This window comes from Streptomonospora alba (assembly GCF_000826685.1).
Taxonomy (GTDB): domain Bacteria; phylum Actinomycetota; class Actinomycetes; order Streptosporangiales; family Streptosporangiaceae; genus Streptomonospora; species Streptomonospora alba.
On sequence record NZ_JROO01000040.1, the window covers coordinates 1 to 56585 of the forward strand.

57 protein-coding genes (1 of these 57 running past the window's edge) are annotated in these 56585 nt (G+C 71.4%); 11 read left to right on the top strand and 46 right to left on the bottom strand.

Annotation, left to right across the window (positions count from 1 at the left end; translation table 11 throughout):
- Positions 1–522: 522 nt before the first annotated feature.
- Together rdgB and rph are read right to left on the bottom strand one after the other, a co-directional pair.
- Entirely contained in the window at positions 523–1170 is a 648-nt protein-coding gene (gene rdgB / locus LP52_RS19830; protein WP_040275797.1) for an RdgB/HAM1 family non-canonical purine NTP pyrophosphatase, read from the bottom strand.
- A complete protein-coding gene (gene rph, locus LP52_RS19835; protein ID WP_052810053.1) occupies positions 1167–1886 on the bottom strand; it encodes a ribonuclease PH in 720 nt (239 codons plus the stop codon). Before rph ends, rdgB begins: the two co-directional genes overlap by 4 nt.
- Positions 1887–2087: 201 nt before the next feature.
- Here rph and LP52_RS19840 point away from each other — a divergent pair, with 201 nt between their 5' ends.
- Positions 2088–2840, top strand: a complete 753-nt coding sequence (locus LP52_RS19840) for a hypothetical protein (RefSeq protein ID WP_157036406.1) — start codon at positions 2088–2090, stop codon at positions 2838–2840.
- A 110-nt stretch (positions 2841–2950) separates the two neighbouring features.
- Here the strand turns inward: LP52_RS19840 and LP52_RS19845 are convergent, their stop codons facing one another.
- From LP52_RS19845 to clpS, 7 genes are all read right to left on the bottom strand, one after another.
- The gene (locus LP52_RS19845; RefSeq protein WP_040275798.1) at positions 2951–3721 is read right to left on the bottom strand and encodes an MBL fold metallo-hydrolase; all 771 of its coding nucleotides are present in this window, start codon (positions 3719–3721) and stop codon (positions 2951–2953) included.
- Positions 3722–3947: 226 nt separating this feature from the next.
- Complete coding sequence (locus tag LP52_RS19850) at positions 3948–4760, bottom strand: thioesterase family protein (RefSeq protein WP_238581009.1); 813 nt, start codon at positions 4758–4760, stop codon at positions 3948–3950.
- Between the two features lie 140 nt (positions 4761–4900).
- Entirely contained in the window at positions 4901–5848 is a 948-nt protein-coding gene (locus LP52_RS19855) for a PLP-dependent cysteine synthase family protein (protein ID WP_040275800.1), read from the bottom strand.
- Positions 5849–5856: 8 nt separating this feature from the next.
- Positions 5857–6135, bottom strand: coding sequence for a MoaD/ThiS family protein (locus LP52_RS19860; protein WP_040275801.1), 279 nt, complete (start codon positions 6133–6135; stop codon positions 5857–5859).
- A gap of 214 nt (positions 6136–6349) precedes the next feature.
- The gene (locus LP52_RS19865) at positions 6350–6772 is read right to left on the bottom strand and encodes a Mov34/MPN/PAD-1 family protein (protein WP_040275802.1); all 423 of its coding nucleotides are present in this window, start codon (positions 6770–6772) and stop codon (positions 6350–6352) included.
- 64 nt (positions 6773–6836) lie between these two features.
- The gene (locus LP52_RS19870; protein ID WP_040275803.1) at positions 6837–7397 is read right to left on the bottom strand and encodes a DUF2017 domain-containing protein; all 561 of its coding nucleotides are present in this window, start codon (positions 7395–7397) and stop codon (positions 6837–6839) included.
- A gap of 25 nt (positions 7398–7422) precedes the next feature.
- Complete coding sequence (gene clpS / locus LP52_RS19875) at positions 7423–7713, bottom strand: ATP-dependent Clp protease adapter ClpS (RefSeq protein ID WP_040275804.1); 291 nt, start codon at positions 7711–7713, stop codon at positions 7423–7425.
- A gap of 209 nt (positions 7714–7922) precedes the next feature.
- On the opposite strand from clpS, the gene LP52_RS19880 reads away from it, so the two are divergent.
- Positions 7923–9236, top strand: coding sequence for a nicotinate phosphoribosyltransferase (locus tag LP52_RS19880; protein WP_040275805.1), 1314 nt, complete (start codon positions 7923–7925; stop codon positions 9234–9236).
- Positions 9237–9361: 125 nt separating this feature from the next.
- Positions 9362–9937, top strand: a complete 576-nt coding sequence (locus LP52_RS19885; RefSeq protein WP_040275806.1) for an isochorismatase family protein — start codon at positions 9362–9364, stop codon at positions 9935–9937.
- A 119-nt stretch (positions 9938–10056) separates the two neighbouring features.
- On the opposite strand, the gene LP52_RS19890 is transcribed toward LP52_RS19885, so the two are convergent.
- The 12 genes from LP52_RS19890 to LP52_RS19945 form a co-directional block, all read right to left on the bottom strand.
- On the bottom strand, positions 10057–10842 hold the full coding sequence (locus LP52_RS19890; RefSeq protein ID WP_084723351.1) for an FkbM family methyltransferase: 786 nt from the start codon (positions 10840–10842) through the stop codon (positions 10057–10059).
- Positions 10843–11036: 194 nt separating this feature from the next.
- The gene (locus LP52_RS19895; RefSeq protein ID WP_040275807.1) at positions 11037–12047 is read right to left on the bottom strand and encodes a tryptophan--tRNA ligase; all 1011 of its coding nucleotides are present in this window, start codon (positions 12045–12047) and stop codon (positions 11037–11039) included.
- 217 nt (positions 12048–12264) lie between these two features.
- On the bottom strand, positions 12265–13260 hold the full coding sequence (locus LP52_RS19900) for a zinc metalloprotease (RefSeq protein ID WP_238581010.1): 996 nt from the start codon (positions 13258–13260) through the stop codon (positions 12265–12267).
- Positions 13261–13433: 173 nt separating this feature from the next.
- The gene (locus LP52_RS19905; RefSeq protein WP_040275808.1) at positions 13434–15149 is read right to left on the bottom strand and encodes a DEAD/DEAH box helicase; all 1716 of its coding nucleotides are present in this window, start codon (positions 15147–15149) and stop codon (positions 13434–13436) included.
- Between the two features lie 149 nt (positions 15150–15298).
- Positions 15299–15472, bottom strand: coding sequence for a hypothetical protein (locus LP52_RS27830; RefSeq protein WP_040275809.1), 174 nt, complete (start codon positions 15470–15472; stop codon positions 15299–15301).
- A 7-nt stretch (positions 15473–15479) separates the two neighbouring features.
- Positions 15480–16280, bottom strand: coding sequence for a class E sortase (locus LP52_RS19915; protein WP_084723352.1), 801 nt, complete (start codon positions 16278–16280; stop codon positions 15480–15482).
- A gap of 463 nt (positions 16281–16743) precedes the next feature.
- Positions 16744–16989 (bottom strand): DUF3039 domain-containing protein, encoded by a 246-nt coding sequence (locus LP52_RS19920; RefSeq protein ID WP_040275810.1) that lies wholly within the window; start codon positions 16987–16989, stop codon positions 16744–16746.
- A gap of 54 nt (positions 16990–17043) precedes the next feature.
- The gene (locus LP52_RS19925; RefSeq protein WP_040275814.1) at positions 17044–17631 is read right to left on the bottom strand and encodes a YqgE/AlgH family protein; all 588 of its coding nucleotides are present in this window, start codon (positions 17629–17631) and stop codon (positions 17044–17046) included.
- Positions 17632–17753: 122 nt separating this feature from the next.
- Positions 17754–19196: an NAD-dependent malic enzyme gene (locus tag LP52_RS19930; protein ID WP_052810056.1), complete on the bottom strand. Its 1443-nt coding sequence runs from the start codon at positions 19194–19196 to the stop codon at positions 17754–17756.
- Positions 19197–19530: 334 nt separating this feature from the next.
- Positions 19531–20253, bottom strand: coding sequence for a cytidylate kinase-like family protein (locus tag LP52_RS19935; RefSeq protein WP_040275816.1), 723 nt, complete (start codon positions 20251–20253; stop codon positions 19531–19533).
- A 238-nt stretch (positions 20254–20491) separates the two neighbouring features.
- Entirely contained in the window at positions 20492–21439 is a 948-nt protein-coding gene (locus LP52_RS19940) for a tetratricopeptide repeat protein (RefSeq protein WP_040275818.1), read from the bottom strand.
- Positions 21440–21608: 169 nt separating this feature from the next.
- Positions 21609–23339 carry an acyl-CoA mutase large subunit family protein gene (locus tag LP52_RS19945; RefSeq protein WP_040275819.1) on the bottom strand — a complete coding sequence of 577 codons (1731 nt, stop codon included), beginning with the start codon at positions 23337–23339 and terminating at the stop codon, positions 21609–21611.
- 204 nt (positions 23340–23543) lie between these two features.
- On the opposite strand from LP52_RS19945, the gene LP52_RS19950 reads away from it, so the two are divergent.
- Together LP52_RS19950 and LP52_RS19955 are read left to right on the top strand one after the other, a co-directional pair.
- Positions 23544–24791: a hypothetical protein gene (locus LP52_RS19950; protein WP_040275821.1), complete on the top strand. Its 1248-nt coding sequence runs from the start codon at positions 23544–23546 to the stop codon at positions 24789–24791.
- 28 nt (positions 24792–24819) lie between these two features.
- Positions 24820–26067, top strand: a complete 1248-nt coding sequence (locus LP52_RS19955; RefSeq protein WP_040275822.1) for a tetratricopeptide repeat protein — start codon at positions 24820–24822, stop codon at positions 26065–26067.
- An 86-nt stretch (positions 26068–26153) separates the two neighbouring features.
- Here LP52_RS19955 and LP52_RS19960 read toward each other — a convergent pair whose 3' ends face one another.
- Entirely contained in the window at positions 26154–26729 is a 576-nt protein-coding gene (locus LP52_RS19960) for a MarR family winged helix-turn-helix transcriptional regulator (RefSeq protein ID WP_193790018.1), read from the bottom strand.
- Between the two features lie 221 nt (positions 26730–26950).
- Between LP52_RS19960 and LP52_RS19965 the strand changes: the two genes are divergently transcribed.
- Positions 26951–28621: a glycosyl hydrolase family 18 protein gene (locus tag LP52_RS19965; protein WP_040275823.1), complete on the top strand. Its 1671-nt coding sequence runs from the start codon at positions 26951–26953 to the stop codon at positions 28619–28621.
- Between the two features lie 93 nt (positions 28622–28714).
- Here LP52_RS19965 and meaB read toward each other — a convergent pair whose 3' ends face one another.
- The 4 genes from meaB to LP52_RS19985 all read right to left on the bottom strand — a co-directional run bounded on the left by meaB (position 28715) and on the right by LP52_RS19985 (position 32986).
- Positions 28715–29659: a methylmalonyl Co-A mutase-associated GTPase MeaB gene (gene meaB, locus LP52_RS19970; RefSeq protein ID WP_040275824.1), complete on the bottom strand. Its 945-nt coding sequence runs from the start codon at positions 29657–29659 to the stop codon at positions 28715–28717.
- A 411-nt stretch (positions 29660–30070) separates the two neighbouring features.
- Positions 30071–30562 (bottom strand): DinB family protein, encoded by a 492-nt coding sequence (locus LP52_RS19975; protein WP_040275825.1) that lies wholly within the window; start codon positions 30560–30562, stop codon positions 30071–30073.
- Between the two features lie 321 nt (positions 30563–30883).
- A complete protein-coding gene (locus LP52_RS19980) occupies positions 30884–31588 on the bottom strand; it encodes a carbon-nitrogen hydrolase family protein (RefSeq protein ID WP_040275826.1) in 705 nt (234 codons plus the stop codon).
- 204 nt (positions 31589–31792) lie between these two features.
- Positions 31793–32986: an acetyl-CoA C-acetyltransferase gene (locus tag LP52_RS19985; protein WP_040275828.1), complete on the bottom strand. Its 1194-nt coding sequence runs from the start codon at positions 32984–32986 to the stop codon at positions 31793–31795.
- A gap of 84 nt (positions 32987–33070) precedes the next feature.
- Here LP52_RS19985 and mce point away from each other — a divergent pair, with 84 nt between their 5' ends.
- Positions 33071–33535 carry a methylmalonyl-CoA epimerase gene (mce, locus tag LP52_RS19990; RefSeq protein WP_052810067.1) on the top strand — a complete coding sequence of 155 codons (465 nt, stop codon included), beginning with the start codon at positions 33071–33073 and terminating at the stop codon, positions 33533–33535.
- A 577-nt stretch (positions 33536–34112) separates the two neighbouring features.
- Complete coding sequence (locus LP52_RS19995) at positions 34113–35456, top strand: DivIVA domain-containing protein (RefSeq protein WP_040275830.1); 1344 nt, start codon at positions 34113–34115, stop codon at positions 35454–35456.
- A 139-nt stretch (positions 35457–35595) separates the two neighbouring features.
- Here LP52_RS19995 and LP52_RS20000 read toward each other — a convergent pair whose 3' ends face one another.
- From LP52_RS20000 to LP52_RS20015, 4 genes are all read right to left on the bottom strand, one after another.
- Positions 35596–36333, bottom strand: coding sequence for an alpha/beta hydrolase (locus tag LP52_RS20000; RefSeq protein WP_040275831.1), 738 nt, complete (start codon positions 36331–36333; stop codon positions 35596–35598).
- A gap of 78 nt (positions 36334–36411) precedes the next feature.
- Entirely contained in the window at positions 36412–36726 is a 315-nt protein-coding gene (locus LP52_RS20005) for an ATP/GTP-binding protein (RefSeq protein ID WP_193790019.1), read from the bottom strand.
- An 85-nt stretch (positions 36727–36811) separates the two neighbouring features.
- Complete coding sequence (locus LP52_RS20010) at positions 36812–38002, bottom strand: 3-hydroxyacyl-CoA dehydrogenase (RefSeq protein WP_040275835.1); 1191 nt, start codon at positions 38000–38002, stop codon at positions 36812–36814.
- Between the two features lie 131 nt (positions 38003–38133).
- Complete coding sequence (locus LP52_RS20015) at positions 38134–38520, bottom strand: SCO5389 family protein (protein ID WP_040275836.1); 387 nt, start codon at positions 38518–38520, stop codon at positions 38134–38136.
- Positions 38521–38843: 323 nt separating this feature from the next.
- Here LP52_RS20015 and nucS point away from each other — a divergent pair, with 323 nt between their 5' ends.
- The 3 genes from nucS (at position 38844) to LP52_RS20035 (ending at position 42315) form a co-directional block, all read left to right on the top strand.
- On the top strand, positions 38844–39521 hold the full coding sequence (gene nucS / locus LP52_RS20020) for an endonuclease NucS (RefSeq protein ID WP_040275837.1): 678 nt from the start codon (positions 38844–38846) through the stop codon (positions 39519–39521).
- Positions 39522–39841: 320 nt separating this feature from the next.
- On the top strand, positions 39842–41365 hold the full coding sequence (locus LP52_RS20025; RefSeq protein ID WP_040275838.1) for a M20/M25/M40 family metallo-hydrolase: 1524 nt from the start codon (positions 39842–39844) through the stop codon (positions 41363–41365).
- A gap of 332 nt (positions 41366–41697) precedes the next feature.
- A complete protein-coding gene (locus tag LP52_RS20035) occupies positions 41698–42315 on the top strand; it encodes a cob(I)yrinic acid a,c-diamide adenosyltransferase (RefSeq protein WP_040275841.1) in 618 nt (205 codons plus the stop codon).
- A gap of 87 nt (positions 42316–42402) precedes the next feature.
- On the opposite strand, the gene LP52_RS20040 is transcribed toward LP52_RS20035, so the two are convergent.
- The 16 genes from LP52_RS20040 to rpmE form a co-directional block, all read right to left on the bottom strand.
- Complete coding sequence (locus LP52_RS20040; RefSeq protein WP_084723353.1) at positions 42403–42702, bottom strand: MTH1187 family thiamine-binding protein; 300 nt, start codon at positions 42700–42702, stop codon at positions 42403–42405.
- A 158-nt stretch (positions 42703–42860) separates the two neighbouring features.
- Entirely contained in the window at positions 42861–43346 is a 486-nt protein-coding gene (locus tag LP52_RS20045) for a DUF2550 domain-containing protein (RefSeq protein ID WP_040275845.1), read from the bottom strand.
- A gap of 37 nt (positions 43347–43383) precedes the next feature.
- On the bottom strand, positions 43384–43800 hold the full coding sequence (locus tag LP52_RS20050) for a F0F1 ATP synthase subunit epsilon (RefSeq protein WP_040275848.1): 417 nt from the start codon (positions 43798–43800) through the stop codon (positions 43384–43386).
- Between the two features lie 78 nt (positions 43801–43878).
- Positions 43879–45321 carry a F0F1 ATP synthase subunit beta gene (gene atpD, locus LP52_RS20055; RefSeq protein ID WP_040275849.1) on the bottom strand — a complete coding sequence of 481 codons (1443 nt, stop codon included), beginning with the start codon at positions 45319–45321 and terminating at the stop codon, positions 43879–43881.
- A 3-nt stretch (positions 45322–45324) separates the two neighbouring features.
- Entirely contained in the window at positions 45325–46242 is a 918-nt protein-coding gene (locus tag LP52_RS20060) for a F0F1 ATP synthase subunit gamma (RefSeq protein ID WP_040275851.1), read from the bottom strand.
- Between the two features lie 4 nt (positions 46243–46246).
- Positions 46247–47890, bottom strand: coding sequence for a F0F1 ATP synthase subunit alpha (gene atpA, locus LP52_RS20065; protein ID WP_040275853.1), 1644 nt, complete (start codon positions 47888–47890; stop codon positions 46247–46249).
- Between the two features lie 77 nt (positions 47891–47967).
- Positions 47968–48777 carry a F0F1 ATP synthase subunit delta gene (locus LP52_RS20070; RefSeq protein ID WP_040275854.1) on the bottom strand — a complete coding sequence of 270 codons (810 nt, stop codon included), beginning with the start codon at positions 48775–48777 and terminating at the stop codon, positions 47968–47970.
- The gene (atpF, locus tag LP52_RS20075) at positions 48777–49316 is read right to left on the bottom strand and encodes a F0F1 ATP synthase subunit B (protein ID WP_040275855.1); all 540 of its coding nucleotides are present in this window, start codon (positions 49314–49316) and stop codon (positions 48777–48779) included. Before atpF ends, LP52_RS20070 begins: the two co-directional genes overlap by 1 nt.
- Before the next feature lie 31 nt (positions 49317–49347).
- Entirely contained in the window at positions 49348–49560 is a 213-nt protein-coding gene (atpE, locus tag LP52_RS20080) for an ATP synthase F0 subunit C (RefSeq protein WP_040275856.1), read from the bottom strand.
- Positions 49561–49665: 105 nt separating this feature from the next.
- On the bottom strand, positions 49666–50514 hold the full coding sequence (gene atpB / locus LP52_RS20085; RefSeq protein ID WP_040275914.1) for a F0F1 ATP synthase subunit A: 849 nt from the start codon (positions 50512–50514) through the stop codon (positions 49666–49668).
- Between the two features lie 469 nt (positions 50515–50983).
- On the bottom strand, positions 50984–51445 hold the full coding sequence (locus LP52_RS20090) for a hypothetical protein (protein WP_040275858.1): 462 nt from the start codon (positions 51443–51445) through the stop codon (positions 50984–50986).
- A gap of 306 nt (positions 51446–51751) precedes the next feature.
- Entirely contained in the window at positions 51752–52921 is a 1170-nt protein-coding gene (locus LP52_RS20095; protein ID WP_040275859.1) for an MraY family glycosyltransferase, read from the bottom strand.
- Between the two features lie 498 nt (positions 52922–53419).
- The gene (locus tag LP52_RS20100; protein ID WP_040275915.1) at positions 53420–54259 is read right to left on the bottom strand and encodes an L-threonylcarbamoyladenylate synthase; all 840 of its coding nucleotides are present in this window, start codon (positions 54257–54259) and stop codon (positions 53420–53422) included.
- Between the two features lie 100 nt (positions 54260–54359).
- A complete protein-coding gene (gene prmC / locus LP52_RS20105; RefSeq protein WP_040275861.1) occupies positions 54360–55217 on the bottom strand; it encodes a peptide chain release factor N(5)-glutamine methyltransferase in 858 nt (285 codons plus the stop codon).
- Entirely contained in the window at positions 55214–56281 is a 1068-nt protein-coding gene (gene prfA, locus LP52_RS20110; protein WP_040275863.1) for a peptide chain release factor 1, read from the bottom strand. The genes prmC and prfA overlap by 4 nt, the downstream gene beginning before the upstream one ends.
- A gap of 183 nt (positions 56282–56464) precedes the next feature.
- On the bottom strand, positions 56465–56585 hold the 3' portion of the coding sequence (gene rpmE / locus LP52_RS20115) for a 50S ribosomal protein L31 (RefSeq protein WP_040275917.1). Its footprint extends 95 nt past the window's final position; 121 of the gene's 216 nt are visible here — the last part of the coding sequence; its start codon lies off the right edge, out of view — the gene reads right to left on this strand; its stop codon occupies positions 56465–56467.

Here is a 56585-nt window from a genome sequence, read left to right on the forward strand (position 1 = left end):
ACACCGAACCGCGCCGAAGCGCGGTTTGCGATCCGCTCTTTGTTATGTCTTCACGTTAGCAGGGATTTCGCAAGCCCACCAAATCGGTGAATTCTGCGTGTACCCGCCGAACGCCGCGTGGTCGTTCACACGGTCGCAATCACCGAACCAGGACACACCGCACGCGGAAGTACCGAATGCGTTTCATCGAGGCTCGGGCAAGTGCTGGGAGCACGTCCGCTATGCGTCCGTGTTGTCCGTGTGTCGGACCGGCCGACCGCCCATCCCGGAGGATGTTCGGTTCTCGGCTGCCTTGCTCTGTCCAGGCTACCCGCTCACTGCGACTGCCGCGAACGGTTCACCCGAAAGATCGTGGACTGTCGGCGGGCTCACGGCACCGGCCTGCGCCGGGTCCGTATGCTCCACCGGAGTTCCCCTTCAGCCCTTCATCTTAACCATGGATCGGGCCCCGGTGCAAAACCGCGAGGGCCGAACGCGACCTCGGGCTGTGCCGACGATCGCCGGCGGCCGCAGGGCCCGGGCTCACAGCCGCTCGCCCAGTCTCCGGGCCAGCTTGCGGAAGGCGATCCCGCGGTGGCTGATGGCGTTCTTCTCCTCGGCGCTCATCTCCGCCGTGGTCCGCGTCCAGCCGTCCGGGACGAAGATCGGATCGTAGCCGAAACCGGCGCCTCCGCGGCGCTCGCGCAGGAGACGCCCGCGGAGCACACCTTCGACGGCCTCCTCGACCTCCTTCTCGGGGCCGGGCGCGGCGCCGTGCGGCACCACGAGCACCGCCGCGGCCACGAACTCGGCTCCACGCCGCTCGTCGGGGGTGTCTGCAAGCTGGTCGAGCACGAGGTCGAGGTTGGCCGCGTCCCTGTCGCCGGACTCCGCGCCGAAGCGCCCGGACCAGCGCGCCGACAGCACTCCCGGCATCCCGTTGAGCGCGTCGACGCGCAACCCGGAGTCGTCGGCGACCGCCGGCAGCCCCGTGTGCCGGGCGATCGCGTGCGCCTTCAGGCGCGCGTTGCCCGTGAAGGTCGCTTCGGTCTCCGCGACCTCCGGGGCGTCCGGGTAGTCCGCGAGCCCCACCACGTCGGCGTCCAGCCCCGCCTCGGTCAGGATCGCCCGCATCTCCGGCAGCTTCTTGGCGTTGCGGGTGGCCAGCACCACCGTGATGCGGTCGCTCATCCGGCCAGCGCCTTCTTCTGGAACTCGGTGAGCTCCGCGCAGCCGGCCACGGCCAGGTCGAGCAGGCTGTCGAGCCGGGCGCGGTCGAACGGCGCGCCCTCAGCCGTGCCCTGCACCTCGACGAACTCGCCCTCACCGGTGACCACGACGTTCATGTCGGTCTGGGCGACCGAGTCCTCCAGGTAGTTCAGGTCCAGCCGCGGCTGGTCCTGGATGATGCCGACGCTGATCGCCGACACCGAGTCCTTGAGCGGGTTGTTCTTCAGGTTGCGCTTCTTGCGCAGGTGCTTGAAGGCGTCAGCCAAGGCCACATAGGCGCCGGTGATCGCCGCGGTGCGGGTACCGCCGTCGGCCTGGAGCACGTCGCAGTCCAGCGTCACGGTGTGCTCGCCCATCGCCTTGAAGTTGACCACGGCGCGCAGAGAGCGCCCCACCAAGCGGGAGATCTCGTGGGTGCGGCCGCCGATCTTGCCTTTGACCGACTCCCGCGCGCCGCGGGTGTCGGTGGATCGGGGCAGCATCGCGTACTCCGCGGTGACCCAGCCCTCGCCGGTGCCGCGCCGCCAGCGCGGAACACCGTCTTCGACGGTGGCCGCGCACAGCACGCGGGTGTCACCGAATTCGATGAGGGCGGACCCTTCCGCGTGCCGCAGCCAGTTGCGGGTGATCGTTACGGGTCGCAGTTGGTTCGGAGCGCGTCCGTCAGGTCGTGCCATGCGCGAAAGCCTATCTGCGCGACGCCCTCGACGCGCCGCCGGACCGCACACGCACGGCCGGTGGAGCCGAGGTATCCCTTGGCTTACGGTCTCGCCGCCAGGCACCGGTACGCGTCCGGAAGGTGACACCATGGGAGGCGCCGACGCGGTCGCGGATCGCGGGCGGCCTGAGCACCGCCGGATGTAGAGGGTCAGCACGCGATGAGATTCGTTCCGAGAGAGGTCTCGCGGACGCGGTTGGCCGTCGCCGCGGCCGTCGTCGCACTGGCCGCCGGGGGCTGCGCATCCGCGCCCGACGAGCCCTCGGGCGGGGACTCGCCCTCGGCGAGCGATCCGGCGGCGTCCTCCCCGGGCTGGTCCGCCGTCGGCGGCGAGTCCGTGACCGGCCCTTCGACCTCGCCCAGCGCCGTCAAGGGCGAAGCGGCCGAGGACCGCGGCGTCGAGCCGCTGCCGCTGCCCGCGTCGTGCGCGGCCACGGGCATCGAGGAGCACATGTCCGACGTCGTCGGCGAGCTGGAGCGGCCGGAGTTCACCGGGGTCCGCACGGAGAAGCGGCTGGAGTGCTCCTGGGCGGGCTTCGACCCCAGCGACGGCAGCGAAGTCGTGATGGTGACCTTCGCGCCCGAGAACAGCGTCGTGGACTACTCGGGCCATGTGCCGGTACGGGCCCAGCGCGACCGCTCCTTCTTCACCACGGAGGCGGTCTCGGCGATGGGCGGGCTCGCCGAGTGGGACAGCGGCGAGATGTTCACCGGGGTGAAGCTGCACCTGCCGGGCATGCTGGTGGCCACGACGAGCAACACCGCCCGGGTGGACACCGGCGACCTGCTGGACGGTGCCACGGGGGCCGCACGGGAACTCCTCGCGGATTCGGCGCCCCAGGACGGCACCGAGCCTGTGCCCGCGAGCCCGGCCGCCGGCGCCACGCCGCAGGCCCAGGCCGACACGCCCTAGCAGGGCTGAGCAGGAAGGCCGCTCCCGCGCGGATCGGCAGTCGGCGCCGCACGCCCGTCCCCGTCTCCAGTGTGCGGCCCTAGCCGCGGTGCTGACGCGCCCCGCCCGCCTTAGACGGGGTTGAGGGCGGCGTTGCCGACCTCGTAGACGGCGCCGGAACGGGCGATGTCGACGGGCCCGTCGAATGTGCTGCGGGCCTCGGTCAGGGTGCACTCGTCGTCGTTCCAGGGCACCAGGTGGGTCAGCACGAGCCGCTGAGCCGCCGCGCGCTGTGCGTGTTCGCCGGCCTCGCTCCCGGTCAGGTGCATGTCCTTGGGGTGTTCGCGGTGGTCGTGGAAGGACGCCTCGCACAGGAAGAGGTCGGTGTCGGAGGCGAGGTCGACGAGCTCGTCGCAGGCGCCGGTGTCGCCGCTGTAGGCCAGGCTGCTGCCTTGGTGCTCCAGGCGGATACCGAACGCGTCGACGGGGTGGTTGACCCGGTCCAGGCGCGCGGTCATCGGGCCGATGGCGATCTCACCGGGAGCGAGCTCGCGGAAGTCGAAGGTCTCGCGCATGCCGGGGTCGGAGTCCAGTCCGTAGACCTCGGCCATGCGGTCGGCCACGCCCGGCGGCCCGTAGACCGGGATGGGAAGTTTCGGACCGCCGGGCGCATAGGTGCGGGCCACCCAGTACGAGCAGAGGTCGAAGCAGTGGTCGGCGTGCAGGTGGCTGAGGTAGACGGCGTCGATCCCGTAGATGTCGACGTGCCGCTGCAGCACGCCGAGCGCCCCGTTCCCCATGTCCAGCAGGAGCCGGAACCCCTCGGCCTCCACCAGGTAGCAGGAAGCGGGGCTGGCCGGGCCGGGGAAGCTTCCCGAAGAGCCGATGATGGTGAGTCGCACGGTGCATAGCCTTTTCGCTGGGGTGCCTCCGCGGAGACGCACACGTGAAGCCGGTGTATCGCGAGGTGGGCCCCTGCGTGTTCTCCGTGTTACGGGTCTACCCCAATGACCGCAGCGGCGGTACCGAATGTGGCCCGAGTCTCACGCGTGTTGAATCACATGTGAGATGTTCACATATGCCAACTCCCGGAGTTTTCCCCGGTCAGGGTGGCAGCAACCGTTCGGGTCAGCGTCCCGCCCGCGCGAGCTGGCGGCTCTGCGCCACGAGGGTTCCCTTCACGTCCCACACGTCCACCGTCTCGTCGAACCAGCCGTCGTTGACGGCGTCGGCACGCGAGCTGAACATCAGCGGCCCCGGCTGGGGCACCGCGCGCATGTGCCAGGTGAGTTCGACGGTGGGGGCCCAGCGCCAGGAGCCGAAGACGGTGATCACGGGAGGCAGGGCGTCGACGGCCAGCGGAAGGAACAGGGCGGGGTCGTCGCAGGCGGGGCCGCCGTCCTCCGCGCTGACGTGCACGTACCCCGCCAGATCGGGCACGGGGTCGGACTCGCGGCCCAGCAGCCGCTGCCAGGAGTCCTCGGTGTAGAACTGGGCGACCCGGCGGGTGAAGGGGGGTGCGTTCTCGACGCCGGCACGCGGGTCGTAGAGGCGGCACTGGTCCATGGGCGGCAGCTGCGGCGCCGCCACGGTGTACTCGGGCACCGCACCGGCGTCGACCTCGGCGGTCGCGATGGTTCCGGTGACGCGGGGCTTGCCCTCTTGGCGCAGCGTGACCCGCACTGTGGCGACGGTGCGCCCGGCCTTGAGGACCTCGACCTGGACCTCGGCGGCCCCGTCCGCGGCGGGGCGCAGGAAGTGGAACGAGGAGGAGACCGCGTGCGGGTGCGGGGAGGCCTCCAGCGCCGCGCGCTGCATCACGGCCATCAGATAGCCGCCGTTCATCGCCTGGCCGATGAGGTAGCCGGAGTCGAGGTCGGCGGTGTAGAGGCCTTCGTCGGAGGAGGCGGTGACGGCGGTGGCGGTGTCGAATCGGGTCATGGGTCCCATTGAACCGAACGCCGTTCTGACCGGGTCACCGGCCCCCGATCGGCGATCAGGGCGGGGGCGACGGCGGGTGAGCGGGCGGGCCCCGGTCGCGTTCCGGGGCCCGCCCGCTCTCATCTGCGGCGCCGAGGGGGCTATGCCCAGAGCTGGCCGTCGATGCGCTTCTCGGCCTCTTCCAGCGTGCCCTCGTAGGCTCCGGTGGAGAGGTACTTCCAGCCGGCGTCGGCGATGACGAACGCGATGTCGGCCTCCTCGCCGGCCTTGACCGCCTTGGTGGCCATGCCCATCGCCGCGTGCAGTGCGCCGCCGGTGGAGATGCCGGCGAAGATGCCCTCGTTCTCCAGCAGCTCGCGGGTGCGCTTCAGCGCGGCGTCGGAGGGCACCGAGAACCGCGTGGTGAGCACCGACTCGTCGTAGAGCTCGGGCACGAACCCCTCGTCGAGGTTGCGCAGTCCGTAGACCAGTTCGCCGTAGCGGGGCTCGGCGGCCACGATCTTGGCGTCGGGCCGCTGCTCGCGCAGATAGCGGCCGACCCCCATGAGGGTGCCGGTCGTGCCCAATCCGGCCACGAAGTGCGTGATCCCGGGAAGGTCGGCCAGCAGCTCGGGCCCCGTCGTCTCATAGTGGGCGCGGGCGTTGGCCGGATTGCCGTACTGGTAGAGCATCACCCAGTCGGGGTGCTCGGCGGACATGGCCTTGGCCACCCGCACCGCCTCGTTGGAGCCGCCCTGGGCCGGGGAGTAGTGGATCTCCGCTCCCCACATCTCCAGCAGCTGGCGCCGCTCGGCCGAGGTGTTCTCGGGCATCACGCAGACCATCCGGTAGCCGCGCAGCTTGGCGACCATGGCAAGGGAGATGCCGGTGTTGCCGGAGGTCGGCTCCAGGATGGTGCAGCCCGGCGACAGCAGCCCGTCCTTCTCGGCCTGCTCGATCATGGAGAACGCGACGCGGTCCTTGATCGAGCCGGTGGGGTTGCGGTCTTCGAGTTTCGCCCACAGCCGCACGCTCGGCGTCGGCGAGAGCCGGGGCAGCCCCACAAGCGGGGTGCCGCCCAGAGAGTCCAGCAGGGAGTCGAATCGCATGGCGGCGGTCAGCGCATGCCGCCCGCGACCGCGGGCAGGATAGTGACGGTGTCGCCGTCGGCGACCGGAGCGTCCATACCGCCGAGGAAGCGGACGTCCTCGTCGTTGAGGTAGACGTTGATGAAGCGGCGCAGTTTGCCGTCCTCGACGAGGCGTTCCTGCAGCCCGGGGTGGCGCTTGTCGAGGTCGGTGATGAGTTCGCCGAGTGAGGAGCCCTCGCCCTCGACCGCCTTGGCGTCGCCGGTCAGGTTGCGAAGGATCGTGGGGATGCGGACCTCGGTGGCCATGAGCGTTTCTCCGTAGCGTGTGGACGTCTGCGTCTGTGTGGTGTCGCGGGCGGGCGGACGCCGACCGCACGCCCACGGGGACCGCGCGCGGGCGCGCACTCCGTTGCTGTGGTTTCCAACAGGCCGGGCCCACCGCTGATTCCGCGCCGGGAGGGCGGCGTGCACCGGGGCGGGGCGGCGGCGGTGGTGGTTTCCGGCCGTGCGCGCCGCCGCCCTAGGGGGCGGGCTCGGCCTCGACGACCTCGACCGGCTCCTCGGTCACCTCTTGGTCCACGATGCGGTAGGAGCGGAACTCCTCGGTCTCCGGGTCGCGGGTGGAGACGAGCACGTAGTGGGCGTTGGGCTCGGACGCGTAGGAGATGTCGGTGCGCGAGGGATAGGCCTCGGTGGCCGTGTGGGAATGGTAGATGACCACGGGCTCCTCGTCGCGGTCGTCCATCTCCCGCCAGACCTTGAGCTGCTCCTTGGAGTCGAACCGGTAGAACGTCGGGGAGCGCTCGGCGTTGGCCATCTCGATGAACCGCTCGGGCCGGTCGGAACCCTCCGGGCCGGCGACGACGCCGCACGCCTCGTCGGGGTGGTCGCGGCGCGCATGAGCGACGATCCGGTCGTAGATCGTGCGGTTGATCCTCAGCATGGGTCTCAGCGTAGCCGAGGAAATTTCCATACCCACCCACTGGGTATGGCTTGTCGCCCGGCACTCACTCCTGCTGCCCGGCGGCGTCGAACAGCGCCTCCACCAGGCTCTCCTGGAGCATGCCGAGCCAGTCGTAGAGGTGCATGGCCGCCGCATCGGTCTCGGGCACCGAGTCCTCGCCACGCAGGTAGGCGTCGTGGGTCTCCTCGTCGATCCCGAGCCGGGTGCCCAAGGCCAACCGGACGTCGTTCAGCGACTTCATCCAGGCGTGCGCGCCGCCGAGATCGAGTTCGACACGCCCGCCGCCGGAATCGGGCAGCGCGTCCAGGAGCGAGCGGGCGTTCTCGCGCTTGTGCACACGCAGGCCGTCCTCGGTGTAGCGCCGGAAATCGCCGGCGGCGCCGGCGTCGTCGCCGTAGGCGTCGGGGAAGAGCCGGGCCAGCACGGGGTCGTCGGGCTTCTCGGTGTTGGCGCCGATGCCGACGATGCGCTCGAACTCCTCCTTCTCCGGCGGCGCTTCGACCAGGTCCAGGACGAGCCCGGCCATGGCGCGCAGGATGTCGGCCTCGTCGGCGTCGAGGTCGATCACCACGCCGCCGCCGAGGGCTCGGAATCCGAAAGTCATCCAGTCGCCTTTCCCTGGCCGCCCGTCACTTGTCCTGCTGCAGTGTGGCCCACAGGCCGTATTCGTGCAGGGTGGCGACGTCGCGCTCCATCTCTTCCCTGCTGCCGCTGGAGACCACGGCGCGGCCCTTGTAGTGCACGTCCAGCATGAGCTGATGCGCCTTGCTCCGGGGGTAGCCGAATACGGTCTGGAAGACGTAGGTGACATACGACATCAGGTTGACCGGATCGTTCCACACGATCGTCACCCACGGGAGATCCGGTGCCGCCCGCTCCTCGGTCTCGGGACGCTCCAGATCGGCCGGGGCCGTACTCATGGGTGGTTCACCTGCCTCGGTCACCGTCTCCGGCTGGTCTTGTGGGGACGCCCGCCATGCGGCTCCCTGTGGGCTGCGACGCCGGGCGCCGCCGCGGGTTCGCGTCCGCTGCCCTCCATGGTGCCACTGTTGGAGGGTGCTTCTCGTGGGCAGAGTCATAACAGGCGTCCTATTTTGATACCGATAGTCACAAACTAGTCTGGTTCGCTATGACCGACGATGCGAGCAGCGCGCTCCTCACCGACAGGTACGAGTTGACGATGCTGCAAGGGGCCCTGCAGAGCGGGGCCGCGAACCGCCGAACCGTGTTCGAGATGTTCGCCCGCAGGCTCCCCGAGAACCGCGGATACGGCGTCGTCGCCGGCACCGAGAGGTTCCTGGAGGCGCTGGAGCGCTTCCGGTTCGACACCGCGGCGGTGGACTACCTCGCTGACACCGGCGGGTTCGACGACGCGACACTGCAGTGGCTCGCCGACTACCGCTTCTCCGGCGACGTCTGGGGCTACGGCGAGGGCGAGTGCTACTTCCCCGGATCGCCGATCCTGGTGGTCGAGGGCACCTTCGCCGAATCGGTGCTGCTGGAGACCGTCGCGCTGTCCATCTACAACCACGACAGCGCCATCGCCTCGGCGGCCTCGCGCATGGCGCTGGCCGCCGGGGAGCGTCCCATCATCGAGATGGGATCGCGCCGCACACACGAGATGTCGGCGGTGGCGGCGGCCCGCGCCTCCTACCTGACCGGGTTCTCCACGACCTCCAACCTGGAGGCGGGGCGCCGGTACGGCATCCCCACGGCGGGCACCAGCGCGCACTCGTTCGTACTGGTGCACGACACCGAGCGTGAGGCCTTCGAGGCGCAGCTTCGCGCCCTGGGCGGCGACACCACGCTGCTGGTGGACACCTTCGACGTGGAGGAGGCGGTACGCACCGCCGTCGAGCTGGGCGGCTCGGGCCTGGGGGGCGTGCGCGTCGACTCCGGCGACCTCAGCCGCACCGCGTTTCGGGTGCGCCGCCAGCTCGACGAGCTCGGCGCCCCCGACGCACGCGTCATCGTCACCGGCGACCTCGACGAGCACGCCATCCAGGCCTTGGCGGTCGCCCCGGTCGACGGCTACGGGGTCGGCACCGCACTGGTGACCGGATCCGGCGCGCCCACCGCGTCGCTGGTCTACAAGCTCGTCGCCCGCTCCGCGCACGGTGACAGCGAGGAGCTGGTGCCGGTGGCGAAACGGTCGGTGGGCAAGCCCAGCCGGGGCGGGCGCAAGTGGGCGTCGCGCGGGCTGAACGAGGAGGGCGTGGCCACCACCGAGTTCGTGCACGAGAAGCCGCCCCAGCACGAGGCGCGCCTGCGCCCGCTGCTGCAGCGGCTGGTCTCCGGCGGTGAGGTCGTGGGCCGCGAACCGCTCTCGAAGGCACGTGAGCGCCACGCCCGCTCCATCGCCGAACTGCCGGAGACCGTGTACCGCATGCATCGGGGCGAGCCGGTCATCCCGACCCGCTTCGAACAGCCCGCCCAGGTCTGACCCGCGGGCCTGCCGGGCAGGAAGAACACAGACGGAGTCGGGTGGGCCGGCGCGCCGGGACCGACGGACGCGACCGGCGCCGGGAGCCGCTCAGCGCCGCCCCACCCGGCGGAAGGAGGACCGCAATGCGGGCATTGATCGTCGTCGACGTGCAGAACGACTTCTGCGAGGGCGGCAGCCTGGCCGTGTCCGGCGGCGCCTCGGTGGCCTCGGACATCTCCCGCTACATCGCGGAGAACCGCGCCCAGTACGGCAGCGTCGCCGCCACCCGCGACCACCACATCGACCCCGGACCCCACTTCTCCGACGACCCCGACTTCGTGAACAGCTGGCCGCCGCACTGCGTGGCGGGCACACCCGGCGCCGACTTCCACCCCGGCTTCGAGACCGGCGACGTCGACGCCGTGTTCCGCAAGGGGCAGTACAGCTCCGGCTACAGCGGCTTCGAAGGCGAGACCGACGAGGGGCGCAGCCTGGAGCAGTGGCTGAACGACAACGGCGCGGCCGCCGTCGACATCGTGGGGATCGCCACCGACCACTGCGTGCGCGCGACGGCGTTGGACGCGTCCGGCAAGGGGTTCGACACCCGGGTTCTGCTGGGGCTGACGGCGGGCGTCTCGCGCGAGAGCGTCGACGCCGCGCAGACCAGCATGAAGGAGCACGGCGTACGGCTGGTGGGCGATCCGGTCGTGGCGGCCTGAGCATCGCCCTCGGCCGGGCGGGTGCGCCGCCGCGGGAGCCCGCGGTGCGTGCACCCGCACCGGGCGCCGCGCGTACGCCGGTGGGGCCGCCGAGGACGCACATCGGCCCCCGGTACGGGTCAGCCCCGGGACCGAGCCGTGAACAGGTAGTTGCGGTGGCCCTCCCGCACCCGGTCGGCGCTGCGCCACGCGCCGCCCACCCACGCCTGCATGCGATAGCCCGTCTGCGCCAGCCGCTCGACGAGATCGGCAGCGCGCGCTCCGTACTTGGCCAGGTGCCGGTCCTCGATTTCGAGCAGCAGCGCGGGACGGTGCGTGCGCAGCGTCGTCGCGGCGCCGTCGAGCACCGCCAGTTCGGCACCCTCGACGTCGGCCTTGATGAAATCGACGCGCTCCAGCCCCAGCTCGCCGACCAGCGCGTCGAGCGTGGTCACGGGCGCGGCGACGGTCCGCTCGCCGCGGAACTCGGCGTTGGGTCCCGCGCCGCACGCCCCGGTGGTCAGAAAGGCGCGGCCGTGCACGGGCAGCCCGCGCCGCAGCGGCAGACTCAGCGTGCCCGTGCCCTCCTCGGCGCCGACGGCGCGGCGCAGCACCCGGACGTTGCGGGCCCCCAGCGTGCGCGTCGCCGACCGCAGGAACCGGGCCGGTCCGGGCAGCGGCTCGACGGCGCAGACCCGGCCGCCGGGACCGGCGAGGCCGGCCAGGGCCAGGGTGTACAGCCCGTACTCGGCGCCGATGTCAAGGCAGACGTCGCCGGGGCGGACGACCTCGGCCAGGCCGGCGACCTCGTTTTCGATGAAGAACGCGTACGGGGACAGGCCGCGCAGCGCGGCGGCCGCAGCGCGCACGCCCGGTGGGCCGGCCGCGGTGCCGATCCGAGGCGGGCGGCGTGAATCGGAGGTCATGCGTCCTCGCAGCTGCCGGGGTCGGGGTGGTCCCCCGCCGCGCAGCGCGTCGGGGCTCGCCCATGCTAGACCCGCTCAAGCGGTCGGGGCCGCCGGACGCACGGGACCCAGTCTCGGCGGAGACGGAGCCCCGGGAACGCGAAGTGTCGCCAAAGGCGCGTTCCCGGAGGGTTCCGCACACTCCGCCGACCGAGCTAGTCGATGCCGATCGCGCGGCGGACCTTCGCGAGGGTGGCCGCGGCGCGCCGGCGGGCGCGCTGGGCGCCGGCCTCCAGGATCCCGTCGAGTTCGCTGCCCGGAGCCATCAGCTCGTCGTAGCGGTCACGCATCGGCCCGAACCGGGTGTCGATCTCCTCGAAGAGCTCGTTCTTGAGCTCGCCCCAGCCCATGCCGCCGGCCTCCAGACGCTTGCGGACGTCCTGGGTGCGCTCGGCCGCGGCGAGGTAGGACAGCAGCTGGAACGGCACGGAGGCGTCGGGGTCCTTGGGCTCCTCGACGGGCGTGGAGTCGGTGGGGATGCGCCGGACCAGCTTCTTGAGCTTGTTCTCCGGCATGAACAGCGGGATGTGGTTGTCGTAGGACTTGCTCATCTTCCGCCCGTCGACGCCGGGCAGGATGCTGCCGCCGCCTTCGGGGTAGGCGCCTTCGGGGATCGGGAAGCTGTAGTGCTCGCCGTAGAGGTGGTTGAACGCCTGGGCGATGTCGACGGTGTATTCGATGTGCTGGGCCTGGTCGCGGCCGACGGGGACGACGTCGGTCTCCATGATGAGGATGTCGGCGGCCATGAGGATGGGGTAGTTGAACAGGCCCATGTTGATCCCGGCGTCGAGATCGGCGCCGCCCGCGGCCTCGTTGCGGTCGCGCGCCGCCTTGTAGGCGTGCGCGCGGTTCATCAGGCCCTTGGCGGTGACGGTGGCCAGGATGGTGGCCAGCTCGAACACCTCGGGGACGGCCGACTGGCGGTAGAGCACCGTGCGTTCGGTATCGAGCCCGCAGGCCAGCCAGGTGGCGGCGACCGACCGGATGTCCTCGCGCAGCTTCGCGGGGTCCTTTATGGAGTTCAGCGAATGGTAGTCCGCGAGGAAGTACAGGCTGTCGTTGGACTCGGCTGCGGTCAGCGCGGGCCGGATCGCGCCGTAGTAGTTGCCGAGGTGGGGCATGCCCGAGGTCTGGATGCCCGTGAGGTAGGTCTTGGTCGCTGCCATGCCGCCGAGTTTATCGGCGCGCCGGCGAGCCCCGGAGCCACCGGGTGCGGGCTGTGGATCGCGCGCCCGTGCGGCCGGCGCGGTCCGACCGCTCGTAGCGGCCTCCGCCGACGCGACCGTGCCGGACACCGGAGTCGTCGGCGGTCAGGGCCCCGGCGCCGGGAAGCGTCCGCGGGGCGCTCCGGGCCGCGGAGGGCCCCGCGCGGCGGTGTGCGGCTCAGGGCCGCGGCCGGGGTTCCCGGTCGGTTCGCTGCTGCGGGTCGCGGAACGCCGTCCAGTGCTCGGACATGCGCCGGGCCTGTCCCTGGGTGAAGTGGTTCAGGCACGGGTCGTCGCTGTAGTTCATGAAGTTGTGGACGGGATCGTCGCCCTCGCGCGTCGGGCAGGTATCGCGGCCTTCGGGGCAGCCGGAGGACTGCTCGGCCTCGTAGGGCGTGTCGTCGACGTAGTCGCCCGGATCGGTGCACCCGTTCTGGAAGGTGTGGAAGAGGCCGAGCCAGTGGCCGGTCTCGTGGACGGCGGTGTAGCCGAGGTCGAAGCCCTCGCGTCCGCCGCCGGGGACGGTGCGGTGGTCGACCGCCACACCGTCGTTGTCGGGATCGTCCGGGTACTCCTGCGGGAACGTGGCCTGGCCCAGCACTCCCTCGCCCAGGCGGGTGATGTAGAGGTTGAGCGTCCCGGCGCCGCCCTGGTGCAGGCCGCTCTTGATCTCGTCCTCGTGCGCGCCGAAATCCTCGAACCACGCGTCGTCGGCGGTGCGGGTGAGGTCGGCGAGCCGGAAGCCGAATCCGGTGTCGGCGCCGGAGTTGCCGCCGCCGAACGCCTTGTCCATCACCTCGATCTGCTCGCGCACGGTGCTGTCGTCGAGGTCGCCGGTCCCGTCCTCGGCGTGCACGATGTGCACCGCGACCGGCACCGTCGCCGCCTGCTGCGTCTGTCCGGTGTGCGGGCCCTGGCGGGCGCGCAGGGCGGCGCGCAGTTCGCGCTCATAGGCGGCGGCCTGTGCTGCGGTGAGGTGCCCGTCCTTGTCGCGGCGGAAATCGCCGCTCCCCTCGGAGCTGTTCTCGATCGGGCAGTCGGCGGGCCGGGCGGTCGTCTCCGCCGCGGCGGGCACGGCGGTCAGCGCACCGCCCGCCAACACACCGGCTCCCACGGCCAGGGCACAGCACAGCCGCACCGCGGCGCCCGATTTGCCGCTGATGGCATTACCCAAGGTTTTTCCACCGTCGTCCATAAACACGGACGGTAGTTACATGGTTACAACACATCTCGGGCGACGTGCCCAGCTTGCGAACTGTTTGCCGGTTCTTGCGCGGCCGTCGCCCCGCGCGGACGTGCGAGCGGTGCGCGGCGACAGGACGGGCCGCCGTGCGCCGGGCCGAGTCGCTACCGCTGCCCCGTCGCCCACGCGCGGATCTTGGCGATGCGCTCCCGGATCTGCTCCTGGCTGGCCTGGGCGATGGGCGGCCCGCCGCAGACGCGGCGCAACTCGCTGTGGATCACGCCGTGCGGCTGTCCGGTGCGGTGATGCCAGGCGCCCACCAGCGAGTTCAGCTCCTTGCGCAGATCGGCGAGAACCTCGTGGGCGGGCGGCCCGCTCTCCTGCTCCTTGGGCGCCTTGAGCTCGTTGGCCTTCTGCTCGGACTTGCGCTTGCGCAGAAGCTGGCTGACCTGCTCGGGCTCCAGTAGGCCGGGCAGCCCGAGAAAGTCCTCCTCCTCGGGCGAGTCCGGCGTGCCGCCGCCGAACTCCGAGCCGTCGTAGAGCGCCCTGTCGAACTCGGCCGAGGCCTCCATGGTCTCGAAGGGGATCTCGTCGCCGGCGTCGGGCGTGTCCCGCTTCTTGCGGGACTCCTCGACCATCTCCTGCTCGGGATCGTCGTCCTCGCGCAGAGGGCGGTCGAGCGCATGGTCGCGCTCGCGCTCCAGCTCGCCCGCGTACTCCAGCAGGGTCGGCACCGACGGCAGGAAGACCGAGGCGAGTTCGCCGCGCCGGCGCATACGCACGAAGCGGCCCACCACCTGGGCGAAGAACAGCGCCGTGCTGGTGGTGGTGGCGTAGACGCCCACCATCAGCCGCGGCACGTCCACCCCTTCGGAGACCATGCGCACCGCGACCATCCACCGGTCGTCGGAGTCGGCGAACCGGTTGATCTTCTTGCTGGCGGTGGGGTCGTCGGAGAGCACCACGGTGGCGCCGCGCCCGGTGATCCGGCGCAGGATGCGGGCGTAGGCGCGGGCGTTCTCGTGGTCGGTGGCGATCACCAAGCCGCCCGCGTCCGGATGGCTGTTGCGCACCTCGGTGAGCCTGCGGTCGGCGGCGGCCAGCACCTTCGTGATCCAGTCGCCCTTGGGATCCAGGGCGGCGCGCCACGCCTGGGCCAGCGCGTCCTGGGTGAGCGGCTCGCCCAACCGCGCAGCCAGCTCGTCGCCGGCCGTGGTGCGCCAGCGCATCTCGCCGGAGTAGGCCATGAACATGACGGGGCGCACGACGCCGTCGGCCAGCGCCGGGGCGTAGCCGTAGCTGTAGTCCCAGGCGCAGCGCCGCACGCCGTTGGTGTCCTGCACGTACTCGACGAACGGGATGGGATTGACGTCGGAGCGAAAGGGCGTGCCCGTCAGCGCCAGCCGCCGCGCCGCCGGATCGAAGGCCTCGCGCACGCCTTCGCCCCAGGAGAGCGCGTCGCCGGCGTGGTGGATCTCGTCGAAGATCACCAGGGTGCGGCGGGCCTCGGTGCGGTTCCGGTGGAGCATGGGGTGCGCCGCGACCTGCGCATAGGTGATGGCGGCACCCGTGTACTGCTTGCCGAGTGCGCCCTGCCCGTTCTTGAAGTCCGGGTCGATCGCGATACCGAACGCGGCGGCGGCCTCGGCCCACTGCTTCTTCAGGTGCTCGGTGGGGCAGACGATGGTGACGGAGCGGACGGTGTGGCGTGACAGCAGCTCGGCGGCGAGGGTCAGCGCGAACGTGGTCTTTCCGGCGCCGGGCGTGGCCACCGCGAGGAAGTCGCGCGGCTCCCGGCGGAAGTACTCCTCGTAGGCCTCGCGCTGCCATTGCCGCAGACCGCTCAGCCGGTCCTCGGTGTTGGTGTCGACAAGCGTCATGCTGAAATACCCCAGATGCTCACGGGGACGAGGGTATCCCGCTGCGCCTCGGCGCATGCCGCGTGTCCACGGGTGCGTTCGTCACGCCGCGCCGGGGCGCGGGCCGGCGCGGAGGCGCACCGGCGCCGGAGGCCTGGCGCCGCGGGTCCTCAGCCGCCGCCCTCGGAGGTGTCGACGGCCCCGCTGTTGAATGGCATGTAGGGGTCGATCGCCGGGAAGGCGTAGTACCACAGCCCCGCCGCGACGCCCGCCACCAATACCGCCGCCAGCAGCAGGCGCACCGGCCAGGGGCCCGGGAGCAGGCGCCAGATCAGTCCGTACATCCGCCGATCACTCCCCCTCTGCCTGCTCGTCCGGAGCCATGTCGGCGATGCTGTCGGGCATGCCGTCCTCCTTGGGGCGGGTGTCGGTCAGTTCGGCGTGGACGACCAGCCGGTGGGTGTTGTCGAGCTTGGGTGCGCAGGTGGTCAGCGTCAGCAGGCTGCGCTGCGGGTCGTCGTTGTTCTCGGAGTCGAACGGGTCGGGGTCGACGACCTCGACCTGGTCGGGGGTGACCGTGCGCTCCTCGATCACCTCGTAGGTGTAGAAGTTCTCGGCATCCTCGAGGACGAGCTCGTCGCCGTTCTCCAGCACGTCCAGATCCCAGAAGATGCCGGGGTTGCGGTGCCCGGCAACGGCGTAGTTGCCCTGCTCGCCGGGGGCGGTGGCGTCACCGCCGGAGACGGCCTCGTCGCCGTAGTGGCCCGGGCTGTAGCGGATGTCCTCTTGGGAGACGCCGTTGACGACGACCCACTTCAGGTCCAGCTCGGGGACGTAGAGCCGGCTGTTGGCGGCGCCGGGCATGGCTCCGGCGTCGGGGCCCTGCTCCTCTTGCTCGGACCAGCTCTCCTCCAGGCCCTGGGCGAGCTGCTGCTGCTCCTGGTCGGTTTCCAGCTGCTTGCCGTAGACCTCGTAGGCGGCGAAGAAGAGCATCAGCACACCGGCTGTGAACAGCAGCTCGCCGACGGTGCGCACGATCCCGCGGGCGATGTCGCCGCCGCCGCGGCGGCGCTCAGGGGGCTTCCTGCGGCGCCCCCGGGCGTGGCCCCGGTGCCCGGTGCGGTGCCCATGCCGTTCTCTGGTGGAGACCATGTGACCTGCCGTCGGTTGCCGCCGCCCGGCCGCCCGCGCACAGTGAGCGCATCTCCGTTGCGTGTGGGCGGGGGTGCGGCGGTCGGGGGTGTTGGAGTCGGGTGGCCTCGGGACGCATTCGGCACGCACTGCGCGTTCTTCGCCGTGGGGCCCGAATGCGGCGATCGGCCCACAGTGGAGGGTACCGCGCCCGCGGCCCGCAGGCAGCGATCCCCGCCGAATCCGCACGAACCCGCAAAGGCGGCCATGCACGCTTTCGCGCCTCCCCGGGCGGGCGCGGGAAACGCCGAGGGCGCGGGGCGTCACGCCGCCGCGCCCGTCTCCTCCGGGCGGCCGCCCGTGCCGACCACCGCCCGCAGCGGCCCGGGGGACCGGACCGCATCGCGCTCCCCCCGCGGCACGGCGCTGCCGCCCGCGCGGGATCACCGGGCCGCGTACCGCCCCGGAGGGCGGGACCGCGAGGTCAGCCCTTCATCATCTCCTCGTAGATCTCCTTGCACTCAGGGCAGACCGGGAACTTCTTCGGGTCGCGGTTGGGCACCCACACCTTGCCGCACAGGGCGATCACCGGATTGCCGGTTATGGCGCTCTCAGTGATCTTGTCCTTCTGCACGTAATGCGCGAACCGCTCGCGGTCGCCGTCGTCGTGCGAAACATCCGGCCGGGTCTCACTGTCCGGAAGCACCTTGTTGACAACGTCCATTGCCATCGGGCCCTCACACCTCCTCCATGCTCGTTCCACGGTATCCGGCGGAGCCGGCGCTCAGTTCAGAGTGGGGTCGTCGGGATAGGTCGATACCAAGGCGAGATCCCCGCCCTGGCGGCGCAGCACCCGCGGCCACAGCGACTCGGGCTCGGCGGAGAACACGTCGTCGACCACGGCGGGCACGACGTACCACGCGTCCTCGTCGATCTCGTCGGCCAACTGGCCCGCGCCCCACCCCGCGTATCCGGCGAAGACGCGGAAGCGGCCGAGCGCACCGCCGAGGATCTCGGGCGGCGTGTCGAGGTCGACGACGCCCAGCCCCTCCACCTGCGAGCCCTCGTGCGGAGCGCCCTCAAGGGGGCGCCAGCCCAACGGGGCGTGGTCACCGCCGGGCATGCCCAGCGCCAGCCCGGCCCCGGTGCCCACAGGGCCGCCGGAGAACATCACCGCGGGTTCGGTGGCCACCCCGCTCCAGTTCTCGAGCACCTCGCCCACCGCCAGTCCCAAGGGGCGGTTGACGATCACGCCGAGCGTGCCCTCGGCGGGGTCGTCGTCGACGACGAACACCACCGCCCTGCGGAAGTTGGGGTCCTCCAGAAGGGGGGTCGCCACCAGGAGGCTCCCGGTCAGAGTCGGCTCGTCCATGCTCCACGTCTACCCGCATCGCTCAGCGGAATCCAGTGCCGCCGCGTGACCGGGGAGGCGCACGGCGCTCTGCGCACCCGGCCGCCGGGGTCGGCGGGGTGCCGACAGCGGGCGCCGCCGGGTCACCCCTTCAGGCGGGCCGGGCCGCCCCCGGCCCTGCGCTCGGTGCGCTGGGCCTGCTCGCGCAGCGCGGCGTCGCGCACGGAGGCGGCGACCTGGTGGGCCAGATCGGGCTGGAAGACGCTGGGGATGATGTAGTGCGGACCGAGCTCCTCGTCGGTGACGACGTCGGCGAGCGCCTTGGCGGCGGCCACCATCATGTCGGCGTCGACGTGGTCGCTCTGCGCGTCGAGCAGGCCGCGGAAGACGCCGGGGAACACCAGCACGTTGTTGATCTGGTTGGGATAGTCGCTGCGCCCGGTGGCGACCACGGACGCGTGCAGGTGGGCGACCTCGGGATCGACCTCGGGGTCGGGGTTGGCCAGCGCGAAGATGATGGAGTCGTCGTTCATCTCGGCGACGTCGGGGCCTTCCAGCACGTTGGGCGCCGAGACGCCGATGAACACGTCGGCCCCGCTGACCGCGCCGCGCAGGTCGCCGGCGTAGCCCTCGGGGTTGGTGTTCTCGGCGATCCAGGCGAGATTGGGGTCGAGGTCGCCGCGGCCGGTGTGCACCGCGCCGTGCACGTCGCAGACGACCACGTGCTTGGCGCCGGCGTGCATGAGCAGCTTCAGGATCGCGGTGCCCGCCGCGCCGGCGCCCGACATCGCGATGCGCACCTCGCCGAGGTTCTTGCCGACGACCCGCAGCGCGTTGCGCAGTGCGGCGAGCACGACGATGGCGGTGCCGTGCTGGTCGTCGTGGAAGACGGGGATGTCCAGCAGGTCGCGCAGCCGCTCCTCGATCTCGAAGCAGCGGGGCGCGGAGATGTCCTCCAGGTTGATGCCGCCGAAGCCCGGGGCCAGGAGCTGCACGGTGCGCACGATCTCGTCGGTGTTCTGGGTGTCCAGGGCGATCGGCCAGGCGTCGATGTCGGCGAAGCGTTTGAAGAGGGCCGACTTGCCCTCCATCACCGGCATGGCCGCCTGCGGGCCGATGTTGCCCAGCCCCAGCACCGCCGAGCCGTCGGTGACCACGGCGACGCTGTTGCGCTTGATGGTGAGCCGGCGCGCGTCGTCGGGGTTGGCGGCGATGGCCTGGGAGACCCGCGCGACGCCGGGGGTGTAGGCCATGGACAGCTCGTCGCGGTTGCGCAGCGGCACCTTGGACTTCATCTCGATCTTGCCGCCGAGGTGCAGCAGGAACGTGCGGTCGCTGACCTTGTGCACTGTGACGCCCTCGATCGCACCGAGCGCGTCGACGATGGCCTGGGCGTGGTCGGTGTCGCGGGCGGCGCAGGTGACGTCGATGCGGAGGCGCTCGTGGCCGGCGGAGGCGACGTCCAGGGCGGTGATGACGCCGCCCACGTGCTCGACGGCGTTGGTGAGGCTGCCTACCGCGCTGCCGTGCCCGTCGAGCTCCAGGCGAACCGTAATCGAATAGGAAACGCTGGGAAGGGTGGCCACGAAATGCTCCTTGTGATTCACGGATGTGCCGCGGGGCTGCCACAGGCCTGCCATGCCGTGGGGGGAGGTACGGCGGAGGCCGGGCGGCGCGATCATGCTTCTTGGCGCCGGTGCCGGACGACGGCCGCCGCGGTGGCTGGCAGCGGGAGACGCTGTCGGCGGACGACGGCACCGGTGGGTGCACCTCTCATAGTGCCATCACCGGGAGTCCGTCGGCGCAGGCCCCGAATGAGAAAGCGGCCACGGAGCGGTGCCCCGAGCGGGCGGCGCGGCCGCCGCAGGCCGGCTCGGCGGTGCGGGCGCCGGGCCGGTGCCCGGCCGGCCGGGCGCCCGGTCAGGTATCCCGGGCGCGCTCGCGGGCCATCCGCTCGATGAGGTCGACGCAGGTCTCCAGCGGAAGCGCGGTGGTGTCCAGAACCGCGTGGTACAGCGACGGCGACGCCGGATCGACCCGGTAGAAGCGGCGGACGTAGGCCGAGCGCGCGCGGTCGTTGTCGCGCAGGTCACGCATGGTGGGCGGGTGCCACGGCTCCTCGGCGCCGCCCTGGCCGTCCTCCTCGTCCGCGGCGTTGTCGGCGGAGTCGGCACCGGGTGCCCGCTCGCGCAGCATGGCGGCCTGGGACAGGCGGCGCTCGGGCGGGCCGTCGAGCCGGACGTGCAACGCGCCGGGGCGGTCGGCGAGCACCAGCGCGCCGGCGCGTCCCAGAACCACGCCGCCGGCCTGGGCGACCTCGCGGATGACCTGCTCGGTGTGCTCGACGAACTCCTGGTCGAACAGCAGCCGCCCGCTGCCCTCCGCGGCGTGCACGTAGGTCATGTCGATGCTGCCGGGCGTGGTCGCGGGCAGCCGCGCAGCCCCGGCGAGCAGGCGCTGCAGGCCGGTGGGGGCCCGATCGTCGTGTTCGAGCACATCCTGCAGGGAGCAGCCGATCTCGCGCGCGACCGCCGTGGGGACGGCGCGGTCGACGAAGGCCACGCCGAGCCGCTCGGCGACGGCCGGGCCGACCACGCTGCCGCCGGCTCCGAAGGCCGCCGATACCGTCACCAGGTACGCCATTGCACTCACCGCCAGGTCCGGCCCCGGTGCCCGCCGTGTCGGGCACCCGTTGCCTCGGTGGTACCCGGCGCGGGGCGCCCGGCCACCTTGCGGCGGCGATCCTCGTTCGGGTTCGCGCGCGGGGGCGGGCGTCGGCCGCGGGCGGGCCCCGCGGCGGCGGGCGGCGTGTCAGGCCGCCCGCCGCAACGGTGCGCCGACGCAGCTCAGCGGGATACGCGGGCCTCGGCGCCCGGCCCGCTCAGAACAGCGCGGAGGTCAGGGCGCGGCGGCCCTTGCCCACGCGCGGATCGCCGGGCGGCAGCAGCTCGAACAGCGACAGCAGGTGCTCGCGCGCCTGATCGCGGGCGTCGCCGCTGGTGCGCCGCACAGTACCGACCAGGCGATCGAACGCGTCCTCGACCTTGCCGCCGTACATGTCGATGTCGGCGACGTCGATCTGGGCCTGGACGTCATCGGGATCGTCGGCGGCGGCCTTGCGGCGCTCGTTGGCGTCGCCGAGCCTGCTGACGCGGCCGTAGAGGCGGATGTGGGCGAGCTTGAGCTTGGCCTCGGCGTCCTGCGGGTTGGCCTCGACCGCCTTGGCGTAGACGGCCTCGGCCGCCTCGAAGTCGCCGCGCTGGAGGGCCTCCTGGGCCTCCAGGTCGGCGGCGCTGGCCTCGCCGTCGGCGCCCTGCTCCTCCTCGCCGGCCTCCTGGGGCTCGCCCAGGCCGCTGTACTCCTGGGGCAGCACGCCCTGCTCGCGCAGGCCGTCGAAGATCTGGCCGAGCCACTCGCGCAGCTGGTCGTAGGTGGTCGGCCCGCTCGGGCCGGGAACGACCTGGCCGCCGATCACCATGGCGATCGTCGGTACCGCCTGTACGCGCATGGCCTGGGCGATCTGCGGGCTGGCCTGGACGTCGACCTTTGCGACGGCCCACTGGCCGCCTGCCTCGACGGCCAGCCGGTCGAGGGCGCGCTCGGTCTGGTCCGACTGCTCGGAACGCTGCTGGAGCACCGCTAGGACGATGGGCGCGTTCATCGAGCGCTCGAGGACCTCCTGTTGGAAGTTCTCCTCGGTGATGTCGATGGCATACGGGTTGGCGTTGCCGGACGACTCGTCGGCCTGCCGCTTGGCCTCGCGATCCAAGGCCGCCTTGCGAGCTCCGAGGTCGACCGCGCTCTGCATGGAGTAGTCCGAAGGCTGCATACTTCCATCCTGCCCCATACCGCGGGGGGACAGTGAATGTTATGCGGTGCCGACCGCCTGCGGTCACCGCGCCCGGGCCGGCGGACCGCCCGGCGCCCCGGGCCGGCACCGGCCCGGGCGCCTCAGGCCCCGGGCCGGTGCGGCCGGCCCGGGGCGGCGGCAGGCGCTGTCAGAGGCGCGGTTCCTCGGTGTAGGTGCCGAACTCCTGACCCATGGCCCGGCAGACCTCGCCGAGCGTGGCCTCGGCGCGCACGGCGTCGAGGATGACCGGGATCAGGTTGGGACGGGCGGGATCGCGCACGGCGGCGAGCAGGTCGGACAGCGCCCGGTCCACGGCGGCCTGGTCGCGCCGCTCGCGGCGCTCGGCCAGCGCCTGCTTCTGCTCGCGCTCGATCTCGTGGCTGATGCGCAGGGTCTCGACCTCGCCGGTGACCGAGGAGGTGTGACAATTGACGCCGACGATGCGCTTCTCGTCCTTCTCCAGGGCCTGCTGGTACTGGAATGCGGACTCGGCGATCTCGGAGGTGAACCACCCGTTGTCGATGCCGGCGAGGATGCCCGAGGTGATGGGGCCGATGCCGTGCTCGGCTTCGGCGCCGCCGCCCATGCGCTCGATGCGCTCGAACACGCGCTCGGCCTCCTCCTCCAGGCGGTCGGTCAGCGCCTCGAGGTAGTAGGAGCCGCCCAGCGGATCGGCGACGTTGACCACACCCGTCTCCTCGCGCAGGACCTGCTGAGTGCGCAGCGCGATCTCGGCGGACTGCTCCGTGGGCAGCGCCAGTGTCTCGTCCAGGGCGTTGGTGTGCAGGGAGTTGGTACCGCCGAGCACGGCCGACAGCGCCTCGACCGCGGTACGCACCACGTTGTTGTAGGGCTGCTGGGCGGTCAGCGACACCCCGGCCGTCTGGGTGTGGAAGCGCAGCCACTGCGCGCGCTCCTCGGTGGCGCCGAAGCGGTCGCGCATCCAGCGCGCCCAGATCCGGCGGGCGGCGCGGAACTTCGCGATCTCCTCGAAGAAGTCGACGTGGGCGTCGAAGAAGAACGAGAGACCGGGCGCGAAGCGGTTGACGTCCAGACCGCGCGAGAGGCCCAGTTCCACATAGCCGAAACCGTCGGCGAGGGTGAACGCCAACTCCTGGGCGGCCGTGGCCCCGGCCTCGCGGATGTGGTACCCCGACACCGACAGCGGCTTGAACGCGGGGATGCGCTCGCCGCAGTACTCCATCAGGTCGCCGATCAGGCGCAGGTGCGGCTCGGGCGGGTAGAGCCACTCCTTCTGCGCGATGTACTCCTTGAAGATGTCGGTCTGCAGGGTGCCGTTGAGCACGGAGGTGTCGGCGCCCTGGCGCTCGGCGGCGACCAGGTACATGCAGAACACGGGGATCGCCGGTCCGCTGATGGTCATGGACGTGGTGACCTCGGTCAGCGGGATGCTGTCGAAGAGGACCTCCATGTCGGCCGCGGAGTCCACGGCGACGCCGCAGTGGCCGACCTCGCCCAGCGCGATGGAGTCGTCGGAGTCGTAGCCCATGAGCGTGGGCATGTCGAAGGCGACCGACAGCCCGCCGCCGCCGTTCTCCAGGATCATCCTGTAGCGCTCGTTGGTCTGGCGCGCGTTGCCGAACCCGGCGAACTGGCGGATGGTCCAGGGCCGACCGCGGTATCCGGTGGCGTAGAGCCCCCGGGTGAAGGGGAACTCCCCCGGCCATCCGATCCGCTCGAAGCCGGGGACCTCCGCTTCGTCCGGCGGCCCGTAGACGGGCTCGACCGGTTCGCCCGAGAGCGTGGTCCTGGCCTCGGGCGCGGCGCCGCCCCGCCCGCCGGACCCGGGTGTGCGCGCCGCGTCGTAACGCGCCTGCCAGCGGGCGCGGCCCGCAGCGATGTCTTCAGGATTGGCCATAGTCCAATAGTAGGACGTCCAACTAACCATGCATAGAGGGGCACACCGCGCGGCCCGCCGCGGCTCCGGGGGCGGGCACGTCCCGCCCGAGCATCGCCCCGATGCCGACTCCGCGACGACTCCGTGTCGGCTCCGGCGCCGCGGTTGACGCCGCCGATCCGGCGCTGGAACATGTGCGGCCGATCCCCCTCAGGAAAGAAGCCGATGACTGACGATCGACTCTCCGCCGACGAGCCCCCGGAGGCAGGCGACCGCGACAGGGCGGCGCCGGACCTGGCGCGACTCTCCAAAAGCGCCCGGGCCGTGCTGGACGTGCTGGCCGTCCTGGGACCGCAGGGAGTACCGAAAGCGGCGCTCCGCGAGCAGATGTCGGTTCACCGCTACGTCTTCGCCTCACCCGGCCGACCGCGCTCCGCCCTCGGCAAGGTCGCGCACGTCGCGATCATCCTCAAAGGCGAGGCCGAGGTGGACGCGGCACTGCGCCGACTCGCGAAGAAGGGCGCCGTGCTCGACGCCCGGACCGCGACCGTCCGGGCAAGCGGACCGGCGCGCCGGGCGGCTCTGTCGGACCTGTCGGAGGAAGCGCTGACCCGGGCCGTGGTCGCCGCCGCCGATACCGTGGACGTGTGCTGGACACTCGGCCTGGAGGACGTCGACGCCCCGGAGGATCCCGAACTCGACCCGCCGATGCGCGTCCGCGCGGAAGGGCTCCTGGAGATCGGTTTCGAGGCGCTGGTGGAGGCCGATCACGACCTCTTGGACACCTACGGCTACCGGCTGCGGCACTCCACCGAGCACACCGTCGACGACGAACTGGACCACTGGCGCCGCCTGGTCGCCGAGTACGAGCGTGTGCACGGCCCGGGACGGCTCTCGGTGGCGCTGTGGGAACTCGGGCGCGTCCTCCATCGGCAGAACGGGGACCATGCCCAGGAGGTCGTCGAACTCTACGACGACTTCACCACCGACGCCCGCCGTGCACACGGACCGGCGGCCGCCTCGACGCTCGCCGGACGCGCCGCTCGCGCCGAGGCGCTCACCCGAGCCGGGCGGGCGCAGGAGGCCGTTGCCGACATGGAGTCGGCTCTGGCCGAGGCCGAAGGGGAGCTCGGCGCGTTCTCCGCGGGCACGACCCACCTGCATCTCGCTCTAGCGGCCGCACGCCGCGGGACGGGCGGCAACGAGGAGGCCGAGCGCCGTCTCGACGAGACCCTCCAGGCCTACGAGGCGCAGAGCGGCGGGGACCCCCACGAGACGCTCGACGCGCGGCTGACCTTCGCCCACGGGCTGGAGGAAGCCGACCGCACCGATGCGGCCGCGGAGGCCCTCCGCGAAGTCCTCGCCGACTGCCGCGCGCGGCTGAGGTTCTACGACCTCCGCCGGTGGGCCCTGATCAGCCGGGCCAAGTCCCAGCTCGCCACGTTGGAAACCGATATCGCCGGTGCGGAGTAGCAGTGGCGACCGTCGTCGAAAAGGCCCCATGACCCACCGGCCGGACACCTCCGCATCCGCAGAACCCGGCGAGCCGTCCCGACACGCCCGGGCCCTGCTGGACATCGCGGCGCTGCTGGGCACGGACGGCTTCCCCGAGGAGCTGCTGACCACCTCCAGCGGCGTCCTCGCCTACATGGACGCCGCACCCGGGCAGCCGCGGCTCCCGCGATTGACCGATCGACTGCGCCACCGCCTGCGGAGGCGGGCCGACGCCGGAGCGGTGCGGTCGGCTCTGGCCGAGCTGCGCGCGCTGGGGCAGGTGGCCGACGACGGCTCGGGGACGGTCCTCGTGCACGAATCGGCGCGGCAGCGGGTCTCGGCCGCCTTGACGGGCGAGGCCTGTGCCCGGGCCGTCGCCACGGTCGCCGAGGCGCTCCACGAGTACTGGCTGGACGCCCCCACCGGTGCCGCCCCCGGCCTCGCCGCGGATCCGTCGGCGCCCACCGCCGACGAGCGCGCCGATGCCGACAGGACCATGCTCGCCTGCACCGCGGCCCTCGCCGAATCGGCGGGCGACACGCTGCTGGAGCGGAACACCGACCTGCTCTTCGCCGCCGGCCACCGGATGCGCGAGTCCCCGCAGTATTCGGTCGAGCAGGAGGTGGAGTTCTGGCAGCGGCTGCAGGCCGGTTGCGAGCGCGTGTCCGGCGCCGACTCCGAGGACGCGTTCGGGGCCCGGGAGCAGCTCGGCGGCGCGCTGCTGACCCGAGGCCGGCAGTGGGCCGAGACCGCGGCGCGGCACTACGACGCCCTGCTGGCCGACCGCAGCCGCGCCCGGCCGCCGGGAGACGAAGAGCTGCTCGCCACCCGCGCCAACCGCGGCGAGGCTCTGGCCCGGGCCGGGCGCGCCGAGGAGGCCGCGGCCGACCTGGAGGCCGCCCTCGTCGAGGCCGCGGACCAGGGTGTGCAGTGGCCGGCGACCGCGCACCTGCGCAGCCGCCTCGCCCTCGCCCACCGGCTGGCGGGCGACCCCGACGCCGCCCTGGCGCTCCGCAGAGAGGAGGTGGAAACCGCGCAGGAGAGCTACGGCCGGGCATCCGGCCAGGCACTGTACGCACGCCTGGACCTGGCCCGCGAACTCCGCGACGCCGATCTCCCCGATGAAGCCGCCGAAGCCTTCCGAGAACTACGCGATGACTGCGGCGAACTGCGCCAGCCCGCCGATCCCCTCCGGCGGCGCCTGTTCGACGAGGCCCAGACGGCACTGGAAGAACTGGAGCACGGCGCAGGCTGAGACCGGCGATCAGCGGTTCGGGAGTGCGCGAGTGTGTCGCCGGCGCCGCTCCCGGCTCCGGCGACACACTCGATGGAAGCCGGGTACTACTCGCTCGCGCCGACGCCGGGTGGGACGTCGTCCGAGTGCTCGCCCCGGCGCAGGTCGCGGCGCTCTGCTGCGGGGAAGTCCCCGAACTCCACGCGGAGTTTGGCGAACAGGGAGTGGATCTGCCAGGCCTCCTCCTCGGAGTAGCAGTCCAGTCCGAAGTCCATGGCGACCAGGTCCTGTGTGGCCTGCTCGACGACCTCGCGGCCGCTGTCGGTGATCTCCGCCAGGGTGCCGCGGCCGTCGCTGGGGTTGGGCTTGCGGCGCACGAATTCCTGGCGTTCCAACCGGTCGATGGTGTTGGTGACGCTGGTCGGGTGCACCATCAGCCGCTCGCCGATCTTGCCGAGCGGCAGTTCGCCCGTCGCGCTGAAAGTGAGCAGGACCAGAGCCTCGTAGCGAGCGAAGGTCAGCTCGTAGGGCTTCAACGCGGCGTCGAGCTGGCCGATGAGGATCTGCTGGGCGCGCATGATCGAGGTGACGGCCGCCATCGAGGGGTTTGCGCCCCAGTGGCGCGTCCAGTTGTCATGCGCGCGCTCGATGGGATCGAAGGGAAGGTTCAGCGGGTTGCCCACCCCGACACTGTATCGAGCCGCCGATACCCCCATACCCGTAGAAAGCGCCCCCGCAGCGACTATGCCCAGTTCAGCCCGCCCGTGCCGCGCGACACGCGCTCCGTTGCGGGCCGCACCCGGCCGCGGCGGTTGCACAACCGCACGCATATCCCTTGATCTCGCCAAGACTAATAGTAAAGTTTCCTAAAAATTATCCCCCATCAGGACGGAGCGAGCGCACCATGGCCACCCCCCGCCCCCGACCGCCCGCACGGCTCGCGGCAGCGGCCGCGATCCTCGTCGTCGTTCCACTCGTAGCCGCTACCCAGGCGGCCACGGCCGCAGCCGACACCGTGTCCGGACGGGTCACCGTCACCCAGGTCGAGAACGCGCGCTGGCCCGGCGGATACCAGGCCGAGATCACCGTCGCCAACGGCACCGGCGCCCCGCTGAGCGACTGGACCGTCGAGTTCTCCCTCCCCGAGGGCGCGCAGGTCGACCAGATGTGGAACGCGTCCCTCGACAAGAGCGCCGACGGCTACACCGTGACCCCGCCCGGCTGGGGCGCCACCATCCCCGCCGGTGAGAGCTACACCTTCGGCTACAACGGGGAGCGCTCCGGCCGCGACACCGACTTCACCGCGTGCACGGTCGACGGCGCGCCCTGCTCCGGCCACGAGTACCGCCAAGTCGGCTACTTCACCCAGTGGGGCGCCGCCGACCGCGGGTACCTGGTCCAGGACCTGGTCGAGAGCGGGCAGGCCGAGCGCCTCACCCACCTCAACTACGCGTTCGCCAACCTCGACGAGGACGGGCGCTGCTTCATGACCGACGAGGAGGGCCGGGGCGACGCACACGCCGACTACGGCGAGGCCTATCCCGCGGCCGACTCCGTCGACGGTGTGGCCGACACCTCCAAGCAGCGGCTGCGCGGAAACTTCAATCAGCTCCGCGAACTGAAGGAGCGCTTCCCGCACCTGCGCGTGAGCATCGCCATCGGCGGCTGGGCCTGGTCGGACCACTTCTCCGACGCCGCACTGCCGGAGAACCGCGAGGCCGCCGTGGAATCCTGCGTCGACATGTTCCTGCGCGGCGACCTTCCCGAGCTCAACGGCGCCGGCGGCAAGGGCGCGGCGGCCGGACTGTTCGACGGCATCGACCTCGACTGGGAGTGGCCCGCCACCCCGGGTGAGCCCGGCAACGTGGTCCGGCCCGAGGACAAGGAGAACTTCACCGCCCTGGTCCGGGAGTTCCGCGACCGGCTCGACGCGCTGGAGCGGGAGAAGGGCCGCGAGTTCGATCTGACGGCTTTCGTCCCGGCCAGCACCGGCGCCATCGACGCCGGCTACGAGGTCGGCAAGCTCGCCGACGAGTTCGACTTCATGAACGTGCAGGGCTACGACTTCGCCGGCGCGTGGAACCCCGCCACCGGCCACCAGTCCAACGTCCGGGTGCCCGAGGACTCCCCCGCCGACGCCCCGCGCAGCTACGAGACCGTCGTCCAGGCCTACCTGGACCGCGGCGCCGACCCCGCGGACCTGGTCATGGGCGTCCCGTTCTACGGCCGGGGCTGGACCGGCGTGCAGCCCGGGCCGCAGGGCGACGGCCTGTGGGGCGAGGCCGACGGGGCCGCACCCGGCGAGTGGGAGCCCGGGTTCAACGACTACAAGGTCCTAAAGGACTACGCGGGCTCCGACGGCTTCGAGCTCTACCGCGACGACCACGCGGGAACGGCGTGGCTCTACAACGGCACCGAGTTCTGGAACTTCGACGACCCGACGTCCATCGCGCAGAAGGCCGCCTGGGCGCGTGAAGCCGGACTCTCCGGCGTCATGAGCTGGTCGCTGGACGGCGACGACGCCCGGGGCAGCCTGGTCAGGGCGTTCGACGGGGAGCTGAACGGCCGCGGCTGACCCGCGCACCCGCCGCCGGGGCCGACCGGGCGCAGATCACGCCTCCGGTCGGCCCTTCCCGGCGCCGGGACCGCTTGCAGCGGGTCCGGGGATTCAGCTCTCCAGGGCCGCGAGCACGGTGTCGGCCGCCGCGTAGGGGTCCGCCCCGGCGGCCACCTCGTCGGCGAGCTTGTCCAACGCCGCGTGGCCGCGGACGTCGGCCAGCCGGCGGGTCAGCTCCTCCATGGCGATGCCCTCGATCTCGCGCCGGGCGCGCTCGCGACGGCGCGCATGCAGTCCGCCCGACGCCCGCAGGTGCTCGACGTGCTCGTCGAGACGTGCGATGAGGTCGTCGACGCCCTCGCCCTCGGCCGCGGTCATGCTCACCACCGGAGGCTTCCACTCGCCGGGGTCCCTGTCGACCTGGGCGACCATCTGGCGCAGGTCGCGCACGGCGGCCCGCGCGCCCTCGCGGTCGGCCTTGTTCACCGCGAAGACGTCGGCGACCTCCAGCACACCGGCCTTGCCCGCCTGCACGCCGTCGCCCATGCCGGGCGCCGACAGCACGACGGTGGTGTCGGCGTGCGCTGCGATGTCGACCTCGGCCTGGCCCACCCCGACGGTCTCGACCAGCACGGTCCCGAACCCGGCGGCGGCGAGGATCCGCAGGGCGTGCGGCGCCGCCCACGACAGTCCGCCCAGGTGGCCCCGGGTGGCCATCGACCTGATGTAGACGCCGGGGTCGGTGGCGTGCTCCTGCATCCGGACCCGGTCGCCGAGGAGGGCACCGCCGGTGAAGGGCGAGGAGGGGTCGACCGCCAGCACGGCGACGCTGTCCCCGCGCTCGCGCAGCGCCTTGACCAGTGCGCTGGTCGAGGTCGACTTGCCCACGCCGGGCGCGCCGGTCAGCCCGACGATGCGCGCGCGGCCGGTGTGCTCGGCCAGCCCCGAGACGATCTCCCGCAGCTCGGGCGCCGCGTCCTCCACCAGCGAGATCGCCCGAGCGACCGCCCTCCGGTCCCCGTTCAGCACCCGCTTCACCAGGCCGCCGACATCCATCGGGCTCCCTCCGCGCGCTCGCCGCAGCTACTTGGACATCCGAGTATCGCAACCCGGGGCTCGAAGGCGCACGCGCCCCTGCCAATGGGGGGGAAGGCGCTGCCCACGACCTGCCCGCGGGGAGGAGGGGTGGGCGTGGTCGGTGCTGTCCGCGCGAGGCGGGGCACACGACGGCGGACGATCGGGGACGGCGTTCATCGGTTGCGGTAGACGGATGGTCGTGCCCCGAGGGAGGCGGCGATGACGCCGGAGGGCGGGCGCCCACCCCACGCCTACCGGACCGACCGACGCAGACCTCGCCGCGCCCGCCACCGCTCCCCCGCACCACGCCGCCGGAACCGGTGAAGGCTACGAGTCACCGGCGCACCTCCACGGCTCCCCAGCGGGTGCCCGGGACGGCGGACCGCGGACTCATTCCTGGTCGCCCGTCCTGCCGTCGGTCTGCTCGCGGAGGATGTCGGCGTGGCCGGTGTGGCGGGCGGTCTCCTCCATCATGTGCAGGAGGATCCAGCGCAGCGACAGCCGGCCCGCGTTCTCGTGCTCGAAGGCGTGGTCGAGGTCGAACCGGGCGGCGGCCTCGCGGGAGCGGGCGCATTCCTGCTCGTAGCCCGCCGTCAGAGACGCGAGCGTCGCTCCGTCGGGGACGGCCCAGGTGTCGTCGGCGGTGTCGAGAGGCAGCCCCAACTCCGCGGCGCTGCGGCCGGAGACGATGCGCTGGAACCAGTTGCGCTCCACCAGCATCAGGTGGTGCAGCACTCCGGCCAGGGTGGTCTCGGAACCGACCAGGCGCCGGCGCGCCTGGTCCTCGGTCAGGCCGCGCGCCTTGCCGGCCACGGCCCAGCGCAGGTAGTCGAGGAAGGCCTCCACGGTCTGGCGCTCGCCGCCGGTGGCCGTGGCCGGCACTGCGGCCTGGGCCTCGTGTACGCCGCGCCGAATCTCGGGAACCGCGGCCGCACCGCCGCCGGCGCCCTCGTGAGCGGCGGAGGCGCCCGAAGAGCCGGCGGGAGCTCGGGAGGCGTTGTCACCGCAGAATCGCGCACGAACGGAATCTATGCCCGGCGGCTCCTCGCCGGGAACCCCCGCTGATCGATGGCCGGCGGCTCAGCCCCGCCGACCCTGCATAGCGGCCCCGGCCGCAAGCGGCCGGCCGGGTGACCGGCGCGGTGCGCGCCCCTGCCCCGCCCGAAACCCGCGCCCCCACGACGCGGGGTGCCCCCATGGGGATCAGTCCAGCACCATGCGGACGACGGCACCCGGCTCCGGTCCGGCCTGGGCGGCGAGGGCGCCGCCGGGGCGCCATACGCCCGAGCGCCCGAGGGTGCGGGTGTAGCCGCCGCCGGTCGGTCCGGCGAAACTGCTGACCACGACCCACATGCCGTGCTCCGCGGCGGCGCGCGTGGCTCGCTGCTGCTGGACATCCGCGTCGTGGGCGTGTTCCAGGGTGGTGGCGACGTAGACGTCGGCGCCCAGGCCCGCGGTGTCGGCGGCGTGCGCGGCGACGCCGAGGTCCTTGCAGATCGCCAGGCCCAGGCGGCGGCCGTCGACGACGAAGACGGCGGGTCCGGCGCCGGGCGTGAACCGCTCGGGCTCGGCCCCGCCCAGCCACGTCTTCTCGTAGGTGCGGGCGGCGCCGCCGCCGTCGACGGCAAGCATCCCGATGTGCTCGGCGCCGTTCCCGCCCCGCACGGGGGCGCCCACCAGCGCGGTCGCGCCCGCCTCGGCACATGCCCGCACGAGGGGCTCCAACCGCGGGTCCTCGGGCGCGACCGGGGGCGCGTTCAGCTCGTAGCCGGTCAGCGACAGCTCGGGAAACACCACGACGCGTGCGCCGGCCGTGCGCACGGCCTCGGCGTGCGCGGACGCGTTGGCTCCCACGTCGTGGGACCGGCATACGGGCTGGGCGACCGCTATCGCCAACGGTTCGCGCACGGATACCGCCTCACTCTGCTCGGTCCACGAGCCGGTCCCTCCAGGGCGGGCGCGGGGAGATCCCTACTCTGGGCGCGCGTGCCGTATGCCTCAGGCGCCGGGCGCCCAGCGCCTACCGCCGCCCCCGGCTCGGGCGGCGGGTCGCCCTCCCGTCCCCAGGGCGGGCGCCGGGCTCCGCTACTCCCGGCGCCCGCACCGCGCGCCTCAGGCGCCGGGGACCTTCAGCAGCAGGGCGTCGCCCTGGCCTCCGCCTCCGCAGAGGGCGGCCGCGCCCAGGCCGCCGCCCCGGCGGCGGAGTTCGTAGACCGTGTGCAGGGCCAGGCGGGCGCCGGACATGCCGATGGGGTGGCCCAGAGCGATGGCGCCGCCGTCGGGGTTGACGTTCTCCGCGTCCTCGGGCAGCCCGAGGTCGCGCATCGACTGCACGGCGACGCTGGCGAAGGCCTCGTTGATCTCGATCAGGTCGAGGTCGGTCACCTCGGCGCCGGCCTTGCCCAGCGCGTGGCGGATGGCGTTGGAGGGCTGGGACTGCAGAGCGTTGTCAGGGCCGGCGACGTTGCCGTGCGCGCCGACCTCGGCGAGGATCTCGCAGCCCGACTCCTCGGCCTTGGCGCGGCTCATCACCACCAGGGCGCAGGCGCCGTCGGAGATCTGCGAAGAGGTGCCGGGGGTGATGGTGCCGTTCTCGTCGAAGGCCGGCCGCAGGCGCGACAGGCTCTCGGCGGTGGTGTCGGGACGCACGCCCTCGTCCTCGGCGACCAGGCGGTCCTCGCCCTTGCGCTGGGGGATCCGCACCGGCGCGATCTCGTCCTCGAAGCGCCCGTCCTTGATCGCGGCGGCGGCCCGCTGGTGCGAGCGGGCGGCGAAGGCGTCCTGCTCCTCGCGGCCGATGCCCAGCCGGGTGTTGTGCCGCTCGGTCGAGGCGCCCATGGAGTCGCCGTCGAAGGCGTCGGTCAGCCCGTCGTGGGCGGTGGCGTCGAGGACCTCCACCGAGCCGTACTTGTAGCCGTGGCGCGCCTTGGGCAGCAGGTGCGGGGCGTTGGTCATGGACTCCATGCCGCCGGCGACGACCACGTCGAACTCGCCCGCGTTGATGAGCTGGTCTGCCAGCGCGACGGCGTCCAGGCCGGACAGGCAGACCTTGTTGATCGTCAGCGACGGCACGCTCATCGGGATGCCGGCCTGAACCGCGGCCTGGCGCGAAGGGATCTGGCCCTGGCCGGCCTGCAGCACCTGGCCCAGGACGACGTAGTCGACCTGTTCGCCGGCGAGCCCGGCCCGCTGCAGTGCCGCCTCGATCGCGACGGATCCCAGCTGTACCGCTGAGAACGCGGAGAGCGACCCGAGTAGGCGGCCGATCGGGGTCCGCGCCCCACTGACGATGACGGATCCGGGCATTGGCGAGCCTCCGTTGCGTTACTTTCCGACCTCGTCTGCCACGATACATATACGTCGTTCGGCGGATTCTCGGAGGTGGAGCCCTTGCTGACCCGGATCGACCACGTCGGCATCGCCTGTTTCGACCTGGACGCGACCGCGGACCTGTACCGGCGGGTGCACGGTTTCGAGGTCGCCCACGAGGAGGTCAACGAGGAGCAGGGGGTGCGCGAGGCCATGCTGCGCGTCAACGGCACCGACGACGGCCACGCGACCTACCTGCAGCTGTTGGAACCGGTGCGCGAGGACTCCCCCGTGGCCGTGTTCCTGGCGCGGCACGGCGAGGGGGTGCACCACGTCGCCTTCGGCACCGGCGATGTCGCCGCCACCGCCGCTGAGATCGGCGGCACGGGCGTGCGCGTGCTCGACGAGTCCCCTCGCGCCGGCTCGATGGGCTCGTCCATCGCCTTTCTGCACCCCAAGGACTGCGGCGGAGTCCTGACCGAGCTGGTGCAGGCCGCCGGCGGCGCGGACGACCGGCCGGACGGGAGCGCGGCGGGCCCGGAGTAAGCGCCGGGCGGTCGGCGGCCGGGCCGCTGCCCCCACCGGTTGGGCCCTGCCCGCACCGGGGGCGCGTCGGCCCGCCGACCGTTATGCTGGGGGCGGCGCTGCGGGTCCCCTCCCTGTAGCCGCGGCGCTTTCGGTGCGCGGGGCCGCGCGAGACTGCGCACTGCGACGAGCCCCTCACCTCGGCTTTCGTCGCACGGTCCGCACTCACTCGGCCGGCCGACCCCGATCGAAATGCCGCGAACCCTCCTCTGCGGGGCGTTGAGCTTGATAAAGTCTGCTAGCTACCGGAACTTCCGGTACGACCCGTCACCTGCCCGTCACGGCCTGCCGAGTCGGGCAAGCTGCGCACAGCGTCCACTTCCGCCGGCAAGGCTCATTCGCTCCCTTTTCGTACCAATGGAGCGAACTCGCACACGTGCGCGCAGCTCCCGGAGTACTCTCGCCGGGAACACTCGCGAAACCGCTGGATCGTGGCGAGAGGAGCGGCCGCACGCGCCGGCGCCGGGCCGCACACCCCCGACTCGACACGAACACCCCCGTAAGTAGCCGTCTCGTCACTCGTTCAGGATTCCGCCACATGTCGTCGTCCGATATTGAAGCCCAGCTGACCAATTTCTTCGAGGAAGGCAACCAGGCCACCGAGTTCGACGTGGTTCTGCGCGGTTACGACCGGTCGCAGGTGATGAGCTTCGTCGACCAACTGAAAACCGAGCTCCAGCAGGCGCGGGAAGAAGCCGAGCAGAGTCGGAACGACCTCGCCGAGGCCAAGAACCAGCTGCAGGAACAGGAGCGCCCCACCTACTCCGGGCTGGGCGCCCGCATCGAGCAGCTGCTGCGTCTGGCCGAGGAGCAGGCCACCGAGCTGGTGCAGGGCGCCCGCGCCGAGGCCAACGACATCAAGTCCGAGGCCAAGATCGAGGCCGCCGAGATGCGTTCGGCCGCCGAGAACGAGGCCAACGACCTGCGCACGACGGCCCAGCGCGAGGCCGACGAGATGCGCTCGTCCGCCGAGAACGAGGCGGAGGAGATCCGCACGACCGCCCAGCGCGAGTCGGAGGAGCTCACCTCCACCACCGAGCGCGAGGTGCAGAAGAAGCGGTCGGCCGTCGACCACGAGATCGCCGAGAAGCGGGCGACGTTCGAGGGCGAGATCGCCAAGCTGCGCACCACGACCGAGCGCGAGTGCGCCCAGGCGCGCGCCTCGGCCAAACGCGAGCGCGACGAGACCCTGCAGACCGCCAAGCGCCAGGCCGACGAGATGCGGGCCCAGGCCCAGCGCACGCTGGAGGAGAGCGAGGCCAAGCGCGCGCAGGAGGAGGCCGAGTTCGAGATCCAGCTGGCCGGCCGCCGCGAGGAGGCCGAGCGTCAGGACGCCGAGCGCCTGGCCGCCGCGCAGGCCGCGACGCAGAAGCTGGTCTCCGAGGCCGAGGAGCGGGCCGCCAGCGCCGAGCAGCGGGCCACCAAGGCCAGCAACCAGGCCGAGCAGACCCGCCGCGACGCCGAGCAGCACGCCAAGCAGCTCGTCAACAACGCGAAGAAGAACGCCGAGCAGGTCAGCGCCGAGGCCAAGTCCAAGGCCGATCACCTGGTCAGCGACGCCAAGGCCGAGGCCGACCGCATCATGAGCGTCGCCCAGCAAGAGGTCGAGGAGATGAGCCGCCAGCGCGACAGCATCCAGTCGCACCTGGACCAGCTGCGCCAGCTCCTCGGCGGCGGTGGCGGAGACCCCTCTGCCGCCGCTGCGCCCGCAGCGCCTGCGCCCGCGCAGGTGGCCTCCTCCGAGCCGGCCGCGGCGATCGAGTCGCAGAACGGCGATCAGCAGGCCCAGGGGCAGCAGCGCTCGAACGAGAAGGCGGACAAGCAGCCGGTGGCCGCCTCCGGCAACAAGTCCGACGACGACGAGGACTGGTGGCAGGAGTAGTCACCCGCCCGCCGGACCGCTCCCCCGCGGTCCGGCCGGCCTGACGCCGTCGAAGGCCCCGGCCTCCCGGAGCGATCCGGGAGGCCGGGGCCTTTCCTGTGTCTGAGGCTGTCCAGGGCGCCGGCTCCGTCAGCGGCCGTCAGCCCGAGGAGGTCTCACGCTCGTAGGGGCCGTCCCACTCCACGGGCAGCGGCGCCGCATCGGGCGCGACCCGCTCGACGACCGTGTTCAGCACGGTGCGCACATAGGGCTCGCCCACCCACAGGTGCTTGGCGCCGTCCACCCCGATCACCTCGGCCTGACCCACCCGTGCGAAAAGCGTGCGGGCCTCGTCCGGCCGCAGGTAGTCGTCGAACTCCGGCACCAGGGCCACCAGCGGCTTGCCGGCGTCGTTCCACACGTCCAGATCCGCATCGGTGGCCCGGTGCAGCGGCGGCGACAGCAGGATCGCGCCCTCGACCTCGGGATCGCAGCCCCACTTCAGCGCCAGCTCGGTCCCGAACGACCAGCCCAGCAGCCAGGGCCGGGGCAGCCCCTCGAATTCGGCGTACTCGATCGCGGCGGCCACGTCGTAGCGCTCGGTCTCGCCCTCGCCGAACTCGCCCTGGCTCGTGCCGTGCCGGGAGGCGGTGCCGCGCGTGTTGAAGCGCAGCACCGCCACGTCGGCCAGCGCCGGCAACCGGTAGGAGGCCTTGCGCAGCACGTGGCTGTCCATCATGCCCTCGGCCGTGGGCAGCGGGTGCAGGCATACGAGCGTGGCCGCGGGCTCGCGCCCCTCGGGCAGGGCCAACTCGCCGACCAGCTCCAGGCCGTCGGCGGTGTGCAGGGTGATGGGGCGGCGCTCGGCTGGCAGCACCGTTGTGGCGCGGATCTGCATCGGTCCTCGGTTCACGGATGGGGCGGCCTCCGGTGCGGCGGGGCGGCCTGCGGACTGCCGCACCGGCGGGCCGCGGGGTCAGCGCCGCGGGTAGCGGACGCCGCGGTCGGTCCTTCGCTCCCAGCACGAGCTGTGCCAGTGGCGGCGGTCGTCGCCGTCACCGAAAGGCCGCCAGGCCACCACGTGCGGCATGGCCGGCGGGATCTCCTGGTAACAGCCGGGACAGCGGTAGGCCTTGGTCGCGGCGGACCCGGTGATCCGGCGGACGGCCCACTCGCCGTCGGGTCCGTTCTCGCGGCGCTCGGCTCCGGTGACGCGCCGGAACACGGCGTCCTCGTCGCCGGGCGGGCGTCCCCCTTTGCGGCGTCGGGGCGTGTTGCGGCGCGGACTCACCCCTCCAGGGTAGAGGCCGCCGCGAGCCGCGACCGACCCCGGTCCCGGCCTCGTGGGAGGACGCGCACCCGGCGAAGGGGCGGTGTCAGCGCAGGCTGTCCCGCCCGGTGACCTCCATGGCCAGCAGCACGGGCGCCGCGTCGGCAGTGGTGAGGCGGGCCGGGATCGGCGCCTCGAGCACCGCGCCGAACCACGGGATGCCGCGCTCCTCGAACAGCTCCACCGGGCCCTTGGGGTAGCCGCAGCCGAACCGCATGGCTGTGTCGACGTCGGTGGCCGAGGCGTAGCCGTCGCCGACCATCCGCAGCGCGTCGTTGACGTGCGGGACGAGCAGCATCGCCGCCAGGTCGAAACCGAAGCTCTCCGAGCGCACGGCCTGGGCGAGCGGCCCGGTGGGCGGCTCCTCGGCGGGGTCGGGGGCCCCGCTGTGGTCGTAGAAGCCGCGCCCGGTCTTGCGGCCCAGGCGCCCTGCGGCGACCATGCGCCGCAGCAGGGGCGCGGCCGCGTACCGCGGGGTGCGGAACTCCTCCCACAGCACGTCCATGACCGCCAGGCACACGTCCACGCCGACGAGGTCGGCGAGCGTGAGCGGGCCCATCGGCAGGTCGGCGTCCTTGGTGACGGCGGTGTCGATCTCCTCGCGGGAGGCGATCTTTCGCTCGTAGGCCGAGATCGCGTCGTTGATGAACGGCACCAGCAGGGCGTTGGCGGCGAAACCCGCCCGGTCGGTGACGGTGACCGGAGTCTTGCCGATGCGCTTGGCCACCTCGGTCGCGATGTCCACAGTGGCCTGGGAGGAGCTGATGGTGCTGACGACCTCGGTCAGCTTCATCACCGGAGCGGGGTTGAAGAAGTGCAGGCCCACGACCTTGTCGGGGCGCCCGGTCAGTGCGGCGATCTCGGTGACCGACAGCGAGGAGGTGTTGGTCGCCAGGATCGTGCCCGGCGGGCAGATGCGGTCGAGATCGGTGAAGACGTCGCGCTTGAAGCCCATGCGTTCGGGGACGGCCTCGACGACGAAGTCTGCGTCGCGCAGGTCCTCGCGGTCGGTGGTGAAGGCGATGCGGTCGAGGATGCCGCTGCGCTCCTCGGAACCGAGCTTGCCCTTGTCCACCGCTTTGGACAGCGACCGCCGCACGTGATCGCGGCCGCGCTCCATGGCGCCGCCGTCGACCTCCACTCCCCACACTTGGAATCCGGCGCGGGCGAACACCTCGGCGATGCCGGCACCCATGGTGCCCAGCCCGACCACTCCGACCTTGTCAAATTCCTCCATGCGACCACCTTACGCCGTCGCACGCAGGCGATCGCGCAAGTACGCCGCTGCTGCCGGGAAGCGCCGCGGCGCCGGCTCGGGAGGGGGACCGGCGCCGCGGTCGCCGCGGGCCGCGGTACGCGGCCCACGGGTCAGCAGTCGACGAGCTCGGGCGACTGGTTGAGCAGCTGGGCGCGCGGCGAGGTGAACTCCTCGTGGGCGGCGTCGGCGCCGGGCTTGAACAGCGCGACGCGGTGGCAGTTCTGGAAGGCCATCCGCATCCCGAAGTGGCGCTCCACGGCGGCGCGCATGGCGTCGCTGGCCAGCAGACGCAGCAGCTGCCCGCGCTCGGCCTCGCCGGGCGGGGGCACCTCGTTGGCCTCGTAGTCGGCGTCGCCGGCAGCGGCCCGCTCGGCCAGGCCGCTGACCACGCTCCAGGCGTAGGGCAGCGATTCACGGATGCAGGCGATGAAGTCGGTGTTGTCGACGGGGCCCTGCTCGGCCTTGCTCAGCAGTTCCGGCGAAACCGTCAGCGACATGGACGTCCCTCTCTCGTTGGCGACCGGGGCGATGCCCGAGTGCCGCGGGATCGGCTGGCCCCGTGCGGCGCCCGGCCTCTCGCACACCGGTCTGCGACGTTAGTCATCCGTGCGCGGAGCGTCACGGGGTCGAGGGGCCACACCTGGCTATCCCCGACGCCATACGAAAATAGTTTTCATTACCGTCCAGCGCCACCGGTTCGGGGAAATCGGTGGCGCGGATGTCCTCCGGCTCCCGCCGGCGCCCGCGCCGAAGCGGCCCGGCGGCCCGTCGGTCCCGTCCCGCCCGCACCGCCCGCCGCGCGTGGTTAGGATCGTGCAGCGTGAGACTCGTGATCGCCCGCTGCAGCGTCGACTACGTCGGACGCCTGACCGCCCACCTGCCCATGGCCCCGCGGCTGCTGCTGTTCAAGGCCGACGGCTCGGTCTCGGTGCACGCCGACGACCGCGCGTTCAAACCGCTGAACTGGATGAACCCGCCGTGCTCGGTCAAGGAATCCGCCGACGACGACGGCACCGAGATCTGGACGGTCACCCACGGCAAGTCCGGCGAGAAGCTGGTGCTGCGCATCGAGGAGGTCCAGCACGACAGCACCCACACACTGGGCGCCGACCCCGGACTGCAGAAGGACGGCGTCGAGGCCCACCTGCAGGAGCTGCTGGCCGAGCACATCACCACACTCGGCGACGGCTACACGCTGATCCGCCGCGAGTACCCCACCGCGATCGGCCCCGTCGACATCCTCTGCCGCGACGGTGCGGGCGCCACCGTGGCCGTCGAGCTCAAGCGGCGCGGCGACATCGACGGCGTCGAGCAGCTCACCCGCTACCTGGAGCTGCTCAACCGCGACCCCTCCCTCAGCCCGGTCAAGGGCGTCTTCGCGGCCCAGGAGATCAAGCCGCAGGCCCGCGTGCTGGCCACCGACCGCGGCATCGGATGCGTGACGCTGGACTACGACGCGCTGCGCGGCATCGAGCCCGACACCCCGCGCCTGTTCTAGCGCTGCGACCGGCGACGGCCGGGGCGCGGCCGACCCGGCGCAGAGGTGCCGAGCGGACTCGGCGGCGAAGGGACGTCGGGCGGCGCGGAGCGTTTCCGAGGGGTGGGCGACATACGGAGGGCGGGCGGCGGCGCTTCGGGGAACCGTCCATAACACCACACATCTACGACACAGCGGAAGATCTCTGGCTGGATGCGGCAATGCCGGGCGTATCGCCTTGCTCTCGGGTACACGGCGGTGACAGAGTGCCCGATACTTCGCACGAATCGCGCCCGTCTCATCACCCCGAGTAGACGGGCGTCCGCAGCAGGAGGACGCCAGTGCCCACAAGCCAACGATCCCCCAGAACCCGGCGGCACCTTCCGCCGAGCGTCAAGCGCCTCGCCTGCGCAGGCGCCTCGGCCACCCTGGTGCTGGGCCTGGGGCTCGCCCCCGGTACCGCGAACGCCGACGTAAGCGTACTGCCGACCCTGGTCACCACCGACGGCATCCGCGAGCACGTCGAGAACCTGAGCACGATCGCCGAGTACAACGGCGGCAACCGCGCCACCAACACCCCCGGCTACGACGTCGCCGCCGACTACGTCGTGGACCAGCTCAAGCGCGCCGGGTACCGCCCCAAGCGCGACGAGTACGACTACGAGATGTGGGAGGAGCACTCCGACGCAGTGCTCACCCAGCTCTCCCCCGAGCGCCGCGAGTTCGCCCCCGAAGAGGACTTCGTCACCATGTCCTACTCCGGCGCGGGCGACGTGACCGGCGCGGGAGCGCCCGTCGACTACGACAGCCAGGACAGCGGCTGCACGGCCGACGACTTCGCCGGCTTCCCCGAGGGCGCCGTCGCGATCGTCAAGCGCGGCAGCTGCACCTTCGAGGCCAAGACGTCCAACGCCGCCGAAGCCGGCGCCGCCGGGATCGTCATCGTCAACAACGAGGAGGGCGCGCTCCTCGGCACGGTAGGAGAGGAGTCCGCCATCCCCACGGTGGGCTCCACCACCGAGACCGGCGACGCGCTCGTGGCCGCAGGAGAGGACCTGGAGCTGCGGCTGAAGGTCGACGCCTCGGTCACCGAGAAGACCTCCTACAACATCGTCGCCGAGACCAAGGGCGGCGCGCGCGACAACGTCGTCATGGTGGGCGCCCACCTCGACAGCGTGCCCGAGGGCCCGGGCATGAACGACAACGCCAGCGGCACCGCCACCATCCTGGAGACCGCCCAGCAGCTGGCCAAGCTGGAGGGGCCGAACAACCGGGTGCGCTTCGCCTTCTGGGGCACCGAGGAGCAGGGGCTGATCGGCTCCACGAAGTACGTCGAAGGCCTGAAGGAGAAGGAGAAGGAGCGCATCGCTCTCTACCTCAACTTCGACATGCTCGGCTCGCCCAACTACGGGCGGTTCATCTACGACGGCCGCGGTGAGCTGGAGGGCTCGCTGCCGCCCCCGTCGGGGTCGGGCGCCATCCAGAAGACGTTCGAGGACTACTTCGCGCAGGAGGACCTGGCGGCCGAGCCGACCGAGTTCAGCGGCCGCTCCGACTACAGCGCGTTCATGGAGGCCGGCATCGCCTCCGGCGGCCTGTTCAGCGGCGGCGACGGCACCAAGACCGAAGAGCAGGTCGAGGACTACGGCGGCACCGCCGGCGTCGACTTCGACCCGAATTACCACACGGCCGAGGACGACATCGACAACATCAACTGGCGGTCGATCGACGAGCTGTCCGGCGGCGTGGCCCACGCCGTGGAGACCTACTCCGAGAGCACCCTCCCGGTGAACGGTGTGGCCCCCCGGACCTTCCAGGCCCAGGAGTTCCTCCCCGACCGGGTCGGAGACCTCTGGCTGCGGTAACCGTCCTGCCGCACGCATTGAGGCGCCCGTGGGCGAGGAGCCGACTCCTCGCCCACGGGCGTTCCTGTGGCCGCTCGGCCTTCCCGGCCGCCGCCTTTCGGCGCCCGCACCGGCCCTCGGATGGCCCCCGCCGCACCCGATCGGGACCGGCGCACCCGGCCACTGTGCAATCGCGGTCGACTACACGGCGTTTCCGCGCCGATTCGGAGAGTACCAACCCCGCGGCGCGCCCGACACCCGCCGAAACCGGACGGTTACCCGTTCCCGAGGAGGTGCCGACGGCCTCGCGCGCGTCCGGGGTCCGCGTGCCGACCGCGGCCTAGAGTGGCCCCATGACCAAACCGGACTCGGACACCCCAGTCGTGCTGTCGAAGATCTACACGCGCGTCGGCGACGACGGAACCACCTCCCTCGGCGACATGAGCCGCACCGCCAAGACCGATACGCGCCTGGTCGCCTACGCCGACGTCGAAGAGGCCAACGCCGCCATCGGGACCGCGCTCGCGCTGGGCGGCGACGCCGTCCCCGACGACGTGCGCACCATGCTCACCCGGATCCAGAACGAGCTGTTCGACCTGGGCGCGGACCTGTCCTGCCCCGTGGCGCCGGCCGATGAGGAAGCACAGGCCCAGTACCCGCCGCTGCGCGTCGAAAAGGCCTACATCGACCGCCTTGAGGAGGAGTGCGACCGCTACAACGCCGACCTTTCCACGCTGCGCAGCTTCCTGCTGCCGGGCGGCTCGCCGGCGGTCGCGCTGATGCACCAGGCGCGTGTGATCGCACGCCGCGCCGAACGCAACGCGTGGGCCGCGCTGGAGGAGCACGGCGAGGGTGTGAACCCGCTGACGGCCCGCTACCTCAACCGGCTCTCCGACCTGCTGTTCATCCTGTGCCGGGTGCTGGGCAAGGACGGCTCGGAGGTGCTGTGGAAGCCGGGCGGCCAGCGCTGAGGAGTTCCGCAGGGCCGCCGCGCCCGGCTGCGGGCGCCGGGCCCCTCCGCACTGCCCGCGGCGGCGCGGAGGCGGCCCGGCCTCGTGTCAGCCGTTGCCGAGTTCGTGCTCCACGGCCTCGACCTTGCTGTCGAGACCCTCGGACACGCCTTCGCGGATGTCGGCTTTGAGGGTGAGGCTGACCCGCGGAGCGCCTTCCCCCGCGGCGGCGACGGCACGCTTGACGACGTCCATCACCTCGTCCCACTCCCCCTCGACGCTGGTGAACATCGCGTCGGTGCGGTTGGGCAGCCCGCTCTCGCGCACCACGCGCACCGCGCGGGCCACCGCGGGGGCGACGGAGTCGTCGCCCGATCCCATCGGACTCACAGAGAATGCAACGATCATACGTTCAGACTAGGGCGTGCACCCGCGGGCCGGTCCAGTGCCGTGCCGGGAGGGCGGCGAATCCCCTGACACTCGCACGGGCGCCTGGGCGGCGGCGGTGGGGACCGCGGCGGCGGCCCGGCCCCGAGGCCCCCGAGCGACGGGCCGGGAAATCGGCTTCAGGACCGCCAGTGCGTGCCCGGCGGCATCGACTCCAGCCACGACAGGAAGCCGGTCAGCGCACCGTCGCTCATGGCCAGTTCGTAGACCGGCTCGGTGGGATCGGAGCCGTCGGAGGCGAGCCACCCCACTTCGATCACCACCAGGTCCAGGGTGAGCTCACGCAGGTCGCCGGGTGTGGGTCGGCGCCGGCCCAGAACGACAAGGCCGCGGCGCGACAGCTCGGCTGCCGGCCGCGGCCATAGTGAGAAGACTCGGTACCAACGCAGGTGCTCGCTCCCGTACCGGGCGAGTCCCATGCGCCAGGGGACCTGCTGGGAGGCGCACCCGGACCGCAGATAGCACTCGACGGCGCCCCCGCTGCGCTCCAGGAAGTAGCGGCGACCGGTGACGGCGAGCAGGGCGGCAACGGTCACGATGAGGAGCGCGATGAACAGCCATTCCGCCGCTCGGAACCACGGCTGGCCGAGTATCAACTCCTCCACCGGCGCACTCTCCCTGCTCAGCGCCTAACGGCGCCGTTCATGCGCTTGCTTCGGCTGCTTCGGCGGCCTGAAGGCGGCTGCGCGCCCGCGCGGCCCGGGCCTGGGCGCTCTCGTCCTCGACCAGGCTGCCCTGGGACTCGGCGTCGCGCAGCGCCGCCTTCGCGCGCTCGACGTCGACGTCCTCGGCCAGCTCGGCGATTTCCGCCAGGATGGACACCCGGTCGCCCAGGGTCACCACCATGAAGCCGCCGTGGACCGCCGCCCGCACCTCGCCGGTCTCGCGGGCGCCCTGTACCCGGACCACGGCCCCCGGCGCCAGCAGCGCCAGCACAGGCGTGTGCCCAGGCTGCACACCGATCTCACCGTCGACGGTCTTGGCGATGACCATATCGCCTTCGCCGGCCCACAGCTCCTGCTCCGGCGAGACGATCTCGACGAAAAGCTTCTTCGACACTGCCACAAACTCCTCTGCTAGTGGGCGGTTTCACGGGGCGCGGCCGGCCGCGGGTGCCGACCGCGCCCCGCTGAACGTCTAGCCCTGCAGCGTCTTGGCCTTCTCGACGGCCATCTCGATGTTGCCGACGTCGAGGAACGCCTGCTCGGGCAGGTGGTCGTACTCACCGTCGCAGACCGCCTTGAACGAGGCGATGGTCTCCTCCAGCGGGACGAACACGCCCGGGTTGCCGGTGAACTTCTCCGCGACGAACATGTTCTGGGACAGGAACCGCTCCAGGCGGCGCGCCCGCTCGACGATGATCTTGTCCTCCTCGGACAGCTCGTCGATACCCAGAATCGCGATCTGGTCCTGCAGGTCGTTGTTGCGCTGCAGGATACCGATGACCCGCTGAGCGACGTCGTAGTGCTCCTGGCCCACGTACTGCGGGTCGAGGATGCGCGAGGTCGACGCCAGCGGGTCCACCGCCGGGTAGATGCCCTTCTGCGAGATCGGCCGCGAAAGCTCGGTGGTGGCGTCCAGGTGGGCGAACGTGGTCGCCGGAGCCGGGTCGGTGTAGTCGTCCGCGGGGACGTAGATCGCCTGCATGGAGGTGATCGAGTTGCCCCGGGTCGAGGTGATCCGCTCCTGGAGCTGGCCCATCTCGTCGGCCAGGTTGGGCTGGTAGCCCACCGCCGAGGGCATGCGGCCCAGCAGGGTGGAGACCTCCTGGCCCGCCTGCGTGAAGCGGAAGATGTTGTCGATGAACAGCAGCACGTCCTGGTTCTGCACATCGCGGAAGTACTCCGCCATGGTCAGACCGGACAGCGCCACGCGCAGACGGGTGCCGGGCGGCTCGTCCATCTGGCCGAAGACGAGCGCGGTGTCCGGCAGGACGCCCATCTCGCCCATCTCCAGGAAGAGGTCCGTGCCCTCACGGGTGCGCTCACCGACACCGGCGAACACCGACACACCGCCGAAGTTGCGGGCGATACGGGTGATCATCTCCTGGATGAGCACGGTCTTGCCGACACCCGCGCCGCCGAAGAGGCCGATCTTCCCGCCGCGCACGTAGGGCGTCAGCAGGTCGATGACCTTGATGCCGGTCACCATCATCTCGGTCTTCGACTCGAGCTGGTCGAACGGCGGAGGCTGGCGGTGGATCGGCCAGCGCTCCTGGCTCTCGAAGTCGGAGGCGGGCACGTCCAGGGGCTGGCCCAGGGCGTTGAACACGTGCCCCTTGACGCCGTCGCCGACCGGAACGCTGATGGGGCCGCCGGTGTCGCGGACCTCGGCGCCCCGGACCAGGCCGTCCTGGGGCTTCAGGCTGATGGTGCGCACCAGGTTGTCGCCCAGGTGCTGGGCGACCTCCATGGTCACCGTCCTGGTCTGGCCCCCCAGGGTGACCTCGGTTTCGAGGGCGTTGTACAGGGGAGGCAGGGCGCCGACCGGGAACTCCACGTCGACGACCGGGCCGGTGACCCGGGCGATGCGCCCGGTGGCCGTGCCAGGCGCGGCCGTCCCTTCAACAGTCGCAGTCAATTCCTACTCACTTCCCGCGCTGGCACCAGCGAGCGCGTCGGCGCCGCCGACGATCTCGCTGATCTCGTTGGTGATCTCCGCCTGGCGGGCTTGGTTGGCCTGGCGGGTCAGGGTCTGGACAAGCTCCTCGGCGTTGTCTGTGGCCGCCTTCATCGCGTTGCGGCGCGAAGCCTGCTGCGAGGCGGCCGACTCCAGGAGCGAGAAATAGATCCGGTTCGCCACGTACTGGGGCAGCAGTTGGTCCAGCGCCTCCTCGGCGGAGGGCTCGAAGTCGTACAGCGGCTGAGCGCCCTGCTCGGCCTCCAGCACCTTCGGCTCGACCTCCTCCACCTCCAGCGGCAGCACGCGGTGGGAGGCCGCGTGCTGGGTGAGCATCGAGACGAACTTGGTGGTGACGATGTGGATCTCGTCCACACCGCCCTCGGTTTCGGTGTCCTGGGTGAAGCGCTCCATGAGCGCGTCGGCGATCTCCTTGGCGTCCAGGTAGCTCGGACGCTCGGTGATGCCCTCCCAGGTCCGCTCCATGGGACGCTTCCGGAACTCGTTGAAGGCGATGCCCTTGCGGCCCACCACGTACTGCACAACCTCCTTGCCCTGGTTGTGCAGCAGCGTGTTCAGGCGCTCGGACTCCTTGATCGCGTTGGCCGTGAAGGGGCCGGCGAGCCCCTTGTCGCTGGAGATGACCAGCACGGCGGCACGAGTCGGGTTCTCCGCCTCCATCAGCAGCGGGTGGTCAGAGACCCGCTGCGCCAGGGCGGAGACCGCTCGGGTGATCTCCCGCGCGTAGGGCTCGGCCGCCTGCATCACCCGCTGGGCCTTGGTGATGCGTGTGGTGGCGATGAGCTCCATCGCGCGGGTGATCTTCGCCATCGACTTCGTCGAGCGGATCCTCCGGCGGTAGACGCGAAGCTGTGCTCCCATCGGACTACTTCCCGCTGCTCTTGGCGACCTTGATGGTCTCCTGGCCGAGCTCGTTCTCGTCCAGGGCCTCGGCCTCCTCCTCGGAGCCCAGCACCGTGCCGGCCGAGGTCTGGAAGGTCTTCTTGAACTCGGCGACGGCGTCCTTGAGGGTGGCCTCGGTCTCGTCGGCGAACTTCCCGCTCTCGCGGATGTTGTCGAGGACCTTGGGGTGCTCGCGCGAGAGGTAGTCGAGGAAGTCGGATTCGAAGCGGCTGACGTCCTCGACCGGCACGTCGTCGAGCTGGCCGTTGGTGCCCGCCCAGATGGAGACGACTTCCTGCTCCATGGGGAACGGCGCGTACTGGCCCTGCTTGAGCACCTCCATGAGCCGCTCGCCGCGCTCCAACTGCGCCTTGGACACGGCGTCCAGGTCCGAACCGAAGGCGGCGAAGGCCTCCAGCTCGCGGAACTGGGCCAGGCCCAGACGCAGCGAACCGGTGACCGTCTTCATCGCCTTGGTCTGAGCCGAACCGCCGACACGCGAAACCGAGACGCCGACGTTGATGGCCGGACGCTGGCCCTGGTTGAACAGGTCGGTCTCCAGGAACACCTGGCCGTCGGTGATGGAGATGACGTTGGTCGGAATGTAGGCGGAGACGTCGTTGGCCTTGGTCTCGATGATCGGAAGACCGGTCATCGACCCCGCGCCCATCTCGTCGGAGAGCTTGGCGCAGCGCTCCAGCAGACGCGAGTGCAGGTAGAAGACGTCGCCGGGGTAGGCCTCGCGGCCCGGCGGACGGCGCAGCAGCAGCGAAACCGACCGGTAGGCCTCGGCCTGCTTGGTCAGGTCGTCGAAGACGATCAGCACGTGCTTGCCGCCGTACATCCAGTGCTGGCCGATGGCCGAGCCGGTGTAGGGAGCGAGGTACTTGAACCCGGCGGGGTCGGAGGCGGGGGCCGCGACGATGGTGGTGTACTCCATCGCGCCGGCCTCCTCCAGCGCGCCCCGCACGCCGGCGATGGTCGAGCCCTTCTGGCCGACGGCGACGTAGATGCAGCGCACCTGCTTGTCGGGGTCGCCGGAGTCCCAGTTGCTCTTCTGGTTGATGATCGTGTCGACGCCGATCGCGGTCTTGCCCGTCTGCCGGTCGCCGATGATCAGCTGCCGCTGGCCGCGGCCGATCGGGGTCATGGAGTCGATGGCCTTGAGGCCGGTCTGCATCGGCTCCCCGACCGGCTGGCGCTCCATGACCGAGGGGGCCTGGACCTCCAGATCGCGGCGCTCCGTCGTCTCGATCTCGCCCTGGCCGTCGATGGGCTTGCCCAGCGGGTCCACGACGCGGCCCAGGTAGTTGTCGCCCACCGGCACCGAGAGCACCTGGCCAGTGCGGCGCACCGTCTGGCCCTCCTCGATCTGGGAGAACTCGCCGAGGACGATGGCACCGATCTCGCCGATCTCCAGGTTCTGGGCCAGCCCCAGAGTGCCGTCTTCGAATTGAAGCAGCTCATTCGCCATCGCCGAGGGAAGGCCGCCGACGCGCGCGATCCCGTCACCGGTGTAGGTGACGGTGCCGATCTCCTCGCGCGCGGCGGCGTCGGGCTCGTACGACTGGACGAAGCGCTGCAGCGCGTTCCGGATCTCATCCGGCCGGATCGTCAGCTCCGCCATCTCACGTATGTCCTTGCTCTCGTGTGGCGCCGCGTTCCCCGGCGCCGGTGCATTCTGCTTGGGGGTGGATCGTCGCCTCAGCCGGCCAGGCGCCGCCGGACTTCGCTTACCCGCCCGGCGATCGTGCCGTCGATGACTTCATCGCCGATCCGGACGGAGATCCCGCCCACGATCGAGGGGTCGACGTCGATGTTCAGGTGCATGGGCCGCCCGTAGATCCGGGCCAGCGTGGCGCGCAGCCGCTCCTGCCGGTCCTCGCTCAGGGCGACCGCCGTGCGCACCAGCGCCACATAGCGCTGCGCGCGCTCGGCCACGAGCCGCCCGAAGTACTCCAGACCGTCTTCCAGGGTACGGCCTCGCGGGTGCGTCACCGCCTGGGTGACCAGCGCGGTCGTCGCCGGATCGGCCTTGTCCGCCAGCAGTTCCCCGACGACCGCGCTCTTGCGGTCGTCGGGAACCGACTCGTCGGTCAGCGCGGCACGAAGCTCGGGCTGGCCGGCGAGCACGCGGGAGAACCGGAAGAGCTCGTCCTCCAGATCGGTGAGCCGCTGCTCGGTCTCGGCGCGGGCGATCGTCGCGAAGACGGCCGCCCGCTCGACCGCGTCGACCAGGTCGCGCTGGCGCGACCAGCGGGCCTGGACGACGTCGCCGACCACCATGACGGTGGAGGGCGACGCCTGGGACTCCAGCAGCTCGCCGATCAGACCGGACTTGGCCTCGGCCGGGTTGGACGGATCGGCCAGCCACCGCCGCAGCGTGTGCTCGCGCCCGAGCAGCACCACGACCTCGAAGAGCTCGCGGCCCAGCGCCGCGGTGTCGGCCGACTCCAGCACACTGCCGAGTCGCTGGGTGACCTCCTCCAGGGAGGCGCGGCTGATGCCCCGCATCAGCGCACCTCGGCCTGCGAGGCGCTCTCGCTCTGCTCCAGCTCGTCCATGAACCGGTCGATGACGCGGTTCTGGGCGGCGCTGTCGCCGAGCGACTCGCCGACGATCCGCTCGGCGAGATCGGTCGACAGTGTGCCGATCTCATTGCGCAGCTGAGCGAACGTGTGCTGGCGGTCGGCCTCGATCTGGGCGTGAGCCGCGGCGAGGATCCGCTGCGCCTCGCTCTGGGCCTCCTCGCGCGCCTCGGCGATGATCGAAGCGCGCTGCTCCTTGGCCTGCTCCAGCTCTCTGGCGTACTCGCGGTGCGCCTCGTCCAGCTTCTCGCGGTACTGCTGGCGGATCTCCTCCGCCTCCGCTTCAGCCTTGCGGGCACGCTCGATGCCACCCTCGATCTGGTTCGCCCGCTCGTCGAGTGCGGACGTCAGTCGCGGCCACATCCGGTACACGACCAGGGCGAACAGGATGAAGGCGATCGCACCGAAAGTGAATTCGTCCCAGTGGATCTGCAGGATGCTGTCCTGCTCGGCTGCCAGATTCATGGCTGGCATCTCCTCCGCGTTGCTGGCCGACTTACTGCTGGATGAGCGCGAGCACGAAGCCGAGAATGGCCAGGGCCTCGACGACAGCGAAGCCGAAGATCATCTGGGTCTGCAGCACACCGCGCGCCTCGGGCTGACGGGCGATGGCCTGCACGCCCATGCCGAAGATGATGCCGACGCCGATACCGGGGCCGATGGCGGCGAGGCCGTAACCGATGGTCGCGAGGCTACCGGTGATTTCCATTGAATTCCCTTTACTCGAAACACGCCGACGGGTATGGGTTCCGCCGGGCTGGCGTTGCTTTTTGCGGACTGGGGTGACAGTTTGCGCGCACCTGGAGGGGACCCCCTAGTGCGCGCCCTCGACCGCCTGACCGATGTAGACGGAGGAGAGCAGAACGAACACATAGGCCTGGACGGCCATGATGAACAGCTCGAAGACGGTGAAGACCAGGAACCCGATCAGCGCCAGGGCGGAGTAACCCACCGAGACGGCGCCCAGCGCGGCCCCCATCTCGGTCAGCGGGTTGAACATGTAGAACCCGGCAGCGGCGAAGACCGCCAGCAGCAGGTGGCCGGCGAACATCACCGCGAAAAGACGCAGCGCGTGTGTGAACGGGCGGATGAGGAAGTTGGACAGCGCCTCGATGGGCGTGACCAGGATCAGCAGCGGTTTGGGGACTCCGCCGGGGACCAGGTGGGCCTTCAAGTGCCCGCCGACCCCGTTCCGGCGGATGCCGGCGCCGTTCCACAGCACGTAGACGAACAGCGCGAGCATGGTGGGGATCGCCAGGCTCGTGGTCACCGGCAGTTGCAGTCCCGGAATCGGAATGAGGCCCATGATGTTCATCGCGAAGATGAAGACGAACATCGTCACCATGAGGGGCAGGTACTTGTCGCCCTCCTTGCCCATGGTGTTCCGGGTGATCTGGTTCCGGATGAACTCCACCAGCATCTCGGCCAGGCTCTGCCCGCGGCTGGGCACGACCTTCGCGTTGCGCGTGGTGAAGTACCAGAATCCCGCCGAGATCAGCAGGGCCAGGGTCAGGACTACGAAGTACTTGGTGATGCCCGCGGTGCCGGGGATGCCGAAGTCCAGATAGGGCTCGGGGAAGAACAGGCTGGTCCCCGGAGGCTGGAAGCCGCATCCGTGGGTGTTGAAGATGTGGCAGCCTTCTTCGGACGCGGCACTGTGCAGTCCGGCGGACACGTCGTTTTGTTGGTTCACCGCTCCTCGCTCGCTACACGGCCGGGGGTTCCCTCAGCGATGAAGTGGGCGGCGCTCAGGCGAACCCATTCGTCGTGACGCAACTCAATCCTCGATGTATTGGGCGGTACCGTGCCGCTCGCATGGAGAGGCCGGCGACCGGACTGGACACTCAGGACCGGAAGAGATGGACGGCGATCAGACCGATCGCGCAGAACCAGCCGAGAAGCGCGCGGATCGGCCGGAACTCCGCTGTCGGTCCCGGCCTCAGGTCCGCCGACCGCCCCGCGCCGCCCCGCAGGGCCACGCCTCCCAGCAAGTAGGTGAAGAACATCGCGCCGTCGGTGCCCGGCGTTCCGGGGGAATCGCCGACGCCCGCACGGTCCTTCGTCTCGCTCCGGAAGATAGCAGTAGGTGAATCTTGTTCGCACATCACCCCATACGGGGGCTTTCACCGGATTCACCTTTCGCCCCCCACGCCCGAGCCGGTCGGCGACCCGTCCGCGTCCGACTCCTCAGCATCGTCGGATGCGGGTTCCACGGTGAGCTGGCGCACCTTGAGACTCGCGACGGCTTGGCCGGCGAGCCAGGTGATGACACAGGCCAGCGCGGTCAGCGCGAACGAGTAGTGGTGGAACGCCGTGGTGCCGCCGAAGAGCACGAGGGCCACCGCCAGGACGCCGATCTTGGTCGTGTACACGACGAAGGCGATGGGCAGCAGCAGGTGGGGGTGGCGCTGTCCTACCCAGGCGATGACGTAGGCGGAGACGGCGAAGAACGCCAAAACCAGCAGCGCCGCCAGAACGGCGCCGATGAGCCCCGCCACACCCGCCGCGACCGAGGATGCGACAGCAGCCGCCACCGCGACGGCGGCCGTGGGAATCGCGGCGCCTCGGAGAATCCGGGCGTCGTGTTCCTGCATGAGAGAGACTCCGGTGGCTGTGCTGTGGGGTGCTTGCTCGTGAAAGCTATCACAAGGATTCGGACCCCTGAGCACGGGTGGCCCCTCCGGTCACCCCTGCCGCTCGTGCGGAGTCGAGATCACCGACTGTCGTCGCAGGTCGTCTTATATGTCGCCGCGGTATGAGGGCCGCGGGTCATGTGCCGTTCGGCTGGATTCGACCTCCCGTTCGGCGCGGTCGCGGGACTCGGGGACCGGGCGCTGTCGCCGCGGGCCCGCGGGAGCGGGCCGGCGCGGCGGCGGACATGATCACCATCGCTTCGCCGCCTATCCCGCCGAGCCCGACTTCGCGGATTCCGACGCGGAGCCCGATCCCGCCGCGGCGGAGGCGCGGGCGGCCCGCGCCAGGCTTCGGCGGCGCAGCCGCGGCAGGGTGATAAGCCCCACTGCGCAGGCGGCCACGAGCAGCGTGACGGTCAGCACCACGAACGGGGTGTCGAAGATCGACAGCGAGACCGATGCGAAAGCGATGATCGCGGCCCACAGGTACATCAGCAGCACCGCCCTGGCGTGGGAGTGGCCCAGCTCCAGCAGGCGGTGGTGCAGGTGCTTCTTGTCGGGGGCGAAGGGCGACTTGCCCGCCATCGTGCGGCGCACCACCGCCAGGACCAGGTCGGCCAGCGGCAGCGCGATGACCAGCAGCGGCAGGAAGACCGGCATGAACAGTGCGACGCCGTGCACGCTGGTGCGGCCGTCGGGATAGAACTGGCCGGTCACGGTGATGGTGATCGCCGTCAGTAGCAGCCCGAGCAGCATCGCCCCGGTATCGCCCATGAAGACGCGGGCGGGGTTGAAGTTGTGCAGCAGGAATCCGATGCACACGCCGGCCAGGATGATCGCGATCATGGCCGGATAGGACTGCCGCTCGAAGCCCTGGTCGACGGCGGCCACGTAGTAGTAGGCGAAGAACGCGAACGAGGAGATCGCCACGATCCCGGCGGCCAGCCCGTCGAGCCCGTCGGCGAAGTTCACCGCGTTGATCGTGATCACGATCAGCAGGATCGAGACCAGCGCACCCAGCCACGGCCCCAGGGACAGCTGGGTGCCCGGCACCGGAAGCCAGAGCATCTGCACACCGGACCACACCATGATCCCCGCCGCCAGGGTCTGCCCGGCGAGCTTGGGGATCGGCCCCATCCCCCACCGGTCGTCGATGATGCCGATCACGATGATCACGCCGCCGGCGAGCAGCAGGCCGCGCCAGGTGTTGTAGACGAAGACGTCCTGCAGGTGCGGCAGGCGGTAGGAGATGAGCATCGCCGCCGCGAATCCGCCGTAGATGGCGATCCCGCCCATGCGCGGGATGGGCTCGCTGTGCACGTCGCGGTCGCGCACCGGAGGCACAGCACCGAAGGTGATCGCCGCTCGCCGCACGAAAGGCGTCAGCAGATAGGTGACCGCCAGGGCGATGACGAAGGTGAGCGCGTACTCACGCACGGCGTGTCAGGTGCCTTCCTCGGGTTGCGCGCCAAGGCGGGGGAGCCGGCGGGGCGGTCGGCGTTTCGGCGCTGGGCTGTCGACTTCTCCTGCTGCTGCGGCCACCGGCTCGGCTGGGCCGCGAGCCGGCGATCGGCGGGACCGCGGTCGCCCGTCGGCCGCTCGGTGGAGCGGGCCGGTCGCGACCGCGGTACGAGCGATGTCGGAACGGCTGCCGTTTCGAAGACCGCGGTGCAAACGAAACTAGCACTACTCGTATGCGGAACGCGGCACCACGACTCGGTCACGGAGCGTGAGGAACGTGTGCCACGCCACAGGGTACTGGAGCGCGGCAATCCGCCGAACGGGATCGGAGTGCCTCTGCGCGCCGGGAACGCCCTTCCGGGCCCGGACGCGCTCCGTAGCCGCCGCCGCTCGCCGCACACGGCATTCTTTGCGCTTTCTTAGCGCCTGCTGGGATGGGCATCGGGGGACCGGGGCAGGAGCCGTCGAGCGCGGTCAGGCCGTGTCGTCGCGCTTGGGTTCGGCGGCGGGTGTCTCTTCCTCGGGCAGGGGGGCGCCTTCCGCCGAACCGGTCGGCGCAGCTTCCTGAGCGCCTGCTGCGTCCTTCTCCGCGGATTCCTCCGGGGTCGGGCCCGCCTCGGCGTTCTCGGACGCCTCAGCGCCCTCCTCGCCTGAAGCGGTGCGCCGCTGGGGGACGCCGATCACCGTGCCGCAGACGGCGCGCAGGCGCTGGATCGGGATCGCGCCGTCGCGCAGGACGCGCGGGACGGCATAGGTGAGGTCGACGATGGTCGAGGGCGTGTCGTCGTCGCACGCACCGCCGTCCAGGTAGACGGCCACGGCCTCGTCCAACTGCTTCCGGGCCTCCTCCGCCGTCGTGGCGGCGGCGTGGCCGGAGAGGTTGGCGCTGCTGACCGCCATGGGGCCGACCTCCTTCAGCAGCTCCAGTGCGACCGGGTGCATCGGCATGCGCACGGCCACGGTCCCCTTGGTGTCGCCGAGGTCCCAGGACAGGCTCGGCGCCGCGGCGCAGACGACGGTCAGCGGGCCCGGCCAGAACTCCTCGATGAGGTCCTGGCCGTAGTTGCCCATGTCCTCGATCAGCGCTTGCGCGGCGCGGACCGAGCCGACGAGGACGGGCGGCGGCATGTCGCGGCCGCGCCCCTTGGCGTCGAGCAGTGCCGAGACGGCCGCGGGGCTGAAGGCGTCGGCCCCGATGCCGTAGACGGTGTCGGTGGGCAGCACCACCAGCTCGCCCCGGCGGACGCTCGACGCCGCATCCGTGATGCCGTCCGTGCGTCCCTGCCCGTCAGCGCAGTCGTAGCTGCGGCTCACCCCGGTCACCCCATCTCTCCTCGGCGCCCGGCCGGGCGCGTAGACCTGCCTGTCGTGTCATCGGGCCGACCGCCGGCCCGCCGGACTCCCGGCCACGCCCTCACTCCTCGGCTCGGCGCATGACCACGAACCGGTCGCGGTGCGCCAGGTCCTTGCGGTTGCGGACGTCGCGCCACCCCTGCCCCTCGGGGAACAGCCGGGGGATGTCGATACCCTGCCCGTCGCCGTGCTCGATCGCCATCGCGCCGCCCGGACGCAGCAGTCTGCGCCCCACCGCCTCCAGCTCGCGGATGGCGTCGAGGCCGTCGTCGCCCGCCCACAGCGCGGCGTCGGGATCGTGGTTGGAGACCTCGGGAGGTATCGCCGCGGCCTCGGCCGTGGGCACATAGGGCGGATTGGAGATCACCAGGTCCATCCGGCCCTCGAAGTCGGCCAGCGCCGAGCGCATGTCGGCCTGGTGGGCGGTGACCCGGTCCGCGCGGCCGCTGGCGTCGATGTTGCGCTTGGCCCAGCTCAGCGCCTCGCCGTCGAGCTCGACGGCGTGCACCCGCGAGCGCGGGACCTCCTGGGCGATGGAGATGGCGATGGCGCCCGACCCGGTTCCCAAGTCGGCCACCAGGGGGTCGGCCACGTCCATGGCACGCAGGGTGTCGATCGCCCAGCCGACCATGATCTCGGTCTCGGGGCGGGGCACGAAGACGCCGGGCCCGACCTGCAGTTCCAGGTAGCGGAAGTAGGCGCGGCCGGTGATGTGCTGAAGCGGCTCGCGTGCGGCGCGGCGCGCGACGCACTCCCAGTAGCGGGCGTCGAAGTCGGCGTCGGCGACCTCGTGCAGCTCTCCTCGACGGACGCCGTGCACGAACGCCGCGAGTTCCTCGGCGTCGGTGCGTGGCGAGGGGACGCCCGACTCGGCCAGCCGCAGCGTGGCCCGGGCGACCTCGTCGAGCAGGAAGTTCATGACTCGGCCTGCTCCAGCCTTTCCTTGGTGTCGGCGTCGATGAGCGCCCGAAGGACGCCGTCCAGGCTCCCGTCGAGGACCTGGTCGAGGTTGTAGGCCTTGTAGCCGACACGGTGATCGGAGATCCGGTTCTCCGGGAAATTGTAGGTGCGGACGCGCTCGGAGCGGTCAACGGTGCGCACCTGGCTCTTGCGCTCGGCCTCGGCTTCGGCGTCGGCGTTGGCCTGGGCCTCGGCGTAGAGGCGGGACCGCAGGACGCGCATCGCCTGGTCCTTGTTCTGCAGCTGGCTTTTGCCGTTCTGGCACGAGACCACGAGGCCGCTGGGCAGGTGCGTGATGCGCACCGCGGAGTCGGTGGTGTTGACGCTCTGCCCGCCGGGCCCCGAGGAGCGGAAGACGTCGATGCGCAGGTCGTTGTCGTGGATCTCGACCTCGACCTCCTCGACCTCGGGCACGACGAGGACGCCGGCGGCCGAGGTGTGGATGCGGCCCTGGGACTCGGTGACGGGCACCCGCTGCACGCGGTGGACGCCGCCCTCGAACTTGAGCTGGGGCCACACGCCCGTACCGGGCTCGGGGGTGCCCTTGTTCTTGAACGCGATGGTGATGTCCTTGTACCCGCCGAGGTCGGAGATCGTGGAGTCGATGACCTCGGTCTTCCACCCCTGGCGCTCGGCGTAGCGCAGGTACATGCGCACGAGGTCGCTCGCGAACAGTGCGGACTCCTCGCCGCCCTCGCCGGCCTTGACCTCCATGATGATGTTCTTGTCGTCGGCGGGGTCGCGCGGGATGAGCAGGTGGTGCAGGCGCTCGGTCAGCTCCTCGCGGCTCTCCTCCAGCTGCCGCGCCTCGTCGGCGAAGGCGGGATCCTCGGCCGAAAGCTCCCGCGCGGTGCCGAGGTCGGACTCGACCTGCATCAGTTCGCGGTAGGCGGCGATGACGGGCGTGAGCTGGGTGTAGCGCTTGCTCAAGGCGCGCGCCTGCGACTGGTCCGCGTGCACGGCGGGGTCAGCGAGCTGCTGTTCCAGTTCGTAGTACTCGCCCAGAAGGTCGTCCAGCTTCACGTTCGAATATCCAGCTTCCGTCGATGGCCGTCGATGGCGTCGTCGTTGTGGTGTGCGCGTCCGATCCCGCGGAGGCCCGTGGACACGTGCGGCAGCCGGACCGGGGCCCGCCTACGAACAGCGGCGCCGGCCGCGCGGCCCGAGATCGTCTCGGACCGCGCGCTCCGACGCCGCGTGCGGAAGCTACTTGGCGGTGCGCTTGCCGAAGCGCTTCTCGAAGCGGGCGACCCGGCCGCCGGTGTCCATGATCTTCTGCTTGCCGGTGTAGAACGGGTGGCAGGCAGAGCAGATGTCGGCCCGGATC

Bases quoted from the DNA above. Each gene is read 5' to 3' on its own strand.
- rdgB (WP_040275797.1), bottom strand. From the start codon at position 1,170: ATGAGCGACCGCATCACGGTGGTGCTGGCCACCCGCAACGCCAAGAAG.
- rph (WP_052810053.1), bottom strand. From the start codon at position 1,886: ATGGCACGACCTGACGGACGCGCTCCGAACCAACTGCGACCCGTAACG.
- LP52_RS19840 (WP_157036406.1), top strand. From the start codon at position 2,088: ATGAGATTCGTTCCGAGAGAGGTCTCGCGGACGCGGTTGGCCGTCGCC.
- LP52_RS19850 (WP_238581009.1), bottom strand. From the start codon at position 4,760: ATGACCCGATTCGACACCGCCACCGCCGTCACCGCCTCCTCCGACGAA.
- LP52_RS19855 (WP_040275800.1), bottom strand. From the start codon at position 5,848: ATGCGATTCGACTCCCTGCTGGACTCTCTGGGCGGCACCCCGCTTGTG.
- LP52_RS19860 (WP_040275801.1), bottom strand. From the start codon at position 6,135: ATGGCCACCGAGGTCCGCATCCCCACGATCCTTCGCAACCTGACCGGC.
- LP52_RS19865 (WP_040275802.1), bottom strand. From the start codon at position 6,772: ATGCTGAGGATCAACCGCACGATCTACGACCGGATCGTCGCTCATGCG.
- LP52_RS19870 (WP_040275803.1), bottom strand. From the start codon at position 7,397: ATGACTTTCGGATTCCGAGCCCTCGGCGGCGGCGTGGTGATCGACCTC.
- clpS (WP_040275804.1), bottom strand. From the start codon at position 7,713: ATGAGTACGGCCCCGGCCGATCTGGAGCGTCCCGAGACCGAGGAGCGG.
- LP52_RS19880 (WP_040275805.1), top strand. From the start codon at position 7,923: ATGACCGACGATGCGAGCAGCGCGCTCCTCACCGACAGGTACGAGTTG.
- LP52_RS19885 (WP_040275806.1), top strand. From the start codon at position 9,362: ATGCGGGCATTGATCGTCGTCGACGTGCAGAACGACTTCTGCGAGGGC.
- LP52_RS19890 (WP_084723351.1), bottom strand. From the start codon at position 10,842: ATGACCTCCGATTCACGCCGCCCGCCTCGGATCGGCACCGCGGCCGGC.
- LP52_RS19895 (WP_040275807.1), bottom strand. From the start codon at position 12,047: ATGGCAGCGACCAAGACCTACCTCACGGGCATCCAGACCTCGGGCATG.
- LP52_RS19905 (WP_040275808.1), bottom strand. From the start codon at position 15,149: ATGACGCTTGTCGACACCAACACCGAGGACCGGCTGAGCGGTCTGCGG.
- LP52_RS27830 (WP_040275809.1), bottom strand. From the start codon at position 15,472: ATGTACGGACTGATCTGGCGCCTGCTCCCGGGCCCCTGGCCGGTGCGC.
- LP52_RS19915 (WP_084723352.1), bottom strand. From the start codon at position 16,280: ATGGTCTCCACCAGAGAACGGCATGGGCACCGCACCGGGCACCGGGGC.
- LP52_RS19920 (WP_040275810.1), bottom strand. From the start codon at position 16,989: ATGGCAATGGACGTTGTCAACAAGGTGCTTCCGGACAGTGAGACCCGG.
- LP52_RS19925 (WP_040275814.1), bottom strand. From the start codon at position 17,631: ATGGACGAGCCGACTCTGACCGGGAGCCTCCTGGTGGCGACCCCCCTT.
- LP52_RS19935 (WP_040275816.1), bottom strand. From the start codon at position 20,253: ATGGCGTACCTGGTGACGGTATCGGCGGCCTTCGGAGCCGGCGGCAGC.
- LP52_RS19940 (WP_040275818.1), bottom strand. From the start codon at position 21,439: ATGCAGCCTTCGGACTACTCCATGCAGAGCGCGGTCGACCTCGGAGCT.
- LP52_RS19945 (WP_040275819.1), bottom strand. From the start codon at position 23,339: ATGGCCAATCCTGAAGACATCGCTGCGGGCCGCGCCCGCTGGCAGGCG.
- LP52_RS19950 (WP_040275821.1), top strand. From the start codon at position 23,544: ATGACTGACGATCGACTCTCCGCCGACGAGCCCCCGGAGGCAGGCGAC.
- LP52_RS19955 (WP_040275822.1), top strand. From the start codon at position 24,820: ATGACCCACCGGCCGGACACCTCCGCATCCGCAGAACCCGGCGAGCCG.
- LP52_RS19965 (WP_040275823.1), top strand. From the start codon at position 26,951: ATGGCCACCCCCCGCCCCCGACCGCCCGCACGGCTCGCGGCAGCGGCC.
- meaB (WP_040275824.1), bottom strand. From the start codon at position 29,659: ATGGATGTCGGCGGCCTGGTGAAGCGGGTGCTGAACGGGGACCGGAGG.
- LP52_RS19985 (WP_040275828.1), bottom strand. From the start codon at position 32,986: ATGCCCGGATCCGTCATCGTCAGTGGGGCGCGGACCCCGATCGGCCGC.
- LP52_RS19995 (WP_040275830.1), top strand. From the start codon at position 34,113: ATGTCGTCGTCCGATATTGAAGCCCAGCTGACCAATTTCTTCGAGGAA.
- LP52_RS20000 (WP_040275831.1), bottom strand. From the start codon at position 36,333: ATGCAGATCCGCGCCACAACGGTGCTGCCAGCCGAGCGCCGCCCCATC.
- LP52_RS20010 (WP_040275835.1), bottom strand. From the start codon at position 38,002: ATGGAGGAATTTGACAAGGTCGGAGTGGTCGGGCTGGGCACCATGGGT.
- LP52_RS20015 (WP_040275836.1), bottom strand. From the start codon at position 38,520: ATGTCGCTGACGGTTTCGCCGGAACTGCTGAGCAAGGCCGAGCAGGGC.
- LP52_RS20035 (WP_040275841.1), top strand. From the start codon at position 41,698: ATGACCAAACCGGACTCGGACACCCCAGTCGTGCTGTCGAAGATCTAC.
- LP52_RS20040 (WP_084723353.1), bottom strand. From the start codon at position 42,702: ATGATCGTTGCATTCTCTGTGAGTCCGATGGGATCGGGCGACGACTCC.
- LP52_RS20060 (WP_040275851.1), bottom strand. From the start codon at position 46,242: ATGGGAGCACAGCTTCGCGTCTACCGCCGGAGGATCCGCTCGACGAAG.
- atpA (WP_040275853.1), bottom strand. From the start codon at position 47,890: ATGGCGGAGCTGACGATCCGGCCGGATGAGATCCGGAACGCGCTGCAG.
- LP52_RS20070 (WP_040275854.1), bottom strand. From the start codon at position 48,777: ATGCGGGGCATCAGCCGCGCCTCCCTGGAGGAGGTCACCCAGCGACTC.
- atpF (WP_040275855.1), bottom strand. From the start codon at position 49,316: ATGAATCTGGCAGCCGAGCAGGACAGCATCCTGCAGATCCACTGGGAC.
- atpE (WP_040275856.1), bottom strand. From the start codon at position 49,560: ATGGAAATCACCGGTAGCCTCGCGACCATCGGTTACGGCCTCGCCGCC.
- LP52_RS20090 (WP_040275858.1), bottom strand. From the start codon at position 51,445: ATGCAGGAACACGACGCCCGGATTCTCCGAGGCGCCGCGATTCCCACG.
- prmC (WP_040275861.1), bottom strand. From the start codon at position 55,217: ATGAACTTCCTGCTCGACGAGGTCGCCCGGGCCACGCTGCGGCTGGCC.